General features: G+C 32.7%; 48 protein-coding genes, 2 tRNA genes, 1 rRNA gene and 1 pseudogene (1 of these 52 running past the window's edge). 38 read left to right on the top strand and 14 right to left on the bottom strand.

Annotated elements, in window-relative coordinates; genetic code table 11:
• Both rrf and DFR54_RS05065 read left to right on the top strand, forming a co-directional pair.
• A 5S ribosomal RNA gene (rrf, locus tag DFR54_RS05060) occupies positions 1-106 on the top strand; the annotation flags it as partial.
• A gap of 12 nt (positions 107-118) precedes the next feature.
• Positions 119-192: transfer RNA gene (locus tag DFR54_RS05065), tRNA-Asn, on the top strand.
• A gap of 90 nt (positions 193-282) precedes the next feature.
• On the opposite strand, the gene gloA is transcribed toward DFR54_RS05065, so the two are convergent.
• Positions 283-657 carry a lactoylglutathione lyase gene (gene gloA / locus DFR54_RS05070; protein ID WP_086341460.1) on the bottom strand — a complete coding sequence of 125 codons (375 nt, stop codon included), beginning with the start codon at positions 655-657 and terminating at the stop codon, positions 283-285.
• 148 nt (positions 658-805) lie between these two features.
• Here gloA and DFR54_RS05075 point away from each other — a divergent pair, with 148 nt between their 5' ends.
• From DFR54_RS05075 to DFR54_RS05085, 3 genes are read left to right on the top strand one after another with little or no spacing between them, the layout of a single operon-like run.
• Positions 806-1150 carry a PadR family transcriptional regulator gene (locus tag DFR54_RS05075; RefSeq protein WP_086341461.1) on the top strand — a complete coding sequence of 115 codons (345 nt, stop codon included), beginning with the start codon at positions 806-808 and terminating at the stop codon, positions 1148-1150.
• Positions 1134-2066 carry a permease prefix domain 1-containing protein gene (locus tag DFR54_RS05080; protein ID WP_114289194.1) on the top strand — a complete coding sequence of 311 codons (933 nt, stop codon included), beginning with the start codon at positions 1134-1136 and terminating at the stop codon, positions 2064-2066. Before DFR54_RS05075 ends, DFR54_RS05080 begins: the two co-directional genes overlap by 17 nt.
• 8 nt (positions 2067-2074) lie before the next feature.
• Positions 2075-2572 carry a GtrA family protein gene (locus DFR54_RS05085; RefSeq protein WP_114289195.1) on the top strand — a complete coding sequence of 166 codons (498 nt, stop codon included), beginning with the start codon at positions 2075-2077 and terminating at the stop codon, positions 2570-2572.
• A gap of 20 nt (positions 2573-2592) precedes the next feature.
• Here DFR54_RS05085 and DFR54_RS05090 read toward each other — a convergent pair whose 3' ends face one another.
• Positions 2593-3477 (bottom strand): hypothetical protein, encoded by an 885-nt coding sequence (locus tag DFR54_RS05090; protein WP_086341464.1) that lies wholly within the window; start codon positions 3475-3477, stop codon positions 2593-2595.
• Between the two features lie 176 nt (positions 3478-3653).
• Here DFR54_RS05090 and DFR54_RS05095 point away from each other — a divergent pair, with 176 nt between their 5' ends.
• From DFR54_RS05095 to DFR54_RS05155, 14 genes are all read left to right on the top strand, one after another.
• A complete protein-coding gene (locus tag DFR54_RS05095) occupies positions 3654-6413 on the top strand; it encodes a helicase C-terminal domain-containing protein (protein ID WP_114289196.1) in 2760 nt (919 codons plus the stop codon).
• 45 nt (positions 6414-6458) lie between these two features.
• A complete protein-coding gene (locus tag DFR54_RS05100; protein ID WP_126809022.1) occupies positions 6459-6938 on the top strand; it encodes a cell wall elongation regulator TseB-like domain-containing protein in 480 nt (159 codons plus the stop codon).
• Between the two features lie 17 nt (positions 6939-6955).
• Entirely contained in the window at positions 6956-8146 is a 1191-nt protein-coding gene (locus DFR54_RS05105; protein ID WP_114289198.1) for a pyridoxal phosphate-dependent aminotransferase, read from the top strand.
• A 22-nt stretch (positions 8147-8168) separates the two neighbouring features.
• Positions 8169-9467: an asparagine--tRNA ligase gene (gene asnS / locus DFR54_RS05110; RefSeq protein WP_086341750.1), complete on the top strand. Its 1299-nt coding sequence runs from the start codon at positions 8169-8171 to the stop codon at positions 9465-9467.
• 243 nt (positions 9468-9710) lie between these two features.
• Complete coding sequence (gene licT, locus DFR54_RS05115; RefSeq protein ID WP_114289199.1) at positions 9711-10565, top strand: BglG family transcription antiterminator LicT; 855 nt, start codon at positions 9711-9713, stop codon at positions 10563-10565.
• Between the two features lie 131 nt (positions 10566-10696).
• A complete protein-coding gene (locus tag DFR54_RS05120) occupies positions 10697-12595 on the top strand; it encodes a beta-glucoside-specific PTS transporter subunit IIABC (RefSeq protein WP_114289200.1) in 1899 nt (632 codons plus the stop codon).
• 27 nt (positions 12596-12622) lie between these two features.
• Positions 12623-14044, top strand: coding sequence for a glycoside hydrolase family 1 protein (locus DFR54_RS05125; RefSeq protein WP_114289201.1), 1422 nt, complete (start codon positions 12623-12625; stop codon positions 14042-14044).
• A gap of 129 nt (positions 14045-14173) precedes the next feature.
• Positions 14174-14383, top strand: coding sequence for a copper chaperone CopZ (copZ, locus tag DFR54_RS05130; RefSeq protein ID WP_114289202.1), 210 nt, complete (start codon positions 14174-14176; stop codon positions 14381-14383).
• A gap of 110 nt (positions 14384-14493) precedes the next feature.
• Entirely contained in the window at positions 14494-14664 is a 171-nt protein-coding gene (locus DFR54_RS13210; protein ID WP_167800538.1) for a TetR/AcrR family transcriptional regulator, read from the top strand.
• A 420-nt stretch (positions 14665-15084) separates the two neighbouring features.
• Positions 15085-15672 (top strand): TetR/AcrR family transcriptional regulator, encoded by a 588-nt coding sequence (locus DFR54_RS05135; protein ID WP_114289204.1) that lies wholly within the window; start codon positions 15085-15087, stop codon positions 15670-15672.
• A 185-nt stretch (positions 15673-15857) separates the two neighbouring features.
• Complete coding sequence (locus DFR54_RS05140) at positions 15858-17654, top strand: oleate hydratase (RefSeq protein ID WP_114289205.1); 1797 nt, start codon at positions 15858-15860, stop codon at positions 17652-17654.
• A 90-nt stretch (positions 17655-17744) separates the two neighbouring features.
• A complete protein-coding gene (locus DFR54_RS05145) occupies positions 17745-19790 on the top strand; it encodes a PhoH family protein (RefSeq protein WP_114289206.1) in 2046 nt (681 codons plus the stop codon).
• Positions 19783-20985 carry a hypothetical protein gene (locus DFR54_RS05150; protein ID WP_114289208.1) on the top strand — a complete coding sequence of 401 codons (1203 nt, stop codon included), beginning with the start codon at positions 19783-19785 and terminating at the stop codon, positions 20983-20985. The genes DFR54_RS05145 and DFR54_RS05150 overlap by 8 nt, the downstream gene beginning before the upstream one ends.
• Positions 20986-20997: 12 nt before the next feature.
• Positions 20998-22932 carry a vWA domain-containing protein gene (locus tag DFR54_RS05155; protein WP_114289209.1) on the top strand — a complete coding sequence of 645 codons (1935 nt, stop codon included), beginning with the start codon at positions 20998-21000 and terminating at the stop codon, positions 22930-22932.
• A 75-nt stretch (positions 22933-23007) separates the two neighbouring features.
• On the opposite strand, the gene feoB is transcribed toward DFR54_RS05155, so the two are convergent.
• Positions 23008-24918, bottom strand: a complete 1911-nt coding sequence (gene feoB, locus DFR54_RS05160; protein ID WP_114289211.1) for a ferrous iron transporter B — start codon at positions 24916-24918, stop codon at positions 23008-23010.
• On the bottom strand, positions 24918-25154 hold the full coding sequence (locus DFR54_RS05165; protein ID WP_086341473.1) for a FeoA family protein: 237 nt from the start codon (positions 25152-25154) through the stop codon (positions 24918-24920). Before DFR54_RS05165 ends, feoB begins: the two co-directional genes overlap by 1 nt.
• 147 nt (positions 25155-25301) lie before the next feature.
• Here DFR54_RS05165 and DFR54_RS05170 point away from each other — a divergent pair, with 147 nt between their 5' ends.
• Both DFR54_RS05170 and DFR54_RS05175 read left to right on the top strand, forming a co-directional pair.
• A complete protein-coding gene (locus DFR54_RS05170) occupies positions 25302-26480 on the top strand; it encodes a MalY/PatB family protein (protein ID WP_114289212.1) in 1179 nt (392 codons plus the stop codon).
• Between the two features lie 111 nt (positions 26481-26591).
• A complete protein-coding gene (locus DFR54_RS05175) occupies positions 26592-27524 on the top strand; it encodes an LCP family glycopolymer transferase (RefSeq protein ID WP_114289213.1) in 933 nt (310 codons plus the stop codon).
• Positions 27525-27605: 81 nt separating this feature from the next.
• Here the strand turns inward: DFR54_RS05175 and DFR54_RS05180 are convergent, their stop codons facing one another.
• Complete coding sequence (locus DFR54_RS05180) at positions 27606-28940, bottom strand: C1 family peptidase (RefSeq protein ID WP_114289214.1); 1335 nt, start codon at positions 28938-28940, stop codon at positions 27606-27608.
• A gap of 175 nt (positions 28941-29115) precedes the next feature.
• Here DFR54_RS05180 and uvrB point away from each other — a divergent pair, with 175 nt between their 5' ends.
• From uvrB to DFR54_RS05195, 3 genes and pseudogenes are all read left to right on the top strand, one after another.
• The gene (uvrB, locus tag DFR54_RS05185; RefSeq protein ID WP_114289216.1) at positions 29116-31110 is read left to right on the top strand and encodes an excinuclease ABC subunit UvrB; all 1995 of its coding nucleotides are present in this window, start codon (positions 29116-29118) and stop codon (positions 31108-31110) included.
• A gap of 14 nt (positions 31111-31124) precedes the next feature.
• Positions 31125-33953 (top strand): excinuclease ABC subunit UvrA, encoded by a 2829-nt coding sequence (gene uvrA, locus DFR54_RS05190; protein WP_114289218.1) that lies wholly within the window; start codon positions 31125-31127, stop codon positions 33951-33953.
• 118 nt (positions 33954-34071) lie between these two features.
• Positions 34072-35384: pseudogene (locus DFR54_RS05195) on the top strand (IS3 family transposase).
• Positions 35385-35497: 113 nt separating this feature from the next.
• Here the strand turns inward: DFR54_RS05195 and DFR54_RS05200 are convergent.
• Genes DFR54_RS05200 through DFR54_RS05210 form a run of 3 tightly spaced genes read right to left on the bottom strand, consistent with a single transcriptional unit; the run spans position 35498 to position 37452 of the window.
• A complete protein-coding gene (locus DFR54_RS05200) occupies positions 35498-36229 on the bottom strand; it encodes a hypothetical protein (protein ID WP_114289220.1) in 732 nt (243 codons plus the stop codon).
• A 9-nt stretch (positions 36230-36238) separates the two neighbouring features.
• A complete protein-coding gene (locus tag DFR54_RS05205) occupies positions 36239-37087 on the bottom strand; it encodes an ATP-binding cassette domain-containing protein (RefSeq protein WP_114289222.1) in 849 nt (282 codons plus the stop codon).
• Positions 37084-37452 carry a GntR family transcriptional regulator gene (locus tag DFR54_RS05210; RefSeq protein WP_114289224.1) on the bottom strand — a complete coding sequence of 123 codons (369 nt, stop codon included), beginning with the start codon at positions 37450-37452 and terminating at the stop codon, positions 37084-37086. Before DFR54_RS05210 ends, DFR54_RS05205 begins: the two co-directional genes overlap by 4 nt.
• Positions 37453-37597: 145 nt before the next feature.
• Between DFR54_RS05210 and rapZ the strand changes: the two genes are divergently transcribed.
• The 8 genes from rapZ (at position 37598) to DFR54_RS05250 (ending at position 47135) form a co-directional block, all read left to right on the top strand.
• Entirely contained in the window at positions 37598-38494 is an 897-nt protein-coding gene (gene rapZ / locus DFR54_RS05215; RefSeq protein ID WP_114289226.1) for an RNase adapter RapZ, read from the top strand.
• Complete coding sequence (locus DFR54_RS05220) at positions 38491-39483, top strand: gluconeogenesis factor YvcK family protein (protein WP_086341483.1); 993 nt, start codon at positions 38491-38493, stop codon at positions 39481-39483. Before rapZ ends, DFR54_RS05220 begins: the two co-directional genes overlap by 4 nt.
• A 20-nt stretch (positions 39484-39503) precedes the next feature.
• Positions 39504-40430: a DNA-binding protein WhiA gene (gene whiA, locus DFR54_RS05225; protein WP_086341484.1), complete on the top strand. Its 927-nt coding sequence runs from the start codon at positions 39504-39506 to the stop codon at positions 40428-40430.
• 127 nt (positions 40431-40557) lie between these two features.
• A complete protein-coding gene (locus tag DFR54_RS05230; protein WP_114289228.1) occupies positions 40558-42342 on the top strand; it encodes a sigma-54-dependent Fis family transcriptional regulator in 1785 nt (594 codons plus the stop codon).
• Between the two features lie 213 nt (positions 42343-42555).
• Complete coding sequence (gene lpdA, locus DFR54_RS05235; RefSeq protein ID WP_114289230.1) at positions 42556-43893, top strand: dihydrolipoyl dehydrogenase; 1338 nt, start codon at positions 42556-42558, stop codon at positions 43891-43893.
• Positions 43894-43906: 13 nt separating this feature from the next.
• Positions 43907-44872, top strand: a complete 966-nt coding sequence (locus DFR54_RS05240; protein ID WP_114289232.1) for a thiamine pyrophosphate-dependent dehydrogenase E1 component subunit alpha — start codon at positions 43907-43909, stop codon at positions 44870-44872.
• A gap of 27 nt (positions 44873-44899) precedes the next feature.
• Entirely contained in the window at positions 44900-45922 is a 1023-nt protein-coding gene (locus DFR54_RS05245) for an alpha-ketoacid dehydrogenase subunit beta (RefSeq protein WP_086341488.1), read from the top strand.
• A gap of 16 nt (positions 45923-45938) precedes the next feature.
• The gene (locus DFR54_RS05250) at positions 45939-47135 is read left to right on the top strand and encodes a dihydrolipoamide acetyltransferase family protein (protein ID WP_114289233.1); all 1197 of its coding nucleotides are present in this window, start codon (positions 45939-45941) and stop codon (positions 47133-47135) included.
• 85 nt (positions 47136-47220) lie between these two features.
• On the opposite strand, the gene DFR54_RS05255 is transcribed toward DFR54_RS05250, so the two are convergent.
• The 6 genes from DFR54_RS05255 to DFR54_RS05280 form a co-directional block, all read right to left on the bottom strand.
• A complete protein-coding gene (locus tag DFR54_RS05255) occupies positions 47221-48129 on the bottom strand; it encodes a TPM domain-containing protein (protein WP_114289234.1) in 909 nt (302 codons plus the stop codon).
• On the bottom strand, positions 48054-49094 hold the full coding sequence (locus tag DFR54_RS05260) for a TFIIB-type zinc ribbon-containing protein (RefSeq protein ID WP_114289236.1): 1041 nt from the start codon (positions 49092-49094) through the stop codon (positions 48054-48056). Before DFR54_RS05260 ends, DFR54_RS05255 begins: the two co-directional genes overlap by 76 nt.
• A 21-nt stretch (positions 49095-49115) precedes the next feature.
• Positions 49116-50345 (bottom strand): SPFH domain-containing protein, encoded by a 1230-nt coding sequence (locus DFR54_RS05265; RefSeq protein WP_114289238.1) that lies wholly within the window; start codon positions 50343-50345, stop codon positions 49116-49118.
• 153 nt (positions 50346-50498) lie between these two features.
• Entirely contained in the window at positions 50499-51014 is a 516-nt protein-coding gene (locus DFR54_RS05270) for a thioredoxin domain-containing protein (protein WP_114289240.1), read from the bottom strand.
• Positions 51015-51027: 13 nt separating this feature from the next.
• Positions 51028-51621, bottom strand: a complete 594-nt coding sequence (gene clpP / locus DFR54_RS05275) for an ATP-dependent Clp endopeptidase proteolytic subunit ClpP (RefSeq protein ID WP_086341494.1) — start codon at positions 51619-51621, stop codon at positions 51028-51030.
• 213 nt (positions 51622-51834) lie between these two features.
• Positions 51835-51906, bottom strand: a tRNA-Arg gene (locus tag DFR54_RS05280).
• Positions 51907-51978: 72 nt separating this feature from the next.
• Between DFR54_RS05280 and rpoN the strand changes: the two genes are divergently transcribed.
• From rpoN to gpmI, 6 genes are all read left to right on the top strand, one after another.
• Positions 51979-53313, top strand: a complete 1335-nt coding sequence (rpoN, locus tag DFR54_RS05285; RefSeq protein WP_114289242.1) for an RNA polymerase factor sigma-54 — start codon at positions 51979-51981, stop codon at positions 53311-53313.
• 177 nt (positions 53314-53490) lie between these two features.
• Positions 53491-54528: a sugar-binding transcriptional regulator gene (locus DFR54_RS05290; protein WP_086341496.1), complete on the top strand. Its 1038-nt coding sequence runs from the start codon at positions 53491-53493 to the stop codon at positions 54526-54528.
• 43 nt (positions 54529-54571) lie between these two features.
• Positions 54572-55576, top strand: a complete 1005-nt coding sequence (gap, locus tag DFR54_RS05295) for a type I glyceraldehyde-3-phosphate dehydrogenase (protein ID WP_114289244.1) — start codon at positions 54572-54574, stop codon at positions 55574-55576.
• Positions 55577-55663: 87 nt separating this feature from the next.
• Positions 55664-56851: a phosphoglycerate kinase gene (locus DFR54_RS05300; RefSeq protein WP_114289246.1), complete on the top strand. Its 1188-nt coding sequence runs from the start codon at positions 55664-55666 to the stop codon at positions 56849-56851.
• Between the two features lie 20 nt (positions 56852-56871).
• A complete protein-coding gene (gene tpiA / locus DFR54_RS05305) occupies positions 56872-57627 on the top strand; it encodes a triose-phosphate isomerase (protein WP_114289248.1) in 756 nt (251 codons plus the stop codon).
• Position 57628: 1 nt separating this feature from the next.
• Positions 57629-57671 carry the beginning of a 2,3-bisphosphoglycerate-independent phosphoglycerate mutase gene (gene gpmI, locus DFR54_RS05310; RefSeq protein ID WP_114289249.1) on the top strand. It continues 1484 nt past the right edge of the window, so the window shows 43 of its 1527 coding nt (coding positions 1-43); its start codon is at positions 57629-57631; the stop codon falls past the right edge of the window.

A 57671-nucleotide genomic window follows, 5' to 3' on the forward strand; every position in this document is an offset into this window, starting at 1 on the left:
ATGGCAAGAAGGATACACCTGTTCCCATGCCGAACACAGAAGTTAAGCTTCTTAGCGCCGATGGTAGTGAAGGGTTTCCCTTTGTGAGAGTAGGACGTTGCCATGCTTATAATAATTATCCGGCATAGCTCAGTTGGTAGTAGCGCATGACTGTTAATCATGATGTCGTAGGTTCGAGTCCTACTGCCGGAGTACTTAAGCAAATCGTATTGATTTGCTTTTTTTGTTGCATAAAATAATAAAAAGAGAAACACTAAACTTTCATTTTAGTGTTTCTCTTTTTTATTTTTCTCTAATAACTTCTATTTTATAACCATCTGGATCGATAATAAAATAATATGAAGGTGGAACACCAGGTAAATTCTTTAAATCAGTTACATTAAAATTTAAATCCGAATGTTTTTTGTGTAAACCTTCTAAATCAGATGTTGAGATTGCAATATGTCCGTAACCATTTCCTAAGTCGTATGCTTCTGAATCATAGTTATATGTTAACTCTAATTCGTAATCATCTCCAGGTAATGTTAAGTAGACTAAAGTGAATTTATTTTCAGGGAAGTCTCTTCTTCTACTTTCTTTGAAATCAAATGCTTTCGTATAAAATTCAACTGAAGCTTCTAAATCTTTTACACGGACACATGTATGAGCCATTTTCATGTTGGTAACTCCTTTTCTATTTACTAGCCAAATCATATCATTTTATATGAAATACTTCTAGTTTTTTACTTTTATAATTACTTGATTAGTCGTAGTAATAATGCTATTATATTACTACGATGGATAAAGTAAAATGGGGAGTGAGATAATGATAAGTAGTGATATTATTAGAGGTTATAATGACTCTATTATTTTATCGATTTTAATTGACGGAGATTCTTATGGATATGAGATATCTAAAAAGATTAGAAAAATTACTGATGAAAAATATATTATAAAAGAAACAACATTATACTCTGCTTTTACAAGATTATCGAAGAAAGGGTATATTATTGCCTATCCTGGTGAAGAGACATTTGGAAAAAAAAGAACATACTATAAAATCACATCAGAAGGGTTAGCCTTTTATTTAGAGAAAGAAAAAGAATGGGAAGTTACTAAAGAAGTTGTTGATAAGTTTTTAGGAGGAAGTAAAAATGAATACAATAAATAATTATGTTGAAACAATATTTATGAATTTACCTGACACACAAGAATTAGCTGAACTAAAGCAAGATATTTTAGTTAATATGGAAGAGAAATATCAAGAATTATTGTCAGATGGTTTGTCTGATAATGAAGCAATTGGTTTAGTTATTTCTGAGTTTGGTAATATTGATGAGCTTTTAAATGAATTAGAAATAAAAAAACAAGAAACTAATAAAGAATTTAAGACAAGTTTGTACAGTCAATTAAGTTTTGAAGAGATTGACGAATTTATAGCTATGAGAAAGAGTTTAGGAACTGGTGTAGGTTTTGGTGTAATTCTTTGTGGTATTGCTGCTAGTATGATTATATTTGCAGTTCATTTGGAAGCTGTGATTACTGGAGTTATTTTAAGTATGTTTGTTATTGCTGTAGCAGTGGCTTTATTTATTACAAGTGGTTTAAAGGCTAGTCGATTTAATTATCTAGAAAAAGGTTTTTTAGCAGAACCACAAAACTTAAACTATATAAAAAATGAAAATAAAGCTTATGAAAAATCATTTGTTTTTTCGTTAATTATTGGTATCACTTTAGTTATTTTATCATCAATTCCTGTTTTAATTGGTTCACAACACACAGAAAATATTTTACTTTATGCCTGTGGAACTATTGTAATTGCTACTGTTGGGTGTTTCTTTTTAATATATGGAGGAACTGTTAAGGGTGGATTTACCTTTTTATTAGAAAATGGTATTGATAGTTCGATTTCAGAGGCTGATATTAAAAATAAACTATATTGGAAAAGGTTTAATGAAAATTTTTGGCTAGTGATTGTAGCAGTTTATTTATTAGTTAGTTTTGTTTTTGGTATTTGGAGTATTTCATGGATTATATTCCCTGTGGCAGGAGTACTTTCTGGTATTTGGATGAATGATAAGGAATAGGTAACTTCATGAAAAAATTACTAAAAAATGAAATGATTTTATACTTAATTTTCGGTGTTTTAACAACTATTGTTTATTTTGTATCTAGATTTTTAGTTGTTGGCTTAACAGGAAATTCATTAATTGCAGTAATTGTTGCTCAAATATCTGCTATAGTATTTGCTTTTTTTACTAATAAATATTTTGTTTTTCTAGATAAAGAGAGTAATCCGTTGGTTGTATTAAAACAGTTTTTTGTTTTTTTAAGTGGCAGACTATTTGTTTTTTTCTTAGACATTAGTATTACTTTTTTAGCAGTTCAACGTTATAGCGATACTTTGATTCGTTTTTTTAATCTTGAAAAATTGCCTTATGACCATTTTTTATTTAGCAACACATTAACTCGTAACTTTATTGGTACTCCTAAATTATTAAATGAATTTTTCTGGGCATTAGTGGTTCAAGTTTTAGCGATTGTTATTAATTATGTTATTTCAAAAAGAAAAGTTTTCAAAAAAAAGGATTGAGCATAAAAGCTCAATCCTTTTTAGTTGTTATAGAATGCTAAAGAGATAGTTAAATCATAATTAATAAAGTCTTTAATGATTTTGATTTCTCCTTCTTTGTTACGATAAACCCGTTTATAAGTACCACCTAAAATTGTAGGGAAGACTTGAATATTATCGTATTTTTTTAGTAATAAATCAGCTTTGTAACTATCTTCTAAGTCAATAAAACCTAAAAGAACTTCTTCATCAGCATCCCCAGCAGCACCAAGAAAAATACCAATTCGGTTGCTATCTGATTCTGGCTCATATAATACTTTGGCATAGGTATTTGGGATAACATTATCATATAACTCAAAAATATTACGTTCTTCATATTCTTCAAAGTTATTAATCAAGTCTTCGTTAGTCACACCTGCATAATACGTCACAAAAAAGTTATTTTCTTTTAAACGTTGAATGGTTTCAAAAAGAATTTGTTGTTTCTCACCATTGTATAAAAGGTTAATTTTTGTATGAAGGTATTCTTTGTTTCTAATTGAAGACATTCGATGAATTTCGTTAGAAGAGCCAGAGTGTTCGCTGGTTTTTTTTCTCTCTCGCATAGTTGTTTCTAAATAAGTACTAGTTCGTCTTTTACGTCGTTTTTTACGCCTTTTTTGGTTATCTAATACTTCGTAGTATTCCTCATCCTCGTCATAGCTAATCCTTTCAGCTGGTTTCACTTTTAATTTAGTGAATTCTTTGTCAGCATATTGGTATATTTTCTTAAACTCTGTTTGATATAACAGAATAGCAGCTAAAATAAGGGCAATACTAGAAACTATTAAATAAAGGAACCAGAACAGGCTATTACTATAGGTTAGAAATAAACCTACCAACCAGAAAATAAAGACAAACCCTCCTGCAATCTTTAAATTTCTCATAATTTTAATAGTCCACCTAATCAAACTTTTTATATACATCTATTTAACCATAGTTTCTTAGCTAAAACAATCTAGGCAATAAAATATGACTCATAAAATAGCATAGGAAATGGATGAAATAGTTCTTCAAAATCTGTATAATAAGAAGCAGTGACACAAAAGGAGAGACGGTTAAAATGAAGGATCAAACAATCTATGCAGTTGTTGATATCGAAACAACAGGAACTAATACAGAAAAGGATAAAATTATCCAATTTGCTTGTGTTTTAGTTCAAAATAGAAAAATTATAAATCATTTTTCAACAGACGTTAACCCTCTTCAATCTATTCCTAAAAATATTGAATACTTAACAGGTATAACGAATCAACAAGTTGCTAGTGCCCCTTATTTTGAGGATATAGCACCGATTATAAAAGAGTTGTTAAACGACTGTGTGTTTGTAGCTCATAATGTTTACTTTGACTTTGCATTTTTAAACAGTGAGCTCACCCGCTCTGGAGAAAAAGCCTTAACAGCTGCTTGTGTAGATACAGTGGAGTTGGCACAAATTTTGTCTCCTCAAGCAACAGGCTTTAGAGTTACAGATTTAGCAGCTCATTTTGATTTAGCTCACGACAACCCTCATCAAGCTTTAAGTGATGCTTATGTAACAGCGGAGATCTTTATTGAATTAGTTAAAAAAATTGATGAGATACCATATGTGACATTAGCTAAAATGACAGAGCTATCTAAATTCTTAGGTGTTAATAATGATTTGATTTTTGAAAAAGCTCTAGCTAAAAAAGATAAAAATCCACTTAATCAATTATTAGATTACGTCAAAACAATAGATATGATTACATTAAAAATCAAAAATTACCAGTTTAAAGAAATAAATCATCACAGAAAATTAAAGTATCCTTCAGAAGAAACATTAAAGGAACAACTTTTAGATAGTGGTTTAACCTATAGAGAAGAACAAAAACAAATGATGGATCGTATCTATGAATTTACAACTAATGATACAAAATCTAAAAATTTATTAGTTGAGTCAAGTACTGGGACTGGGAAATCTCTAGGTTACTTATTGCCTATCATCTATTCTAATAAAGGAAAAGTGATTATTTCTACAAGTACAATTATGTTACAGGAACAGCTAATGTATCGTAGCATTCCTCAATTAGAAAAAATAGTTAACTCTGATATCAATGCAGTCATATTAAAGAGTAGCAGCCATTTTATTGATTTAGATAAGTTTTATAAAACTTTGATAGCTGAGCCTAATCATCAAAAACAATATATTATTAATCAAATGGCAGTTCTTAATTGGTTACGTGAAACAGAAACGGGAGATCTAGATGAGCTGAATTTAAATAAAAAGCACTTATTCTTTGAGCATATCGGTCATCACGGTATTCATACATTGAATAAAAGTAGTTTGTTTTATGAGGAAGATTTTTTATGTTTTCTAGAAGAGAAAAAAAATCAGGCAGATGTGTTGATTGTTAATCATTCTTTTTTATGTGAGGAGACTTATCGGGAAACGAAACTACTTCCTAAAACAAACATCTTAGTAGTGGATGAAGCTCATAAATTGATCCATACTTTAGAAGAAAAAAATCTGACTCAGCTATCATTTAAGTATCTTTACAAACTTCTTAGACAAATAAAAGAGATTGAGGATTTAAAAGATTGCTTAACAGAAAAAAATGATGAAACATTACAAAAATCAGTTGAGTTATTAAGTTTACTTTCAGTAGATGCCAAAGAAGATATTCAGTGGTTAGAAACATTCTTAATGCAATTTGGAAAGCTAACAGAACACAGCCCAGAAAGAAATTTAAAAGATTTGGGACTTGTTTCGGAGTGGCCAACAGCTATGAAGAAAAACATGAAAGAACTCATGATTATCTTTAGAGAGATGAATCAATTAATTAAGCAAGCAACTGCTGAGTTATCAATGAGAAAAAACTTAACTACTGATAACGAGTATTTTTTACTCCTTGAATATGCTAATACCTTAACGAGCTTGAAGGAGTTTACTACTAGTTTTATTAACTTTTTTAAAGTTGAGGATATAGAATTTACAAGATTAATTTCTTTAGAAAGACAACATTTGTGTCTAAAAGAAATTAATTTCAAACAAGTTTCTATTCAAGAAACAAGTTGGTATCAAAACTTTGAAAAGATAATCTTTACGAGTGGTACCTTACAATTAAATATTGATTCTGATTACTTTGAAGAGCAACTTGATTTACCAACACCTGAAAAATTTATTTTAAGAGAAAAGTATAGCTACCAAGATAATGCAGAGTTGTTAGTCATTAAAGATTATGAGAATCAAGATTTTGGTAATGAAAAAAATTATGTTAATTTTATTACCAAGTCAATTGTTGAGATGTATCAAGTTAAACAAAGTTCAATGTTAGTCTTATTTACTTCCCACCGAATTTTACAAAAGGTTTATAAAGAGCTAGTCCATAAAATTAGGTTTGAAGAAACTGAAATTTTTGTTCAAGGTATTACTGGAACAAAAGAGAAAATTATTAAACGATTTATTAAGAATAACGGTGGCATTATTTTAGGAGCTAATAGTTTCTGGGAAGGGGTAGATATGAATCTACCTAAGCTAGATTTAATTATGATGACTAAACTTCCCTTTGATCCACCAAATAGACCACTAATTGAAGCTAAGTATCGTTTTCTTGAGCAAGAAGGAAAAAATCCGTTTTATGATGAAGCTATTCCTCAAGCGGGAAACCGATTAAGACAAGGAATTGGTCGTCTAATTCGTAGTGAAGAGGATAAGGGAATCATTGCGGTACTTGATTACCGATTGCTAGGCTCTAGTTATAGTAAAGAGCTACTGAATTATTTGCCAAAAGATTTAACAGTCAAAAATTGTTACTTAAATGAAGCTTTAACTGAAATTAATACTTTTTTTACTGAAAAATAACTGAAAAATTGATATAATAGGAAAAATGAAATGGGGGACGATAGTGTGAATCGCAAAAGTAATCGTCAGCTTAAAATTATAGGATTAGTCTTAATTTTAACAGTACTTTTAATTAGCATAGTGTTATTCCAATCTGCTTCTCCAATGAGAAAAGCAAAAAAACAAGGGATTAAAATTTCTAGGGAAATTGCTAATATTGAAACAGTGGATGATTTTTATTGGTTTACTCGTGAAAAAACATATTTTACAGTTGTTGGAAAAGATGCAAGTGATACTGAAAAAATAGTTTTTATTCCTCAAGATGGAACAGAAGCTGTCGTGATGAATGCTGATAAAGGAATTGAGAGCAGTGAAGCTGTTCAAAAGGTATTGGATTTAAAGGAAACAAAGAAAATAAAAAAAGTCTCATTAGGTCTTTATGATAACAAGCCTGTTTGGGAAGTAGTAGCTGATAGTATAGATCAGGGAATTAAGTACTACTTAATTGATTTTAATCAGGGAGAGATTGTCAATACGATTAGTTAAGTAAAAGGAGGAGTCTTATGAAGTTATCTAACAGAGTATTAGGGCTAGCACCATCAGCAACACTTGCTGCAGATGCAAAGGCAAAAAATTTAAAAGCACAAGGCGTTGATGTTTTAAGTTTAACATTAGGTGAACCAGACTTTGCAACACCTAAAAATATTCAAGATGCTGCTATTGTCTCAATTAAAAATGGAAGTGCAAGCTTTTACACACCAGTAGCAGGGATTCCAAAGTTAATTCAAAGTATTATTGAAAGAACTAAAGAGGATTATGGTTTAACTTATCAAACAAATGAAGTAATGGTTGGTACAGGGGCTAAATTTATTTTATTTACTCTATTTCAATCTATTTTAAATTTAGATGATGAAGTCATTATTCCTGTTCCTTATTGGGTAAGCTATGCGTCTCAGGTAGAATTAGCTGAGGGAAAACCAGTTTTTGCAATGGGACATGAAGATAATGGTTTTAAAATAACTGTTGAAGATTTAGAAAATGTAAGAACAGATAAAACAAAAGCTTTCATATTAAATTCACCATGTAATCCAACAGGTGCTATTTATACAGCTGATGAGTTAGAAAAAATAGGAAATTGGGCAGTTAAACATAATATTTTGATTGTTGCCGATGATATTTACGGTAAACTAGTTTATAATGGGAATGTCTTTACGCCAATTGCTACTTTGTCTGAAGCTATTATGAAGCAAACATTAATTATTAATGGTGTTTCAAAAAGTTATGCCATGACTGGTTGGCGAATTGGATATGCAATGGGAGATAAAGAAATTATTTCTCAAATGACTAAGATTGCTTCTCAAGCAACAAGTAATCCCTCTACTGTTAGTCAATATGCAGCAGTAGAAGCTTTGTCAGGACCACAAGAACAAGTAGCTGTGATGCGTGATGTTTTTGAAGAACGTCTAAATCACTTTTATAATCGAGTGAGTCAACTTCCAGGATTTAAATTAGAGAAGCCGCAAGGAGCTTTTTATTTATATCCCGATGTTAGTGAGTGTTTAACACTTTGTGGTTATGATAATGTGACTAATTGGGTGAATGACTTATTAGAAGAAGCCCACGTTGCAGTTGTAACTGGTGAAGGGTTTGGAACGGATAAACATATCCGTCTAAGCTATGCCACTGATATGGAAACATTAGACAAAGCTGTTGATCAGATTGCAATGTTTATCGAGAAAAAATCAAAAAAATAAATTGTATGGATGGAGAGTTGGAATGAAAACAATTCAGATTATTGATTCAAAGAATCATGTAGGCGAAACAGTAAAAATCGGTGCTTGGATTGCTAATAAGCGTTCAAGTGGAAAGATTGCTTTCTTAAATTTAAGAGATGGCTCAGCCTTCTTCCAAGGTGTTGTTGTTAAGACAGAAGTTGGAGAAGAGTTATTTGATTTAGCTAAAGGATTAAATCAAGAAACTTCAGTTATTGTAACTGGTGAAATTAGAGAAGATACTCGTTCTAAATTCGGGTATGAAATCGGAATTACTGGTATTGAAGTAGTTGGAGAAAGTCACGATTATCCAATTACACCAAAAGAACACGGAACAGACTTTTTGATGGATCATCGTCATTTATGGTTACGTTCTTCAAAACAACATGCAGTTATGCAAGTCCGTAATGAATTAATTCGTGCGACTTACGAATTCTTTAACGAACGTAACTTTATTAAAATTGATCCACCTATTTTAACAAGTAGTGCACCAGAAGGAACAACAGAGTTATTTGAAACAGATTACTTTGGTGAACCTGCTTATCTTTCTCAAACAGGACAATTATACTTAGAAGCTGCAGCTATGGCTTTTGGTAAAGTGTTCTCATTTGGCCCTACTTTTAGAGCCGAAAAATCTAAAACACGTCGTCACTTAACTGAATTTTGGATGATGGAACCTGAGATGGCTTTTGTGACTCAAGAAGAAAGTTTAGAAATCCAAGAGCAATATGTTGCTTTTATGATTGAAAAAGTTTTAGAAAACTGTGACTATGCTTTAGACGTTTTAGGACGCGATAAAGAGTTACTTAAAAAATACACAACATTACCTTATCCACGTATTTCTTATGATGAGGCTGTTGAATTATTACAAAAAAATGGTTTTGAAGATATTACTTGGGGAGATGACTTTGGTTCTCCACATGAAACATTTATCGCAAATCACTATGAAAAACCAGTATTCATCTTAAACTATCCAAAATCAATGAGCCCATTCTACATGAAACCACATCCAACTAGAGATGATGTTGTTATTCGTGCTGATATGATTGCCCCTGAAGGATATGGAGAAATCATTGGTGGTAGTGAACGTGCTATTGGTTTTGAGTACTTATTAGAACAAATCGAAAAAGATGGTTTAGACCGTAAAGATTATGAATGGTACTTAGATTTACAAAAATATGGTCCTGTTCCTCACTCAGGTTTTGGTTTAGGTTTAGAAAGAACTGTTACTTGGGTATGTGGTATTGAGCATGTACGTGAAGCAAGTCCGTTCCCACGTTTATTACACCGTATTTATCCATAAATAAAATTAACTATATTTATAATGAACCAACTAATTAAGGCGTAAGTGTAAAAACTTATGCCTTAGTTATTTTTTATGATTGACAACGCTTCCTTTTTAATGTTAGATTATAGGTAATAAGGATAGTCATTATTAAGTTAAGCTAAACCTAAACAGTACTCCAAGTCAATGGCAGGAGTTTGTTTGGGTATTTTTTTATGCTTTTTTTCTAATGTATGTGAAAAAGAGGGGAGATAAAATAAATTGGTCATATCAAAAGTGTTGAATAATAATGTTGTTATTGCTCTTAAGGATGATGGAACGGAACTTGTTTTAATGGGAACAGGCTTAGGATTTCAAAAAAAGGTTGGTAACCATATTGATGATGAAAAAATCCAAAAAACATTTGAGTTAAAAGGTGATTTAGATTCCTTAAGAGTAGAAGAAATGCTCTCAGAAATTCCAGAAGATATTATTGAAATGTCTTATCGAATTTTAAAAAAATCAAAAGAGAAATTAAATAAAGAAATGAATGAAACTGCCTTCCTTTCTTTTGCAGATCATTTGCATACAGCTATCCAAAGAAGCGAAAAAAATATTCAATTAAAAAACTTTTTGCTTTGGGATATTAAACGCTTTTTCCCAAAAGAATTAGCAATTGCTCAAGAGGGGATACGTTGGGTTAACGAAGAAATGAATACTAACCTTTCTGAGGATGAAGCAGGTTTTTTAACTCTTCACATTGTTAATGCTGAAATTGATAACAGTTCAGAAGATGCGATAAAATTAACGCAGCTAATTGAAGAGATTTTAACAACAATCAAATACACATTAAAAATTAACTTTGTAGAGCAAGATATTTATTTTCAGCGATTTATCACTCACTTACGCTTTTTCTCAGAAAGAGTTATTAGAGCAAGTAATGGCGAGCATGAAGAAGATAATAGAGTAGAGTCAGAATTATTTGAACTGATTACAACAAAATACAAAGAAGCTTATATTGCCACAAAAAAAGTTGTGGAGCTACTTGCTAATAGATGGAATTACGAAGTCTCACCAGATGAGCAAGTTTACATTACGATTCATTTAGCACGTATTATGGATAAGAGTAAAAATTAAGGGATAAAAACCTAATTTTATATATTATTTTTTAGAAAGGAGATGTATTTGATCCACTGGAAAGGATCCGGATCGTTACATTAAGTTGGCGAAACCTCTAATAAAACTAAAAAATTTATGGAGGATTTATCATGGGAAAATATGAAGAGTTAGCAAAAAATATTGTGAAAGAAGTTGGGGGAAAAGAAAACGTCAATTCCTTAACGAACTGTATTACAAGATTACGATTTAAGCTAAAAGATGAGAGTAAAGCTAATACAGAAGTTTTAAAAAATATGGATGGTGTTGTAACTGTTATGCAATCTGGAGGCCAGTATCAAGTTGTTATTGGAAATCATGTTCCAGACGTTAGAGCCGACGTAGATGCGGTTTTAGGTGTGTTAGAAGAACCAACTAATAGTGGACCAAAAGGGAATTTATTCGATCAGTTTGTTGATATTATTTCATCTATTTTCCAACCAATCTTAGCACCACTATCAGCTGCCGGTATGTTAAAAGGTGTGAATGCTATTTTAGCTTTTGCATTAGGAGCAGGATTTGCTGAGAGTTCTACGTACGCTGTATTTAATGCAATGGGAGATGGATTATTCCTATTCTTACCTATTTTCATTGGTTTTACTGCCATGAAAAAATTTGGTGGTTCTCCATTTGTCGGGATGATGATTGCCTCTAGTTTAGTTTATACAGGATTTATAGATGGCTCAGCAACAGCGACTTTTGCTGAGGCCGGTGGACTAAACTTTTTTAATATACCATTCTCAATTCCACCAGCAGGGTACGGATCCACTGTTATGCCAATAATTGCCGCAACAGCTTTCGCAGCTTTTTTAGAAAGACAACTTAAAAAAATTATTCCAGATGTGGTGAAATTATTTTTAGTACCTTTCTTTGTTGCTCTTATTACTATACCATTAACGTTTTTAGCAATTGGACCTGTTATGAACATTGTATCAGATGGTCTAGGTGCCGCATTAATCGGTATTCAAACGTTTAGTCCTATTCTTTATGGTGCAGTATTAGGTTTTGCATGGCAAGTATTAGTAATGTTTGGGATGCATTGGGCCGTGATTCCTTTTGCAATCATAGCTTTATCACAAGGTGATCCAACATCTATCTTAACTCCAAGCGGTAGTGTTTCATTTGCACAAACAGGTGCTGTGTTAGCCGTTATGTTAAAAACTAAAAATGCAAAATTAAAAGAGTTATCAATCCCAGCATTTATTTCAGGAATTTTTGGTGTAACAGAACCTGCCATTTACGGTATCACTTTACCTAAGAAAAAACCATTTTGGGCATCTTCAATTGTTGGTGGTGTGATTGGTGCAATCACCATGGGATTAGGAGTTCAAGCTTATCAAATGGGTGGATTAGGAATATTTAGATATCCTTCAATGATTTCACCAGATGGAGATATTAAATTAGCCATTTATAGTATGGTTCTTGATGTAGTAGCTTTAGTAGTTGGTTTTGGCTTAGCTTGGATGATAGGATTTAATGATGATGAGCCAACTGTTACTTTAAATAAAGAAGAAGCTAAAAAACAAGTTAGTGGACAAGGTAAAAAAATTAGTAAAGAAGAAATTGTCTCACCTGTAAAAGGGAATGTATTACCACTGAACCAAGCAAAAGATCCAGTTTTTGCAGAGGGTGTTGTTGGTCGTGGAGCAGTAGTTGAGCCAACAGAAGGTGTAGTTTATGCACCTTTTAACGGAACAGTCATGACTGTTTTCCCAACTAAACATGCCATTGGTTTAATTTCAGACAATGGTATGGAATTGCTGATTCATATTGGTGTTGATACGGTTCAACTAGAAGGTGAATATTTTGAAATATTTATTACAGAAGGTCAAAAAATTAAAACAGGTGATAAATTAGCTAGCTTTGATGTTAAAGGGATTGAAGAAGCTGGTTATAGTAGCCAAGTACTTGTAATAAATACGAATACACTGGATTATGCTGATATTATCTTGACGGATGAAAAAGAGGTTAACAAAGATAATCTATTATTTACAGCTGTTTTAACTAACTAAATTCAGATTAAGAAAGTAGGGGTAAACATGAGTTTTCCAAAGAATTTTTTATGGGGCGGAGCAACTGCAGCCAATCAAGCTGAAGGAGCTTGGAATGTTGATGGAAAGGGAGCTTCCATTAGCGATCACAACAGAGCCGGTAGTCGAACTTCAAGTACTCGTAGAACTTTTGATAAAGTAATCAATACAGATGAATACTATTATCCAAGTCATACAGGAATTGATATGTTCCATCGTTACAAAGAAGATATAGCTTTATTTGCTGAAATGGGTTTTAAAGTTTACCGATTATCTATAGCTTGGACACGTATTTTTCCAAATGGAGATGAAACAGAACCAAACGAAGCTGGTTTACAATTTTATGATGAGTTATTTGATGAATTAATTAAACATAACATAGAACCACTAGTAACAATTTCTCACTTTGAACTACCATATCATTTGGGAGAAACTTACGATGGCTTTTTAGACAAGAGAACAATTGATTTTTACGAAAGATATGCTGTAACGTTATTTAAACGTTACAAAGATAAAGTGAAATACTGGCTAACTTTTAATGAAATTAACTTTGGTACTCTTGAGCATGGTAAGAGAATTAATGGCTTATTTAACCGTGAATACACAGTAGAAGAGCAGTATCAAGCATTACATAATGTTTTTGTGGCATCATCAAAAGCTGTTATTGCAGGGCACGCTATCAATCCTGATTTTAAAATAGGTTGTATGTTAGCTTACATTACAATGTATCCAAAAACATGTAAACCAGAAGATGTCCTAAAAACTCAGGAAGCAAATGATCATCTAAATTATTTCTGTGGGGACGTTCAAGTAAAAGGTAAGTATCCTTATTTTATGACACGTTTCTTTAAAAAAGAAAATATTGATTTAAAATCTTCATCAGAAGAGATGGCTTTAATCTCAGAAGGAACTGTTGATTATTATACTTTCAGCTATTACATGTCAACTTGCATTACCTCTGATATTGATGAGAGAAATGATAAAACTGGTGGTAATTTATTTGGTGGTGTATCCAATGAATATTTAGAAACAAGTGATTGGGGTTGGCAAATAGATCCAGTTGGACTTCGCTATACTTTAAATCAAATTTACTCTCGTTATGAAGTACCATTAATGGTTGTTGAAAATGGGCTAGGTGCTTTTGATAAAGTAGAAGCAGATGGTACGATTAATGATGATTATCGTATTGAGTACTTTAAAAAACATATTGAAGAGATGTCTAATGCGATTGATGATGGTGTCAATTTAATCGGCTACACACCTTGGGGCTGTATTGATTTAATTAGTGCAGGCACAGGTGAGATGAGTAAAAGATATGGTTTTATCTATGTAGACCGTGATGATGAGGGAAATGGTTCATTAGACAGAACACCTAAAAAATCATTTTATTGGTATCAAAAAGTGATTGAAACAAATGGAGCAGAATTATAATTATTTGTTAAAGAAGAGGTTGTGACATAAATTATGTCACAGCTTTTTTATTTGACTTAAACTTAAAATAGGTTTATTATAATTATATTAACTACAAATGTAAATTGTGAAAAAGAAAGGTTGGTAAACATGAAACAAAAAATAAAAATTGATGGTATGAGTTGTAATCATTGCGTGGCAAAAGTTGAAAAGGCTGTTTCTGAATTAGATGGTGTTGATAAAATTAAAGTAAAACTAAAAGATGCTGAAGCTAAAGTTAAATTTGATGAAACCAAAATCCCTTTAGATAAAGTATTAGAAGTTATTACAGATTTAGGATATGATGCAAGTAGTATTTAAAAACTTGAGGAGTGTGGCATAATTTTGCCATAGTCCTCTTTTTGTTTGACAAACTAAAAAAGATATTATTTTATCATACATATAAATGCATGTATAGTGAGGTGAAAGTAATGGCTAGAAATAAATACCCAGAAAAAACAAGGAAAGCCATTTTAGATTCAGCAGTTAGACTCTTTACTATTTATGGTTGGGAAAAAGTAACGATTCAAGAAGTGATTGATGATGTTGGGGGAATTACTAGGGGGCATTTTATCATCACTTTAAATCACGTAAAGACCTAATTGATGCAGTGACTAATGAGTAGTGATACGATTAAAAATATGAAAGAAGAAAAAGATTCGTTATTTGTAGAGTGTGGTATTAGAAATGACTAAGTTAACCAACCTGGTGTTTATAAATTAAATTTACCTAATACAGATCATGGTAGTTTTACAGATTTAGCAGGATTATCTCCTTTAGTAGCTGTTAAGGGTGCTGATTATAAAGGAACCTTTGATAAAATTAATTAAATTTCTTTAACGTTTTTTGATAAGCATTGAAAAAATAGTAATCCTGTTGCTTTAGATGATTATTTAAATCAACATCAAAATATTAGTGTAGAGAAATATTAAGCATATATAATTGAAATTAATTTGAAATCTTTTTAATTTAGGTAACATCTCTTAATTTATCAATGTATAATAAATTAAGAGGTGATTTTTTTGGCAAAACAGTATACGAAAAAATTAATTCACGACACGTTTATTAATATGCTTAATGAAAAACCATTAAAAAAAATAACAGTAAAAGAATTAGCTTGTGCTTGTGAAATCAATCGTAATGCATTTTATTATTATTATTCTGATTTATATGAATTACTATCAGAAATTTTTGAAAAAGAATTACAAAGAGTTATTACAGAATTTAACGAAACATTGTCTTGGGAAGATAGCTTTAAAGTTGCAACTAAATTTGCCTTAGCAAATAAAAAGGCTATTTATCATGTATATGACTCCATGCAACAAGAAGAATTGATTAGGTATATTTACAATGTCTCTGGAAATATGATGGAGCGTTATGTTAATAATAGAGATAAGAATGTTTCTACTTCTGAATCAGATAAAGCGTTATTAGTTGCATTTTTTCAATGTGCGTTATCAGGTATGGTTATTAGATGGATTCATTCTGGTATGAAGGAAGAGCCAGAGGAAATCATCCAGCGAATTGGTTTTTTATTAGACGGTACAGTAGAAACAGCTTTAACACGTAGTGCTGCTATAAATGAATTATCTAATTTTTTAGACATTTAGTGGTCAGTGCCTAAATTTTAATCAAACAAAAGCAAATGTATTCTTTTGATACATTTGCTTTTTTTGTCTAATGAAATCCCTTTGTGAACTATTTATACTAATCTTGTATCAATCAGAAGAATAGTTATTTAAAGATTACTAACTATTTAGATAATAAAAACTTTATCAGAAAGAGGGCATTTATCATGGAACTAAAAACACATGATCCAAGACTTACTTTAACTAATGGAACCTATCATTCTTTAGTACAAGCAAGAAAACCAGAAGGAATTGATGACAAACAAGCTTATTTAATTGGAACAGGAATTGGTGCTTTAGCAGCAGGTTGTTTTTTAATTAGAGATGCACATATGGAAGGTAGTAAGATTACATTCTTAGAACAATTAGATATTCCGGGAGGCTCTTTAGATGGAGCTGTTCGTCAAAATGCTGGTTACGTAGCTCGTGGTGGTCGTGAGATGGGACACTGCTTTGAGGTACTGTGGAGTCTGTTTAGTTCCCTACCTTCAACTGAAAATCCAGAGATGAGTGTATTAGATTACTTTTTCTATACAAACTATGATGACCCAAACTCAAGTAATTGTCGTGTGACAAAAAATCGTGGTGAACGTTATGATAATGGTAAATTTAATTTAGGCATGGACTTAGCTAAAGAGTTAGCAGGTTTTGTTAATATGTCAGACAAATCATTAGAAAATAAAACAATTGAAGATGTTTTTTCTGATGAGTTATTAGATAGTGATTTCTGGATTTATTGGCGTACAATGTTTGCTTTTGAAAATTGGCATAGTGCTTTAGAGATGAAATTATATATGAACCGCTTTATCCATCATGTAGATGGTCTACCAGATTTATCAGCCTTACAATTTTCACGTCATGATCAATTTACTTCTTTTGTTTTACCAATGGTTAAATATTTACAAGATCATGGAGCAAAATTCCAATATGGTGTCACTGTAGAAACCGTTGAATTTGATATCACATCTGATAAAAAAGTAGCTAAAAAAATAGTAGCTTATGATAAAGAAAGAAATGACATTTCTATAGAGTTAACAAAGAATGACTTAATATTTATTACCAATGGTTCCATGACAGAAGCTTCTGGTTATGGAGATGATAATACACCAGCACCATTTAATAAAGAGTCAGAAACTGGTTGTTGGCGTTTATGGAAAAACATTGCTAAACAATCTCCAGATTTTGGTAACCCAGAAAAATTCTGTGGAGATACAGAACAATCAAATTGGGAGTCATGTACAGTGACTTGTCATGACAAACGAGTACCTGAGTATATTGAAAAAATTACAAAACGTTCTCCTTATGGCGGTAAAACAGTAACTGGTGGTATTATTTCAGCTTTAGACTCTTCTTGGTTAATGAGTTGGACAATCAACCGCCAAGAACAATACATTGGTCAACCAGAAGAAGATGTTGTTGTTTGGGTATATGGTTTATTCTCAGATGTTCCTGGTGACTACATTAAAAAAGCTATGCGTGATTGTACAGGTAAAGAAATCACTAAAGAATGGTTGTATCACATTGGTGTGCCAATCAATGAAATTGAAGAATTAGCTGAATCATGTACAGCAATCCCAGTTATGATGCCTTACATCACTTCACAATTCATGCCTCGTGAAGAAGGAGACCGTCCATATGTTGTGCCAAAAAATGCTGTTAACTTTGCCTTTTTAGGCCAATTTGCTGAAACATTAGATGATCCAGGTCGTGATACTGTCTTTACAATTGAGTACTCTGGTAGAACTGCTATGGAAGCTGTTTACGTCTTAACGGGTGTTGAAAAAGGTGTTCCAGAAGTTATTGGTACTCGTTATGATATTCGCTACTTATTATATGCGGGATTAAGTTTATTAGACGGTGAACAACCTGACATTCATATTCCACCACTTGTTAAACATAAAATAATGAAAAAAATAAAAGATACTGATATTGAAGAATTATTGAAAACATACCATATTCTTTAAGAGGCTGTTTTAGAAATAAGTAAGAGGTTGGCTAATTTATCAGTCAGCCTCTTATTTTCATTACTTAATTATTAGGAAGAAGGTTTCAAAGTGTACGAAATAACTACCCTAGAAAAATCATTGAAAGAAGACTACGCAAAGTTTCTTCAAGGTGAACTTTTGAAAAAACATCAAGAAAATAAGCAAAATAAAACTGATTCTGAATTTTTAAGCGTATTTAGATCAAACCATAAACCAAGTGAAATAAAAGAAACAACAAAATCATTAGTAGATGAGTATAGACAGTTTGTTGACTCTCAAGTTAGTGACTACTATAAAAAGATAGATGAGATTTCAGGAAAAATAGCTTATGAAAAATTTCTATTGCATTGGGAAAGAAAAATATTAAGAATCAACCATGAAAATTTAAGTAGTGAAGCCACCCGCTACTATGTAGATAAAATTAATCAGCATAATAGTGACTTAAAGCTATTAATAAAAGAATCTCCAGAGGCTTGGATTGCTTTTTATAAAAAGGAGTGGCTCACTGATATTAAATGCCAAAAAGAGCAGCAATTAGTACCGGTTCCTTATGTGACACGGACTAAAGAGAAAGTGATTGAATGTCTAGAAAAGAGCCAACCAGTTTATTTAGTCGGACATCTAGGTAGTGGGAAAACACAGCTAGCAATTGAAGCAGCAGTAGATTATGTAGTCCAAGAAAAAATCCAAGTTGCTTTAGAAGAAGAAATGGAGCATTGGTTTAATAAACATCAAGAAGCATCTAAATATGAGGCTTACAATCATTTTTTAGATGAATATACAAAACAAATTTCTTTATATGAAAGAATAAGAAAAGCAGGTACAAAAGAAGAACGGCAGCAATTAGAACCTTTATTTATTTCAGGCTCACACAATCTAACCTATGAAGATATGTTTGTTGAAAAGACATTAAGTTTAGAGCAACATTTTAATCAAGATTCTTTTTCAGATTATTTAAATGAAATGGTGGCAGATTATTTAAATTGGATGACTGAACATGGCACATACTCAACTAATTTATCATCAGAGGAAGCTTTACAATTAAGAGTACAAATTTGGAAAAGTTTTTCAGATTTATTTATTGCTAAAAATAACTCTTTTGGTACGACTGTTAAAAAAATAGAACGAGAGATATTAATAGCTCTTAAAGAAGGCCGTCCAGTTATTGTTGATGAATTAAACACAATTGCTATGCAAAATTTAATTGCTTTGAATGACTTATTACAACGCCATGTAGGACAAACAGCTTATATTACAGGTGTTGGTCCTATAGAAATTAAGCAAGGTTTTGGTTTTATTGGAACTGGGAATTTGTCTACAGATTTAATTCATTATGAAGGAACTAATCAACTAAATCCTGCATTTCAATCTCGTTTTGTAACAATTGAATACAACTATGTTCCGCAACAACTATCAGGTGAATTAAAATTTGTAAAAAAAAATGAAGAAAACGAGTTATTTAGAGTTATCCTTTCAACATTAGCAAATGATGATGGTTCAATTGAATTGCCACAAAAAAATGAAACCTTAGATGAATTATTTAGGTTTGCTCAATTATCACGCTTAACTCAAGAAGTTTTTATGGGAAAATATGTGGATAATGAAGAAAGTGAGAGTACTTACTCTTTAGGATTGAAGGAAGCAGTTTTGTCTATTCGAAATATTATACATGTATTAAACAGTTGGAACTACGGAGAAGAAAAATGTTTTTCTAAAGCTTTATGGGATGGTTTTATTAGTTCAATAACCTATCCTAGTGATCAGTATTATATACTTTCTCAGGCATTAAGGTTTGGATTTTTTAAAGAAACTGATGGGTGGCAATTAGGCAAAGTATTAACCTATGCTAGATTGGTGTCCTATGAGGAATTAAGGTTAGACACTTATAGTTATCAAAGAGGACAAACTGAAATATTAAGTTATTTTGATGTAATTAATATTTTATTTACGCAACCAGAAAAAAGAAAGAAGCCATTTCCTTTTTTAAATGAAGAAAACTTACAAACTAATGTTTTAAATGTCAAAGACTTTCAAGAAATTGAGAAGAAACTTCAAAGCTTAGAATATACGAAAACTCTGTATGATTATTTGAATAAAGGTGAAGAGAGTGACTAATAAAACTAATGAACAGCAATTATTTTTTAGCAAGGTAACAGAATTAAGAGATGCTTTTGATTTAGCGAAAGTTGAAGGAAAGATACCCAAAGGTTTTCAACAGCAATTAGACGAATTAGAGGAAAAACAACAATCAATTTTAAGTGATTTTTTTTCAAACTATCAAGAACTTCCGGTTATAAAGAAACAAACTCGTTTTGATTTTCATGAAGTATTTGATAGTAATCACTTGAGTCAACATATGCCATATAAGAAAATAATTCCTTTAAAAAATACTCTGATAGTTTCCTTATTAAATGATAATTCTATAGAATTAATAGAAATTCTTAAAGAAAAAGAAACTCAACATACAGTGAAACAAATAGGGAATCCTAGTGTGTTTTCAGAAATAATCAGAGACTTAATACCTGTAGACGAAGATTCTATTATAGTTCTTTCAGAGAAAGGAACAGTTTATTTAGGTGAACTAGTTGAGAAAAAACAATTGGAACTAGAATTTACTGAAATAGATAACTCAAGTGAATTACAAGATTTATATGAGATATCTGAAATGATAGATCATACTTTTTGGGGATACAAAGATTTTAATTTTCTCAAGCAAATTATCTTTAAGAAGAAGACAAACCACCTAGTAATTAAAACCTACTGTTTACCAAGAAATACAATAAAAAGATGGTCAACATTGTTAACTATTAATACAACTGATATTTTATTAGGAGATGAGGATGGAAAAGTTGTATATCTAAGAGTTAATCAAAATGAATTAGAAATCGTTGCTGAATTAAATTTAGGTAGTAGTATAACTAATTTTTTTATTTCTGAGTACCAAGAAAATTATTTGTTAATCTTTGTATTAGGAAATCATGGAGCAGTAACTTTAATGAAGTGTTTTAAGAATAATTTAGAAATAGTAGCTACGATGAATATTGATTCAGGTAACCTTTTTGCTATGACTATTCAACAAAAAAATGCTGTTATTCTCAGTGATTCAGGAGATTTATATTTACTAGAAGAACTTAATCAGAGCTGGCAATTAAATCCTTATGCAACAAAAAAAGAAGTTTTTTTTACTCAAGCTTATCATTTTAATAAAGTATTTCTTTTTATTAATAGTGATGGTTTATTTGACATTGCTACTATTAATAAAGAAATCAAGGAAAAGACAGATTTATTAGAACTAGCTTTGTATGAATAAGGAGGTGAAGATATGATTACTGAGCAAAGCATGGAATTTTCCGAGTTAGCGGAGAAAAAATGTGAGGAGTTTATTACAAAAGAGCAACCTAATTTAGTGACTTTTACCAAAGATAATCGTTTACGATATGTGCCCGATTTGACGAATGAAACGATCACATGGAATCTAAAACAAAGAGAAGTGTATTTACCAGCTACTCTAGTTTTAGAAAATAAAGAATCAGAGCAAATTATCTTATGGCATGTTTACTACAACCTTGCCCTTTATCACGAATGGCAAAAGAATCCTGAGAGTTATCTCTTACGCTTAGAACGTTTCAAAAAAGAAATTAATGAAATGACAACTTATTTGTACCAAAAAATAAAAGAACTAGGTATGGAAAAAAATGACTTGTTTAAACCTGAAAAGTTAGTTACTTATATAAAAAAAGAAATAAATACTCTTTTTTTTGAATGGGATAATTTTTATTCTTTAGTACGAGTGTTCCAACTTTGTCCTATTTATAGACAACCAATTTATCAAGAGTACATAAAAAACTATTTGAAAGTAACTTATTTTTCCAAAAAGATGATTAATCAATTGCCTACTAATCAATTATTTGCGAAAAGTTTTTTACTCTGTATGATTGATTCAGAAAATCAAATAGTGACTAATTTTGATAAAAATCCTTACAGAAAAAAGCTATTTGGTAAAGCCTATTTCGATTTTGTTTATCAACAAGTTGTTGAAGAAATAAATAATAATAGTTCACTGGAAGAAAGAGAAGATTTTTTTAGAGTTTTTATCTATCCAGAATTCAAAGTTCAGTGGCAACTAGAAATTGATCAGATGTTAGTTCAAACTCAAACTGGAAAAGAGCCTTATAAGGAAATAGAAGAATGGTTAAATCAAGAGCAAGAAAAACCAGCTGAAGCGATCGAAATGGGAGCAGATGAAAAACAGGAATTACTAGAAACTTTGTCTGAGGAAAAAGAGCAGGCAGATGTTACACTTAAACAATTATTAGACCCTAAAATAAATTTAGAAGCTTACGGTGTGAGTAAGATAGATCAACATATTTACCAATACTATGTAAATGAAACGAAAAAAATAAGGCAAGAGATGACTCTTTTTTGGGAAAAATTAATAGGACAAGCAAAAAAAGAAGTAAGTACGAAAGTAAATCAGCAGCTTAAAGGAAAATTGGATATTAATAGTGTTATTAGGCAGTATGTCTCTTTATCAGAAGCTGAAAAAATTGGCAACTATAAAAATTTAGCTCTTTTTAATCGCCATATTTTAGTAACACAATCTAACATTTTACCAGAAAATATAGAAATTATTTTTTTAGTAGATAATTCTGGTTCAATGAATGAAGTAAAAATTGATGCAGCACGAAAAGCCTTAGCAGCAACTTTACTATCCTTAGAAGATTTTTCTCATCTTTTAAAACAAGAATCAATAACAGGAAATCAAGCTATTAACCTAACTAGTGCCACCTATTTTTTTGGCAGCCATTACTATCAAGTGAAAAATAGTCATACTCACGAGAAAACAGAAATTGAAAGTGAACTGATAAAATCTATTAGTCATTTAAATGGTCAAGAAGGCAATACAGATGATGCAAGTTGCTTGAAAGAAATTTTAGAGCTGTTGACTAGTAAGGATGAACAACTTTTAAAATCAGGGAAAAAAATTCAAATGATTTTTGAAATAACAGATGGCGCAGCTAGTTTTCCAGGAGCCACAAAAGAAGTTATAGGTAAATTAATTGATAAAAATATTATTTTATTTGCTTTTCAAATCGGAAAAAATAGCCAATCTACAATTAAAAAGTTTGATTACGTTTGGAATGAGTGGATTGATTATGAAAGAGGAATAAAATTAGGTGAAGATATTGATAAACTTACTGTAGAATTATTAAATTTAGTTGGTCAACAAATGGAAAATATTTGGGTGAATCGATAAAAAACAAAGGAACAATGATATTTTAGTTCCTTTGTTTTTTCTATTGTAATTTTATTAAGTTTATTGTAAAAAAAATTAAACCAAACCTAGTAGATTAGCTATTAAGGTAGTTAACATAGTCACGCCAACGCCAATAATCGTTGGTACAATAAAGGAAACGAAGGTCCATTTTTTACTTTTTGTTTCTTTATAGATAGTTAAAAGAGTTGTAGAACATGGCCAGTGATATAGTGTAAATAATAAAACGTTAGTTGCTGTTAACCAAGTCCAACCGTTATTAACTAATAATTGATGAAATTCATTTAACGAACTGTAATCTGTAATAGTGCTTGTGGCCATATACCCCATAATCATAATGGGAATAACAATTTCGTTGGCTGGTAGACTAAGAATAAAGGCCATTAAAATAGTTCCATCTAAGCCCATTAAGTGAGCAAAAGGATCAATAAATTCTGTAGTCATTTGTAAGATGGATTGATCACCAATATAAACATTAGCTAAAATCCAAATAACAAGACCAGCAGGAGCTGCTACTATAATGGCTCTCCATAAAACGAATAAAGTTCTATCAAAAATTGACCGAACCACTACTTGTCCGATTTGTGGTTTTCTATAAGGTGGTAGCTCTAAAGTAAACGAAGAGGGCAGCCCCTTTAAAACTGTTTTTGATAATAGTTTTGATACCCAAATAGTAGAAGCGACACCTAAAAGAATAACAGCTGTTAAAAAGGCAGCTGATTTAAATGAACCTAAAATTCCTGCACTTGTACCAGCAAAAAACATTGTAATAACAGCAATTAAAATGGGGAATCTACCGTTACAGGGAACAAAGTTATTAGTAATAATAGCAATTAATCTTTCCCTTGGTGAGTCAATAATTCTAGCACCAACAACACCAGCAGCATTACAACCAAATCCCATGCACATAGTCAATGCTTGCTTTCCACAGGCGCCAGCTTTTTGGAAATATTTATCTAAGTTAAAAGCCACACGCGGTAAATAACCAAAATCTTCAAGTAAAGTAAATATAGGGAAAAAGATAGCCATTGGTGGTAACATAACTGCCACAACAGTCGATAGAACTTTGTAAATACCATTAATCAAGACATCTTGAATGAGTCTTGGTACATGCCAACTGGTAGCAACTGCTGTTAACCAATTACCAAGACGATTAAAATGATCTGCTAAAAAATCAGAAGGTCCATCGGCTCCAACAATAGTAAACCAGAAAATTAACATTAAAAGCAAAACCATAATAGGAATACCAGTGCTTTTTTGTGTTAGAATTTTGTCTAGTTTTCGGTCTCTTTTATCATAGTCCGCCTTACCAAAAGTCACAACTTCACTAGCTATAACTGAGGCTCTATCAAGTAGTGCTAAAATTTCTGTTTCTGAGTCTTGATGAATTTGCTCTAGTGCTTCAAGCATATAAGGATTAGTCTTGATTTCTCCTGAAATAACTTGATTAGTAGTCTCAATTAATTCAGTTAAACCTTGTTTTTTCACAGCTGACGTCCCAACCACTGGCACACCTAGTAATTCTTGCAGTTTAGGTAAGTTAATGTCAATTTGTTTACTTTTAGCTTCGTCTAACAAGTTGACACAGACCACAACTTTAGGTGTAATCTGCATGATTTGTAAAACTAGATTCAAATTTCTCTCTAAACTTGTGGCATCACAGACAACAATCGTGGCTTCTGAGTGAGTTGATTGAATAAAATCTCTAGCAACTTCTTCTTCTTGTGAGTGAGCCATTAGTGAATAGGTACCTGGTAAATCCACTAATACAAAACCTTGTTTTTGATGCTCACAGTAACCTTGAGCTAAATCAACAGTTTTTCCTGGCCAATTACCTGTATGTTGCCTCATACCAGTGAGTTCGTTAAAAATTGAACTTTTACCTACATTAGGGTTTCCGGCAAGAGCCACAACATGATCTGTGGGTTGTTTTTTTTGAATGATAATTTCTTCTTCATGTGCTTCCATTAGTTTGTCGTCACCTCAACATATTTTGCATCATTATTTCTAAGTGCAATAGTAGTCCCTCTTACACGATAGGCAATAGGATCTCCTTTAGGACTTGTTAAAACTCGTTTAATAGCAGTTCCTTTGTAGAATCCTAAATCAATTAACCTTCTGTTCATTTCCTCGTCTGGATGGGTGATTTTATTCACAAAAACTTCTTCTTGTTCTTCAATATCTAAAAGATTTATTGTTCTCATCTCCTTTTAGGTTTACCTAATCTTTTTTTATTATATACCTAATCGATGATGGTAACAAGTGTCTGTTAAAAGACATAGGATGATTAAGATGTAATTATGTAAAGAAATTAGTTATAATTACATTAACTAATAAAAGGAGGCTTTTTTATGACTGTACAAGATTTTATTAATACATATTATATTGAGAGAAAGGGAACATCTTCTGTTAAATGGGATGGACTTGAAAATAAATTTACGCGGAGTAATTTACTTCCTTTATGGGTTGCTGATATGGATTTTAAAGTACCAGAAAAAGTTCAAGAAAAACTAATGGAAAGAATAGACCACGGTGTATTTGGTTATTCTTTTGTTGAAGATTCTTATTATGAAGCCTTACTAAGTTGGCAAAAAAGACGTCATGATATTACTTTAGAAAAAGAGTGGGTGCGTTTTACGACAGGTGTTGTTAACTCATTTAACTACGTGATTCAAAGTATGACGCAAAAAGACGATTCAGTTTTAATTCTTGCTCCTGTTTATTATCCTTTTTTTGATGCTGTTAATAACAATGAGCGCCATCTTGTTGTATCAACATTAATAAATGAAGATGGACGCTATGAAATTGATTTTGCTGATTTTGAAGCAAAAATTATTAATGAAAATGTTAAAGTATTCCTTCATTGTTCCCCTCAAAATCCAGTTGGTAGAGTTTGGAGTGAAGATGAATTAACCAAACTTTTTGAGATTTGTTATCAAAATGGTGTCAAAATTATTTCTGATGAGATTCATCAAGATTTTATACAACCAGGAAAAAGATTTATTAGTGCCCTAAATTTAGATAAAAAATACCATGAGATATTAGTGGTTTTAACCGCTTCATCAAAATCCTTTAATTTAGCTAGTTTACTTCATTCTCATGTAGTAATTCCAAATGTTGATTTACGTGAAAAATTTGATAATTACTTAAATAAAGGAATAGGTAGTACAACGAGTTTAATGGGAATGATTGCTACAGAAGCAGCCTATAATCATGGTGAAGAATGGTTAGATCAGTTAATAGAAGTTATAGAATTTAACTTTGAGTGTATGAAAGACATTTTAAAGAAACGATTGCCACATGCAAAAGTTACTAATAAAGAAGCTACATATTTAGCGTGGATTGATTTATCTCATTATATTAAGGAAGATATTGTAACAATTATGGAAGAAGAAGTCGGAATAGCAGTTGATTATGGTGAATGGTTTGATAAAAATAGTCAATCATTTATTCGCGTTAACTTAGCAACAAAAACAGAAAACATTGAAAAAGCTATGAATCACTTATCAGATATTTTAGAAAACAAATAGCCTATGTTATTTTAAAAAGTTAAGATTCTTTAAATCTGTTATATTTAAGATAGTTTTTAAATAATTCCTATGCTAGACTTGTTTTAAATTGTTATTTATAGGAGATGAATTATGGAAAATCGTAGAAGACAAAAGAAAAAAAATCCTTTAAAGAAAATAGTCCTTATTTTATCTGGTGTTTTATTAGTGATGTTACTTGGAATCGGAACCTTTTTAGGTAAAACGTATTTTGATGTGAAAAAAACTGCTAATAAAGTAAGTCAACCAGTAGAAGGAAGACCTGATACAACAACTGTTATGGACGGAGAGCCGTTCTCTGTACTACTACTAGGATTAGATACAGGAGAATTTGGCCGTAATGATGTTGGTCGTTCAGATACTATTTTAGTTGCTACAGTTAACCCGAAAGAAAACAAAACAACTCTTGTAAGTATTCCTCGTGATACACGTATGGAAATGGTTGGACATGGAACTGTTGAAAAGGCAGCACATGCTTATGCTCATGGTCAAGAAAAAATGGCTATGGATTCAATGGAACAATTTTTAGGTATTGAATTAGATCACTACGTTTGGATTAACATGGAAGGTTTTGAAGACCTTGTAAATGCTGTAGGTGGCGTTGAAGTTGATAACAAGTTTGAGTTTAAACAAGATGGATTTACTTTCCCTAAAGGAAAAAATTCTTTAAACGGAGAACAGGCTTTAGCATACACACGTATGAGATATGAAGACCCAAATGGTGATTATGGTCGCCAAGTAAGACAACAAGAAGTAATCGGTGGTATTGCTGATCAAGCACTAAGCTTTAATGGTGTAACAAAATACAAACAAATTTTAAAAGCAATTGAAGATAACATGAAAACAGATTTAGAGCCAGAAGAAATGTTTAAAATTGCTATTGATTATCGTAACAGTTTCACAACAATTGATAATGAATCATTAAACGGCTATGGTGAAATGATTGATGAAGTATCATATCAAATCATTCCAGATGAAGAATTAGCTAGAGTACAGTTATTATTAAAACAACAATTAGGTAAATAAAAAGTTATCTAAAAAATGCTTAGCTTTAAGAAATAAGAAAAGGCTGTTAAAAAGTTTTAAACTTTTTAACAGCCTTATTTTTTATGCTAATGCTCCCATTGGATCCCACGGTGCAAGAGTTGTTACATTATCAGCTTCAATAACATCTAACAATTCCTTCTCTAAATATTTTTTATTAATAACAATTTGGTAAGTGTATTCATTTAACCAATCATCACTCATAACAAAGTAACCTTTATCGCCAACTTTATCTCCCCAACTATTTTCAACTTTCCATTTAGTTGGTTTATCATCAACTAAGTCAACACCAGTAATAACCATAGCGTGAGTCATTAAACTTTCACCATAATCTAGACGTTCTGCTTTAGTCATTGAGTAATCAATGTCTAGAGTTTCTTCTACACTGTAAATATCTGTAGCCATAATGCCAGAGTCGCGAGTTGAAGACTGACCAACATCACAACCATACCAAACAGCTTCGCCCATTTTTAATTGATCAATTGCTAATTTTTTGAAAGTTTCAATATCAACGTTTAAGTGACGAACTTCTTTTCCACCTACAACATTACCAAGCATTTCTACAGTGTAAACTTCGTTGTAAGGTTTGTCTGAAGTAGGCGCATTAATCACACTCACATAATCAGAAAGATTGCGACCTACAAACTCATCATAAAATAGTTGAGGTGTTAGGTTTCTTTTTAGTTGGTAATTGCCATCTGTATCAACATAAGAGTAATCAAATGTTGTTGGAGGAGTACCTAAAGTAGTTGCAAGTAAATTATAAATTTCTTGTAACATTTCTTCTTTTACTTGTTGAATATCTTCTTCAGTTGTTTTATTTGCTACTAAAGTACGTAATGTAACAGCATCTTTTCTTAATTTTTTGTTTAAGTAAGTATTTAAGTCGCGACTTTGAGAACTACTGAAAGTTTCAGGCATGACTGTTTTAGGAACAATCCCATATTTTTGAATAACTGCTACTAACATATCCCATTGACCACCATCTTGTTGAGGTGTTTGAAGTAAGAATGCCACTTTACGACTTGTTAAATCTTCTGATGCTGTATCCAAAATATTTTCATAAAAATAATTTGCTTTTTCAAATTTATCCCAGAAGAAAGTGAAGTTTTGAGATAATTCAAAGTCTTTAATGTTAAATGTTTCTTCAATACGGTGACGGAAAGTGTTAAGGGCTGCAAACATCCAGCAACGTCCACTTTGTTTTTGATTAGCAACTTTTCCTGTATCTAAATCAATTGAAAAAACAGGGTTGTTAATAACTGTTGATTGTTGATTCTCAGAAGATGCTAAAATTCCATTTTTCATAACACTTCTTTGACTAATTAGGTGATCCTGTTTACTGTAAAATGATTCGTTAAAGGAATCAATTTGAGTAAAAGTAATTTCTTTTGACATAAAATAAATCTTCCTCTCCTAAGTAAATAAACGTAAAAATAATTCTTGTTATCTATTGTACTCCTATTGAGAGGAAAACGAAAATAATTAACATAATGAAGTTTTTAGAATTGGCGAAAATATGTTCGCTATGGTAAAATAAAACAGTCAGAAGATAAACAAAGGAGAATGTAAAATGATTGAACGACAAACAAATAATACCTTTGATTTGGTCTCGAAATATGAGCCTTCTGGAGATCAACCAGAAGCAATAAAACAAATAGTAGATAATATAAATAAACAAGAAAAAGCTCAAACTTTATTAGGTGTAACAGGTTCAGGAAAAACCTTTACTATGTCTAATGTGATTAAGGAAGTTAATAAGCCAACTCTTATAATTGCCCACAATAAAACACTAGCAGGACAATTATATTCTGAGTTTAAAGAATTTTTCCCTAATAATGCAGTGGAATATTTTGTAAGTTACTACGATTACTATCAACCAGAAGCTTACGTTCCTTCAAGTGATACTTATATTGAAAAAGATTCAAGTGTCAATGATGAGATTGATAAACTACGTCACTCAGCCACAAGCTCTTTACTTGAGCGAAATGATGTGATTGTTGTCGCATCAGTTTCTTGTATTTACGGTTTAGGTGATCCAAAAGAATACCAAGAGCAGGTTCTTTCTTTACGTGTCGGTATGGAAATGGAAAGAGATCAGTTGCTACGTTCTTTAGTTGATATTCAATTTGACCGAAACGATATTGATTTTCAGCGTGGGCGTTTTAGAGTTCGTGGAGATGTTGTGGAAATTTTCCTTGCTTCTCGTGATGAGCTTGCTCTTCGTGTTGAGTTTTTCGGTGATGAGATTGATAGAATCAGAGAGTTTAACGCTTTGACGGGTGAAGTTATGTCAGACACAGAACATGTAGCTATTTTCCCGGCCACTCACTTTGTGACCAATGAGGATCAGATGGAAGAAGCCATTGCGAGAATTCAAGATGAATTAGATGGACGCTTAAAAGAACTTAGAAGTGATGAAAAATTGTTAGAGGCTCAAAGATTAGAGCAGCGAACCAATTATGATATTGAAATGATGCGTGAGATGGGCTATTGTTCTGGAATTGAAAACTACTCTAGACAAATGGAAAACAGAAAAGAAGGCGAGCCACCTTATACGTTAATTGACTTCTTTCCAGATGACTTTTTAATTATGGTAGATGAGTCTCATGTCACAATGCCACAAATTAGAGGTATGTATAACGGAGATAGAGCTAGAAAACAAATGCTTGTTGATTACGGTTTTAGATTACCAAGTGCTTTAGATAACAGACCGCTACAATTGTCAGAGTTTGAAGATCATGTGAATCAAATTCTTTATGTGTCAGCAACACCTGGCCCATATGAAGGCGAACAAACTGACTTAGTAGCAGAGCAAATCATTAGACCAACAGGTTTACTTGATCCAATTATTGATGTGCGACCTATTATGGGACAAATTGATGATTTAGTTGGAGAAATTAATGAGCGAGTTGAGAAAAATGAGCGTGTCTTTATTACTACCTTAACTAAAAAAATGTCAGAAGACTTGACAGATTACTTTAAAGAATTAGGTATTAAAGTTAAGTACTTACATAGTGATATTAAAACTTTAGAGCGAACAGAGATTATTCGAGATTTACGACTAGGTGAGTTTGATGTTTTAATCGGAATTAACTTGTTACGAGAAGGTATTGATGTACCAGAAGTATCTCTAGTAGCAATTCTTGATGCTGATAAGGAAGGTTTCTTAAGAAGTGAACGTTCACTTGTCCAAACGATTGGACGAGCAGCTCGTAATGAAAACGGAAAAGTAATTATGTACGCTGATAAGATGACTGATTCCATGACTAAAGCTATTGAGGAAACTCAGCGAAGAAGAAGTATTCAGGAAGCTTATAATAAAGAACATGGTATTGTTCCTAAAACAATTATTAAAGAAATTCGTGATTTAATTAGAATCTCTAAAGATAATGAGGAAGAAGAAAATGTTAGTTTAACAGAACAATATGAGTCACTTAATAAAGATGAGAAAAAAGAATTATTATTTGAATTAGAAAGTCAAATGAAACAAGCAGCCAAAGACTTAGACTTTGAAAAAGCAGCAACACTAAGAGATACAATACTTGAGTTGAAGTCTGGCAAGTAAGGGGAGAAAAATAAATGGCAAATGATAAAATCGTCATTAGAGGAGCGAGAGCTCATAATTTAAAAAACATTGATGTGACAATTCCTCGTGACAAATTAGTAGTTATTACAGGACTTTCTGGTTCAGGAAAAAGTTCTCTAGCATTTGATACACTTTATGCTGAAGGACAACGCCGTTATGTTGAAAGTTTATCTGCTTATGCTAGACAGTTTTTAGGTCAGATGGATAAACCAGATGTGGATAGTATTGATGGCTTAAGCCCAGCAATTTCTATTGACCAAAAGACAACTAGTAAAAACCCAAGATCAACAGTGGGAACTGTTACTGAAATTAATGATTACTTAAGATTATTATATGCTAGAGTAGGACACCCGATTTGTCCAAATGATGGCACAGAAATTAGTAGTCAATCACCAGAACAAATGACAGATAGAGTCTTAGAATTAGAAGAAAGAACCAAAATTCAAATCTTAGCTCCAATTGTTAGAGGAAAAAAAGGACAGCATAAAAAGATTTTTGAAAAAGTTAAAAAAGAAGGTTTTGTCCGTGTCCGTGTTGACGGAGAAACCTATGACATTGAGGAAGTACCAGAATTAGAAAAAAATAAGAAACACGATATTGAAATCGTTGTTGACCGTATTGTGATTAAAGACGGCGTTAGGTCAAGACTATTTGATTCTTTTGAAATGGCACTTAGATTATCAGAAGGTTATGCATTAGTTGATGTGACTGGTGGAGAAGAGATTCTGTTTAGTGAGCATTACGCCTGTCCATATTGCGGGTTTACTGTTGGCGAAATTGAACCTCGATTATTCTCTTTTAACACACCTTTTGGGGCTTGTCCTGATTGTGATGGCTTGAGTATTAAACTAGAGGTTGATGAGGATTTAGTCATTCCGGATAGAAGTAAAACCTTAAGAGAAGGAGCTATTTCTCCTTGGAATCCAATTAGTTCAAACTACTATCCACAAATGCTTGAACAAGCCTGTGAGCAGTTTGGCATTGATTTTGATACACCTTATGAAAAATTAGAAGAAGAGCAAAAAGCTATTTTAATGACAGGCTCAAATGGAGATGAATTCCATTTTCATTATGAAAATGAGTTTGGTGGTGTTCGAGATGTGGATATTCCATTTGAAGGTATTTTAAAGAATATCAAACGTCGTTATCACGAAACAAATAGTGATTATACAAGAGAACAAATGAAGCTTTATATGACAGAATTAACTTGTGCGAGTTGTCATGGTTACAGATTAAATGACGAAGCCTTGTCTGTTAAAGTTGATGGGAAACATATTGGTGAGATTAGTAATTTATCAGTTGGTGACTCTTTATCTTATTTTGGAGATGTGTCATTTGGTGAGCAAGAACAAATGATAGCTGCTCCAATTTTAAAAGAAATCAAAGACCGCTTAAGTTTCTTACAAAATGTTGGTTTGAACTATTTAACTTTAAGCCGCTCAGCAGGAACTTTATCTGGTGGGGAAGCTCAACGTATTCGTCTAGCTACTCAAATTGGTTCAAATCTTTCTGGTGTGTTATATATCTTAGATGAGCCTTCAATTGGGTTACATCAAAGAGATAATAATCGTTTAATCGATTCTTTGCAAAAAATGCGTGATTTAGGTAATACCTTAATCGTTGTTGAACATGATGAAGATACCATGAGAGCAGCGGATTATCTGATTGATATTGGACCTGGCGCTGGTGAGTTGGGTGGAGAGATTATTGCAGCTGGAACACCTAAAGAAGTTGAAAAAAATAAAGCTTCTTTAACTGGTCAATATTTATCAGGTAAAAAACAAATTCCAGTACCAACCACAAGAAGAACTGGTAATGGTAAAGAAATTGTTGTTAAAGGTGCAAGTGAAAACAACTTAAAAAATCTAAATGTAGCGTTCCCGTTAGGTAAGTTTGTTGCCGTAACTGGAGTTTCTGGTTCAGGGAAAAGTACTTTAGTTAATGAAATTTTGAAGAAAGCATTAGCTCAAAAAATTAATCGTAACTCTGAGAAACCTGGTAAGTACAAATCGATTACTGGCTATGAAGATATCGAAAAAATTATTGATATTGATCAAAGTCCGATTGGAAGAACACCAAGAAGCAATCCTGCAACTTATACAAGTGTCTTTGATGATATTCGTGATTTATTCGCTAAAACAAATGAAGCTAAAATTAGAGGATATAAAAAAGGTCGTTTTAGTTTTAACGTTAAAGGCGGTCGTTGTGAAGCTTGTCGTGGTGATGGAATCATAAAAATCGAGATGCACTTTTTACCTGATGTTTATGTACCATGTGAAGTGTGTCATGGACATCGTTATAACTCAGAAACATTAGAAGTGAAATACAAAGGAAAAAATATTGCTGAGATTTTAGAGATGACTGTTGAAGAGGCAGTCGATTTCTTCAAAGCAATTCCTAAAATTCATCGTAAGATGCAAACAATTGTTGATGTAGGCTTAGGTTATGTGAAACTAGGACAATCAGCAACCACTCTTTCTGGTGGAGAAGCACAGCGTATGAAATTAGCAAGTGAACTACATAAACGCTCATCTGGTAAAAACTTTTATATTTTAGATGAGCCAACAACTGGTCTACACGCTGATGATATTAGTCGTTTGATTGGTGTCTTAACTCGTTTAGTGGATGCAGGAAACACAGTACTTGTGATTGAGCATAACTTAGATGTGATTAAGACAGCTGACTATATTATTGACTTAGGTCCTGAAGGTGGAGATGGTGGTGGAACAATAGTTACTACTGGTACACCTGAGGAAGTTATCACAGTTGAAGAAAGTTACACAGGTTACTATTTAAAAGAAGTTATGGAAAGATTTAATTAAAAATCGATAAAAAAAGAGCAATGACATTATAAAATGTACCCTATAGATTGGACACGAAAAAAAAAGCGTGCCTTCTATAGGGTATTTTTATATGATAAATAAAAAAGACGTGACTAAAATGGGTATTAATAAATTTACCACTGAAGAAATTGAAGAGTTAAAACAAAATCCATATGTCAAACGAGTGAGCAGTTCTTCGATAACTTACACAAAAGAATTTAAAGAATTATTTGTGCTCAAACACTCTGAAGGGCAGTTACCCCATCAAATTTTTAGTGATGCTGGATTTGATATTACTGTGTTGAAACAGCGTAGAATTAATACTGCCAGCCACAGGTGGCGCGAAAAAGCAAAACAAGGAGAAAGTCTAGAAGATTTACGACTTGGCAATAGTAGTCGCCCAAGACACAAAGAGTTAACTGAAAAAGAAGAATTAAAACGCTTAAAAGCAGAAGTGGCTTATCTAAAAGCTGAAAATGATTTTTTAAAAAAGCTAGAACAAGCAGAGAGAGAGGCGATTTGGAAAGCAAACTCACGGTCCACGAAAAATTCGAAGTCATAAGAAGACTCAGAGAGAAACATCAGAAAGTAACACAGGTGAAGCACCTGTGCCAGCTAGCAGGAGTGTCTCGTTCGGGTTACTATCATTACCTCCAAACATGCTTAGAGGCCTCTATTAAAAATCAACAAGATTACTCAGACTATACCTTGATTCTAGAAGCATACCGATTCAAGAACCGAAATAAAGGTGCTCGTTTAATCAAAATGACATTAGAAAAATACTTTAATACAGTCATGAACCTAAAAAAGATTAGACGTTTGATGAAAAAATTTAATCTTGTTTGTCCTATCAGAAAAGCAAATCCTTATCGACGAATGGCAAAAACACTCGGCACTAGTAACCATCATCCAAACCATCTTAATCGCCAATTCAATCCACCAAAACCTAGAAAGATATTTTTGACAGATATCACCTATCTACATTATCAAAATAAGCATGCTTATCTTTCAACAATTAAAGATAGTTGTACAAAAGAAATTGTAGCTTATCGTGTTTCACCAAACTTAAAACTTGATTTTGTCTTAGAAACATTAGAAGATTTGACTCCGTATCTAACGAACAGAGAAGAGTCAACTGCTCTCATTCATTCTGATCAAGGATGTCACTATACATCCAATGGATTTCAATCGCGAGTGAAAGAACTAGGTTTAATTCAATCAATGTCCCGTAGGGGCAACTGCTGGGACAATGCACCGCAAGAATCCTTTTATGGTCATATGAAAGATGAACTAAATCTTGACGCCTGTGTGACCTATGATGATGTTGTCACAGAAGTAGACGACTACATGGATTACTACAATCATTACCGTGGTCAGTGGACACTAAACAGAATGACGCCGCAGAACTACTATGAATCGTTATGCACATAAAAAAGATGACTTCCTCTTTAGGAAATCATCTTGATGACAGACGAACTCTTTTTTATTATGTCCTTGACATAGGGTACATTTTATTAGCTAATGTCATTGCTCTTTTTATTTGATTAATCATTTACTCTTCTGATTTCTCGTTTGTAGTTCATTAAATAGGTTATGACTGAAAAAATAAAAATTAATACGAAAAGAGTGATGTAAACAGGGATAATAGTAAGTCCTGTTTCAGTGAATCCGACGATTGTTTTTAAAAAGTTAAAAAAATGACTTTTAAGAATAGGACCACCTAATTGAAGAATAATACCCAAAACAAGTGGAATGATGATAACAGTTGCGATAGTTACATTTTTTTTATAGCCGCTAACTCGATCATGGAATGTTCCAATCACAGATGATAAAGAAGCACCAAATAAAAAGAATAAAAATAAGAATAAAAAACTTTGCCAATAGTTATCTCCAACATAAATATCAGAAAGAAACAGAGTTATTTTTAAATAATTTACTAATAAATTATTTGCTATTAATTTAAAGACAATCAAAAAGGCTGCTAAAAATGCTGAAATAGTTGTATTTGAAATTAAATAGCTGATAAAAATATTATTTCGAGACATTCCGTTTTGAATAAATAGTTTAAAATCTGTACTAACACCAAATAAGGCGATAACAAAAACAAAAACGAATGACGTAAACATAGCGTCGGATCTAATAGTAACATCTGTACCAGAAATTAAGATACTAATTAAAGGAAATAAAATTGAGAAAAAGATGAAATAACCAAAAAAGAAACTAATTGATTTCATTTGGTATTTTAAACGATAAGAAAATGCCGTTGATAATTTCATTTATAGAACCTACTTTCTTTTAGTTAATTGAACGAAGTAATTTTGAAGTGTAACGGGTTTAGCTGTAACTTCCTGTGGCAAATCAGTAGGTATCGTACCAGTTAAATATACCGTATAGTAATCACCCAGGGATTCACTACCAATTAAGGAATAGTTTTCTGCTATATCAGTTATCATATCTTTTGGTCCAGAAAGAGCAAAATTACTTCTGATTAAAGTTTCAACATCGCTATCTACTTTAACTCGACCATCATTAATTACAATGACATTTTCTAAAAGCGTTGAAATTTCTTCAATTAAGTGAGTTGAAATAATAAAAGAACGACTTCTTTCTTCGTAAGTTTCAATTAAATAAGAATAAAATAATTCTCTATGAGCAGCATCTAATCCTAAAACAGGTTCATCTAAAAAGATGTAATCATATGGTACTGACAAAGCGACTATTAATTTTGCAATACTTCGATAACCTGTTGATAATTTTTTGAATGTTAATTTAGTATTTAATTCAAATGCTTCAGTCATTTGAGTTGCTAATTTCCAATCGAAAGAACCGTAGAAAGCCTCGGAAATTTTGTACATGTCCTTAATTTTCATATTAGAAGGAAATAGATTATCTTCACTCATTAAATAGACTTTATTAAGGAGTGCTTCATTATCAAAAATAGAAACGCCATCTAACATAACAGCCCCACTGCTAGGAATACTGCGGCTATTAATAATATTAAGTAAACTACTTTTACCAGCTCCATTTCTACCAAGTAACCCATAAATCGTATTTGGTTTTAGAGTAAGATTAATTTCAGTTAAAGCTTGCTTTTCTTTGTATTTCTTAGTGATATTTTTAATTTCTAGTGTCATGCTCGATACCCTCTTTCAAGAATTTCTTTAAGTTCATCTAAATTAATATTTAATTTTTTAGCTTCTTCAATTAATTTATTAACATCTTTAGTCAAAAATTCTTCTTTTCTAATCATCCTAACTTTCTCCTTTGCTCCATCTAAAACAAACATTCCAATTCCTCTTTTTTTCTCAATCAATCCATCATCTACTAAAATATTCACCCCTTTTAACACTGTTGCAGGGTTAATTTGATAACTTTTAGAAATTTCAGTTGTTGATGGAATCTGATGACCTTCTTCATAAGCTCCGTTTAAGATACCTAAAGAAATCTGATCAGCTACTTGTTGAAAGAGTGGTTTGTCGCTTGTGTAATTAAATTCCATGAATTCACCTCATCGCTTAATCGGTTAGTTACTTATGTAACTAACTATATAACGTTAGTTTGAAAAAGTCAAAACATATTTATGACTATCTTATGATACACCAGGTATGTTATAATATAAGAATTGAGAATAGGGAGTGAAGAAAATGAACGGAAAACAAATAGATAGTCTTCAATTAGTTGTAATTACAGGTATGAGTGGGGCTGGAAAAACCGTTGCTGTACAAAGCTTTGAGGACATGGGCTTTTTCTGTATTGACAACTTACCTCCAACATTGATTCCAAAATTTTGGGAATTAATTAAAGAATCTGGAAAAATTACAAAAATTGCTCTAGTTATTGATTTAAGATCACGTGCTTTTTTTGAAGAAATTCAAAGTATGTTAATTGAAATTGAAAACACAAAATTAGTAGATACAACGATTATGTTTTTAGAGGCTTCAGACAAAGAGTTAGTATCTCGTTATAAAGAAACAAGAAGAACTCATCCACTTGCTATGGATGGTTTAGTGACAGAAGGAATTATTAAAGAGCGTAGTTTATTAAGTGAATTAAAAGGTGAAGCTCAACTAGTTATTGATACAACTAATTTAGCACCAAGAGAACTACGTGAAAAAATTATGGCTAACTTTAAATCAAATGATACATCGACTTTCCGTGTTGAAATGGTTTCATTTGGCTTTAAATACGGATTACCAATTGATGCAGATGTGGTAATGGATGTCAGATTTTTACCTAATCCTCATTATGTGCCGGAATTACGTCCTATGACAGGAAAAGATAAACCAGTTTATGACTATGTTATGGCAAGTGAGATGACGGAAGATTTTTATCAACAATATGAAAAATTAATGTTATCAATCTTACCTGGCTACATTAAAGAAGGAAAAATGAGTTTAACGATTGCCATTGGCTGTACTGGTGGGCAACACCGTTCAGTAGCCTTAACTGAAAGATTAGGTAAACGAATTTCAGAAGACTATAAAACAAATATTACACATCGCGATATAGGGAAAAGAAAGGAAACTGTGAACCGATCATGAAAACCTACCGAATTAGAAGACCTAAGATAGTGGTCATCGGCGGCGGTACAGGTTTGCCTGTTATTTTGAAAGGCTTAAGATATCAAAGTGCTGATATTACAGCTGTTGTAACTGTTGCAGATGATGGGGGAAGCAGTGGCAAGTTAAGAGAAAGTGTTAACATGAGCCCTCCTGGAGATTTAAGAAATGTGTTAGTGGCTTTATCAGATATGCCACAAATGTATGAGAAAATTTTTCAATATCGATTCAAAAAGGAAGATGATTTTTTAGCCGATCATACAATTGGAAATTTAATTATTGCAGCTCTTTCTGAAATGAAAGAGAGTACTTATGATGCGATTCAATTATTAACAAAATTTATGCATGTTGATGGACATATCTATCCTGCTTCAGAAAAGTCTTTAACCCTACATGCTAAATTTGTAGATGGTTCTGAGGTAGAAGGTGAATCAAAAATTGCTGAAGACCGTAAAAAAATTGATTATGTTTATGTGACAAATACTGATGATGATGAAAAACCAAAAGCTGCTAGAAAAGTTATATCAGCTATTAAAGAAGCTGATATGATTGTTTTAGGGCCAGGAAGTCTCTACACAAGTATTTTACCAAATTTAATGATTGAAGATTTAGGTAAAGCGATTGTTGAATCAGATGGTGAAGTAGTTTATATTTGTAACATTATGACTCAAAAAGGTGAGACAGAACATTTTTCTGACGCAGAACATGTTAAAGTGTTACATGAACATCTAAATGCCAAATTTATTGATACTGTCTTAGTTAATACTGAGCCAATACCAGATGGTTATATGGATTTTGATGTGTATGATGAATACTTAGTCCAAGTGAAACATGATTTTAAAACATTAAGAGATGAAGAGTGCCGTGTGATTTCAGCTGACTTTTTAGAGTTGCGAGATGGCGGAGTTTTTCATGATGGGAATAAAGTAGTTGAAGAGTTATTCCGTTTAGTTTTTGGAACGAAATATTAAAGAAAAAGGGGTGAGTCAGGATGTCTTTTGCATCTGATGTAAAAAAAGAACTGACCACATTAGAAGTACATATTGAACATGCTAAAGCAGAACTAGCAGCACTTATTCGTATGAATGGTGCTGTTACTCTTGTTAATAGGCAATTTGTTTTAAATGTTCAAACTGAAAATGCTGCGATAGCTCGAAGAATCTATACACTTTTAAAAGATCATTATCATGTAAATAGTGAATTATTAGTAAGACGTAAAATGAAATTAAAGAAAAATAATGTCTACATTGTGCGTCTAAAACAAGAAACACAAAGTATTTTAGAAGACTTGGAAATTATGGATGGATTTATGTTTAATACCCGTGTGTCACCAACAATCATGGGAAATGAACAGAAAATGCGCTCTTATTTAAGAGGAGCCTTTTTAGCTGGTGGTTCAGTTAATAATCCTGAGACAAGTCGTTATCATTTAGAAATTTATTCTATGTATGAAGAGCAGTGTCAGGATTTATGTGACATGTTAATCTACTACGGTCTAAATGGTCGAGTGACTGAAAGGCGAAATGGTCACATTACTTATCTAAAAGGGGCAGAAGAAATTGCTGACTTTTTAGTATTAGTTGGTGCGACCAATGCCATGCTTAAGTTTGAAGATGTGCGTATTGTGCGTGACTTGAGAAATTCAGTAAATAGATTAATGAACTGTGAAAATGCTAATATGAATAAAACCGCAGATGCTGCGAAAAAACAAATTGAAAATATTCAATTAATCGAAGATAAAGTAGGATTAGATTCATTACCTGAAAAACTTCGAGAAGTAGCAGAAGTCAGATTAGAAAATCCAGAAATTAGTTTAAAAGAACTTGGTGAAATTTTACCAAGTGGCCCTATTACAAAATCTGGTATTAATCACAGAATTCGTAAAATAAATGAATTTGCTGAACAACTTCAAAAATAAAATAGTTAACTTAAAAGCAAGTGACGTAAGAATATTCTGATGTCTCTTGCTTTTTTATTTTGTTTGAGATATAAAAGATTGTGAAAAGATGATATACTTAAAGTAATAAGAAGGGTGAGTGAAGCTGTTGAAAACAAAAGATTTATGGCTTTCATATGTACAATCACACGAGCTGAGTGAAGAGCTGCTGCCTGATTATATTGCGGAATCTTGGGAATATTGTATGAAAAACGATGTGAATCCTTACTCAAAACAAGGACTAGAGCGAGTTTCAGAATATGATCTATCAATCAAAAAGCAAGAACTTTCATTTTTAATAGGAACAGTTAAAAATGAAATAAAGCGCTTAAATGAATTTTTTTATGTTAAAAAACCACTTTTTATTTTAACCAATAATCAAGGGGTTGTTTTGTGGCGTGATGGACATCAAGAAACAAGACATTTAGCTAATAATATTCATTTTTCAGAAGGTAGTGTTTGGACAGAAAAAGCTGTTGGAACAAATGCCATTGGAATAGCTTTACGAACTTTAGAAAGTGTTACTGTAGAAAGATTTCAACATTTTTCAGAAGCTTCTCATCCTTTCACATGTACTTCAACACCAATTTTAGATGGCAATGATAAAGTGATTGCTTGTCTAAATGTCTCTACAATGGAAAATTTTAGTGAAACAAATTACACTCTTTTTGCTTTGAAAATGATTGCTAAAAATGTACAACATAAAGTAGCTGAAAAGCAGTTAATAGAAAAGAAAGAGCAATTTTTAGAAGCGTTAAATCAACCCTTCGAACAATCAGTATTAGTTGGCTTAGATGGCAAAATTCTTTCAGTTTCAGATGACTATCATTTACTCGATAGTAGTATAGAGGGTGAAATTATTAATGAGTCACTTACAAAACAATTTGAACCCTTCCATAAGAAAAAACTATATCAAGAGAACCAACTAATAGGTTTTTGTTATCAACTTGAGCAAACAGTTAAAGAACCTTCTTTAGTTAGTTTTGGTATTACATCAAAAAACAGTGATTATCAAAAGTTCTTAAATCAGTTGTCTCAAGCAGCAAAATCTGAGCTTCCGATTCATATATACGGAGAAACTGGTAGTGGAAAAGAAGTTTCAGCTAAAACCATTCATTTTAATAGTAATCGTCAATTTGGGCAGTTAGTTTCAGTTAACTGCGGGGCATTAAGTGAATCTTTACTTGAAAGTGAATTATTTGGTTATGTACCAGGTGCTTTTACTGGTGCCAGCTCTTCTGGTTACCAAGGAAAAATTCAACAAGCAGATCATGGGACGCTTTTTTTAGATGAGATTGATAGTATGTCTAAAAGAATGCAAGTTGCTCTTCTTAGAGCATTAGAAGAGAAGAAAATCACACCGATTGGTAGTGATAAAGAATTAGAAGTTGATTTTAGATTAGTTACAGCAAGTAATAAGGACTTAAAAGAGTTAGTGAAATCTGGTGATTTTAGAGAAGATCTATTCTATCGTTTATACGTGATACCATTAATTTTACCTTCACTTAGAGAAAGACAAGAAGACTTTGAAACCTTAGTTGAGGATTTCTGTAAACGAAAAAATTGGCAACCAAATTGGAAAGCAAAAATTAGTGAAATTGCTAAAGAATTTGAATGGCAAGGAAATATTAGAGAGTTTCAAAACTTCCTTGAGCGCTTGCATTTATATTTTCCAAGTTTTGAGCCAAGTAAAGCAGAAGTCATAGACTTAATTTCTATAGGTTCAGTTAAGATGAATCAACAAGCAGATACTTCTCTAGATGAAAGACTACAGATTATGAATGTTTTAAAAGAAACCAATTACCACCTAACTCAAACAGCAGATAAACTTAATATGGCACGAAGTACTTTGTATCGTAAAATAGATAAGTATCAAATCCAAATTCACAAATAAATAAGAGAAGACTTAAAGAGATGGACAAGAATGTCCGTCTCTTTTTTTGATAAATATGTCTGTCACAACCTCTCATTTTGTTGCAACACTAGTGAGACGATTTTGTTCGATTTCACAAATTTAAAAACAAAAAAGTTTTATTTAAAGCGCTTTCTTAATTGGCACGCTAATTGCTAATAAGAAAGTGTAAGACTATTAAAGGAAGGTGATGTTATGAGAAAGTACAATCTGATTGTGATTGGTGCGGGGCCTGGTGGTTATGTAGCTGCAATTGAAGCTGCTAAGCTAGGTAAAAAAGTAGCAGTCATTGAGAAAGAAAAAATCGGAGGTACTTGTTTAAATGTTGGCTGTATTCCCTCGAAAGCCTATCTGAAACATGCAAATTGGGTTGAAGAGTTAGAGGAAGCTAACCGTTTTGGAATCAATAATCAAGTAACAACAATTGATTATCCTAAGTTAGTAGAGAGAAAAGATGGTGTGGTTAATCAGTTACAGCAAGGTATTCACTACTTATTTAAAGAGCACAACATTGATTACATTGAAGGAGAAGCAAGCCTAAAGAGTAAACATGAAGTGAGTGTGAATGGTAAATCTTTAGAAACTGATTTTATTTTATTAGCAACAGGTAGTAAACCTTTTGTTCCACCAATTAATGGAATTGATACAGTTAATTATTTAACAACAGATACTTTCTTTGATTTAAAAGAACTACCTAAAAAATTAGCTATTATTGGTGGTGGAGTCATTGGGATTGAATTAGCTTTTGCTATGGCTCCCCTTGGTGTTGAGGTGTCAGTAATAGAAGTAGCTCCAAGTATTTTAATGACAGAAGACAAGGAAGCAACTGCGATTATCAAAAATCAACTCAAAAAAATGGGTGTCAAACTGATTGAAGGAGCAACGATAAATCAAGTGACTCAATCAAGTATGCAGTTACCTGATCAATCTATTGATTTTGATAAGTTGCTTGTTGTAACGGGAAGAAGAGGGAATCTAGAAATTTTAGATTCATTAAGCATTACTAAAACAGCTAATCAAAAATTTGTTGAGGTAAATCGTTTCTATCAAACATCAGTTGATTCAATTTATGCAGTTGGTGATATTGTTGATGGTTTTATGTTAGCTCATGCTGCAAGTAAAGAAGGCATTAAAGCTGTAAGGCATATGTTTGCTGACAAAGAAGCACCATTAAAAAATGAACAAGTTCCTCGTTGTGTTTACACGCATCCTGAAATTGCAAGCTTTGGGTTAAGTGAAAACGAAGCAAAAGAAAAAGGTTATGACGTACTAATATCTAAAACAAATTATTCGGCAAATGGTCGCGCTATTGCAGGGAATGAAACAACTGGCTTTGTCAAAATAATCTCAGAAAAAATCAATCATGAAATTTTAGGTGGAGTGATTGTTGGAGCAAACGCAACAGAAATGATACACACCATTTTAGCAGTAAAAGAATCTGAGGGACGTTTAGAAGAAATCGAAAAAATGACATTTGCACATCCAACTTTATCAGAAATGATTGGTGAGTTGGCTAGTGAAATGATTTTCTAAGGAGGAATTAGAAATGGAAAAAATGACAAAACAAAAAGCAGAGTGGATTTACAAAACAATGAACGACATCAGGAACTTTGAGGATGAAGTTCATCGTATTTTTACAACTGGTGAAATTCCAGGGTTTGTCCATTTATATGCAGGTGAAGAGGCAGTAGCAACTGGCGTCTGTGCTCACTTAACTGACAAAGACTATATTACTAGTACTCACCGTGGACATGGCCACTGTATTGCAAAGGGCTGTGATTTAAATGGAATGATGGCCGAGATTTTTGGTAAAGAAACTGGTCTTTGTAAAGGTAAAGGCGGTTCGATGCATATCGCTGATATTGATAAGGGGATGCTTGGTGCAAACGGAATGGTTGGTGGAGGATTCCCAATCGCTGTTGGAGCAGGTCTTCGTAATAAATATCTTAAAACTGATGATGTAGCAATTTGTTTCTTTGGAGACGGTGCAGCAAATGAAGGAACTTTCCACGAAGGAATAAACATGGCTGCTATTTGGAATTTACCAGTAGTATTTGTTTGTGAGAATAATGGATTTGCAGAATCAACATCAGTTAAATATGCATCAGGATCTAATACAATTGCTGAAAGAAGTGTTGCTTATGGAATTCCTGGCGTTCGTGTTGAAGGAAAAGATTTAGTAGCAGTTTATGAAGCAGCTGGAGAAGCAATTGATAGAGCTCGACGCGGAGAAGGCCCAACTATTTTAGAGTGTGTTACTTATAGAAATTATGGACACTTTGAAGGAGACGAACAAAAATACAAAGCAAAAGATGGCGAAGAAAAAGACTACGCTAATATTGATAACATCGTTGAATTTAGAGAAGTAGCGATTAAGAATAAATGGTTATCAGCAAAAGTTGCAGATGAAATTGAAGCTCAATCAGTTAAAGATACTGAAGATGCGGTTACTTTTGCAAGAGAAAGTTCAGTACCAAGACCAGAAGCTTTATATGAAGATGTGTCTATCTAATAAATTTAATAATAAGGAGTGACAACAATGAGTAGAAGAATTACTTTTATGCAAGCAATTAATGAAGGTTTAGATATGTCAATGGAGAAAGATGAGCGCGTTATTCTTTTAGGTGAAGACATCGCAGGTGGAACTCATATTGATCATCTTGAAGGTGAAGGTGCTTGGGGTGGCGTATTCGGTGTTACCAAAGGCCTAGTTGAAAAACACGGTTATGAAAGAGTTATTGATACACCGATTTCTGAAATGGGCTATATGGGTGCTTCAGTTGGGGCAGCAGCTACTGGTTTACGCCCTGTACCAGAATTAATGTTTAATGATTTCTTAGGTTTTTGTTTTGATACATTATTAGCTCAAGGCTCAAAAATGCGTTATATGTTTGGTGGAAAAGCGACTATTCCAATGACTGTTAGAACATGTCACGGAGCTGGAGCTTCAGCAGCAGCACAACATTCAGGTTCATATTATGGAATGTTTGGTTCGATTCCTGGACTAAAGGTAGTAGTTCCCTCTAATCCATATGATGCAAAAGGTTTATTAATCTCAGCTATTGAAGACGATAATATTGTTATTTTCTCAGAAGATAAAACTTTATACGGAATTAAAGATGATGTGCCAGAAGAATACTACAAAGTAGAAATTGGAAAAGCTAAAGTAAAACGTGAAGGTAGCGATTTAACAATTGTGACGATTGGAAAAATGCTTTATGTTGCGTTAGAAGTAGCTGAAGAATTAGAAAAATCTGGCGTTTCAGTTGAAGTCATTGATTTAATCACAGTAGCTCCATGGGATCAAGAAACTATTATTAAGTCAGTTGAAAAAACGGGTCGTTTAATTGTTATTGATGAGGCTAACCCACACAATAATACAGCAACTGATATTGCCTCAGTAGTTGGAGATAAAGCTTTTGATTACTTAGATGGACCAATCAAATGTATTTGTGCACCAAATACACCAGTACCATTTGCAAGTAATTTAGAAGCACTTTATTTACCAAATAAAGACAAAGTTTTAAAAGAAGCAGAAGAATTAATTAAAGACTTAAAATAAAGGGTAGGTGAAAAAAATGGCAGAAACATTATTAATGCCAACATTAGGTTTAACAATGACAGAAGGAACAGTTGATCAATGGTATAAACAAATTGGAGATCCTGTTGCTAAAGGAGAGGCAGTTGTTTCTATTAGTTCAGAAAAATTAACTCATGATGTGGAGTCACCAGTTGATGGTGTGCTACTTGCAATTACAGTAGATAATGGTGAAGAGGCTGTCTGTCAAGGTGTGATTGGTTACGTTGGAGCAGAAGGTGAAGAGGTTCCGAGTGGAGATGCACCTGTTGAGTCTATAGCTGAAGAAGTGACTGAAGTTAAAGAAGAAGCAAAAGTAACTCCAACATCAGCTCCTAAAAGAGTTTCAGGAGAGCGTATTTTCGCCACACCATTAGCTAGAAAAATAGCTGCTGATAAAGGTTATGAATTAGAAGATATTATTGGAACTGGTGGTAATGGAAGAATTACAAGACGTGATGTGGACCGATTTATTCCACAAGTTATGACTTCAACTGTGTCTCAAGTAACAGGTGAAGGTTTAGAAGGTATGCGTAAAGTTATTGCTCAAAGAATGCATAATAGTTTAAATCAATCAGCTCAATTAACACTACATCGAAAAGCAGATATCACTAAATTATTAGCCTTTAGAAAAGACTTAAAAGAAAAAGCTGGAGATAACTTGAGCAAAAGTGCCTTAAGCATTAATACATTACTAGTTAAAGCAGTAAGTTTAGCGTTAAAAGATAAACCTGAGATGAATGCTTCATATAATGGAGTTGAACATATTAAACATGATTCAGTACATATGGGAATTGCCGTAGCTGTTGATGATGGTTTAGTGGTTCCAGTGATTAAAGACGTAGATACAAAATCTTTAAGTCAAATTGGAGCAGGATTTGTAGAAGTAACTTCTCAAGCTATCGAAGGAACATTGCCTGGCGAGTTATATAGTGGTTCAACATTCACAATAACTAACTTAGGTACAGCAGGAGTAGAATACTTCACACCAATCTTAAACACACCTGAAATTGGTATTTTAGGTGTTGGAGCAACAACTGCTAAATTAGTCTTTAATGAAGAAAAAGAAATCAAAGAAATTCAAGAATTACCTTTAAGCTTAACATTTGATCACCAAGTAGTAGATGGTTCACCAGCAGCTGAGTTTTTAGCTCAAATTATCTATTACTTAGAAAATCCGTATTTATTAGTCGTATAAAAACAACCATACTTTTTTGTTCACAACAAAAAGTAACATCTATCATAAAATAAAAGAGGATGACTGTAAAAAGTCATCCTCTTTTTTAGAAGCTTCCCCCTCCGCCACCATGACTAGTACCACTACTACCGGTAAATGTAGAAGATCCGCCTCCACCACCACCAGAGTTTGATGGTGGTTTTGGAATATGTCTAGTTGTCACAAAATCTGCTGTTTTAACAGATTGAGAATCAGTCAGGTTAACCTCACTTTGATTTCGATAAGGATAGTGATAAGTTGATTTTTTTAATTTATAAGTGGATGTTACTCGGAAATAGAATAACCCACCACTAATACTTGCTACTACTAAAGCAATAATGATTTTAGTAGCAGAAATATATCTAACTTTTTCACTTTGTCCAGTTTCAGGGTTATAACGATAACCTTTGGCTGGTCCTTGTTTTAAATAAGATGTAACATCTGAGAAAAGAGTTTCTATGGTATCACCATATCTTTGATCTCTTAATGAATCTTCAAGATGGCCATTCATCTTATCGATTCGGCTATCATTTATAACAGCGATAGTATTACCAGTTGTTACAGTTTGATATTTTCTACTTCCCATATCGATTAGAAAAATTAAGCCATCTTTGGTCTCACCAATACCAAACCCGTTATAGTCATAGAAATCTGCAGCAAAATCTTTAGGTGCTTTCCCATCAGTCGATAACGTCGTATAGATAACAACATCTGTTTTATAAGTCTCTCTGATTTGGTTAATCTCTTTCTCAAAAGAATTAATTTCCTTAGGAGTAAACAAATTAGCTTCATCATAAACTCGTTTAGAAGTGTTCTCCTCAGCAGATACTAAAGAGGATGGTAAGAGAAAACTTAACCCTAATAAAACTAAAAGGTAGGTAAGTAAATGTCTTTTTTTGATTAAAATAGCAAATACCCCCCTAATAGAATTAGCGAGCCAACTAGGGCAGCAATTCCAGCAGTATGAGTCATTAATTTACTTTTTTGAATTGGTAGAACACCACTTGTGTTACCTGTCACACCGTTCATAGCAAAGTAGTATGGCTCTTCACCGGAGCTATTTTTATAAGTAACTATCCATAAAGGAAGTAGGTAATATTCATTAGACTGATCAAGAAGATTGATTTTACTTTTAGTTTGAGTAATAGTTCCGTAACCAACAATTTCTTCTAAAAGTAAATTCTCAGAATAATGATTTAACTCACTTTGAACAGAATCTTTAATATCTTGAAACTCTAAATCACGTTTTTCAGCTTGAAAACCTGATAAAAATTTAGAATCAAAAGTTTGGCATTCTTCAATTGGAAAAGGTTGCACTGAATCAATCATGTTTTGTTTGACGTTTTTAGATAGTGCTGTTTTAAGTAATGATTTAAATGAAATATCGCCTTTTCTTAATAAATCATAACGTCTTGTGCGTGTGTATTCAGTTTGGCCAACACGCCAAATATCAATTTTAGTTCCTTTAGCTTTAACACTTCCAGAAATATTGGCATTAACATTCCAATAAGGGAAGTAAACACCAGTCATTTTTTCAATCTGACTTTGGTCAAAGAAATCTTTAGGGATGTATTTCTTAGAATTCGCCCATTCAATAAATTTCTTTTTCGCTTCTTTTTCAGAAATCTTAAAGGGAAGAATAGCATTTGGTAAAAATTCACCTGACACCCTGTTTTTTAATACAACAGGGTTATGGCAATAGTAACAAAATGTGGCTGCAGTTGTTTCTTCGGTGACAACCTCAGCTCCGCAACTAGGGCATGCATATAGATTAAATGTTTCCTTAGCAACTTCCTCTACATTAGATTCTTCTTTTTTTAATTGAATATCATCTTCTTTAAAAACACTTAGACAATATTCACAGTGAAAAGATTGCTCTTCAGGATTAAAAAGTAGAGGTCCATCACAGTTAGGACATTTATGTGATATGACATCGTTCATTTAGTAGCCTTCTTTCATTATCTAAACAGGCATCCCTTGGAAAGGTTGACCACATTCAGGACAGAATTTTGGCATTTGACTTGTTACAGTAATAACTTCATGACAGTTAGCACATTTCATTTGAATACCACTTCCAGTAGCAACTGGTTTAGAACCACCACATTCAGAACAGAATTTACCGGTGTTTTCTGTTTGGTCATTAGGGCAAATCCATGTGTCACTTGTAGGTTGAGCTTGATTTGCTTGTTGCTGATTCATTTGTTGTTGATTTGTTTGAGAGGCTTGAGCAAAGTAATTACCAGTTGCTCCCATGCCAGCATTCATTCCCATAAACCCGCTCATGCTACCATTTGGATTAGAACCGGCATCTTTCATTCCTTCAGCTATCGAGCCTTGAACAAAACCTTCACGAATATTAGCATCACCTAACATAGCACCTTTGTTACGCATGTTAATTAATTCTTTAGAATCATCTGTATAAGAAATACTAGAAACACCTACAGAAACAATTTCCATACCGCGAATAGACTGCCACTGCTCATCAAGAACTGTAGACATAACATTACTTAGTTCCATACTTTTTGATGGAATATAGCTGATTCTCTCACCAGCCATAGACATTTGACCAATTGAAGTTTGTAAAGCTGTTAAGAATTCAGATAAAAATTGTTCATTAATATCATTCATTTCAACTTGGTCTTTATTTTTAGGAAGTACATTAGTATAGAAAAGAATAGGGTCAGTCACTTTAACTGAATAAGTTCCGTGAGTTCTTAAGAATAATTCAGCATTATAGAAATTATCAAAGTAGTTAATTGGACTTGGTGTTCCAAATTTAATGCCTCTGATTTCTTGTAAATTAATATAAATAACTTTTTGTTTTTGAGGTGTTGAACCACCAAATTTAAAACGATTAAAAGATTCTTCAATCGCACCTTTTAAATTACCGCTAAACATAGAAGGAGCAGACTGGTTGCTGACTGTGTAGTAACCTTCCTCAGCTGTGTAGTCAACAATTTTACCACCATCAACTAAAAGCATCATTGTATTTGGGTAAACATGAACAACAGAACCATCTGTAATAACATCAGAAGTTCCTTTTTTATTTCCTTGACGTTTTTCGTTTTTACGAACTAAAACACCAGTTGTCATAACTGTGTTATCACCTAAATCAGCTGGTTCAATAACCTCTAACCATTGATCTGCTAAGCCACCACCAATTGAATTTGTTGCTGCTTTAATTAATCCCATGTACCAGTTCACTCCTTAAAATTTTCATTTTTTAGTTTGTTGATTAGTCAATTTTATCATAGAAAGAGAAGAAGAAACAATCAGTCAAAGGGAGTAGGTGAATGTTTTTAGTAAATAAAAGAGGCTGACTCAAATGTCAGCCTCTAATAATATTTATTTTTCTAATAAAGCAATTAACTCTTCATTTGAAATTTTTTGGTCGAAAACTTGGTCTCCAATAATAACAGTTGGGATAAAGAAGACATTCGCATCGATTGCTTCTTCTAAAATTGCTTGACTCATTTCATCGTTATCTTGTAGTGATAAGCCAAGAGTATTAACAGCATAATCAGCGATTTCAGTATGATCTTCTAAATCCCCCCAAATATCTTGAGTATCATAAATAGCTTTAATTGCACTCATTGCAGAAGCATCAGTTGGTACATGGTGATGCATAATATTTCCTTTTGCTAATGCAGGTTTTTCTTTATCGAAAAGTTTAATAATACGCTCAATTTTACCAGCATTTACATATTCTTGTAATAAATCATTTTTTTCATCAAACCACTGTCTACAGTAAGGACATCTAATATTGATGAACTCGATGATCTTTACAGGTGCATCGCTGTCACCAACTTTAATCCCATTAGTAGTATTTAATTTTGATACATCAACATCTGTCATTCCCATATAAAATCACTTCCTATTTTAAGTTTGAGCTGTTAACCATTACTTCGTCAATTAAACCGTATTCTTTAGCTTCCTCAGCAGACATAAAGTTATCACGATCTGTATCTTTTTCAATGATTTCAATATCTTGTCCAGTATTTTCAGCTAAGATTTTATTTAATCTCTCACGCGTATTTAAAATGTGACGAGCAGCAATTTCAATTTCAGTTGCTTGTCCTTGAGCTCCGCCTAAAGGTTGGTGAATCATGATTTCAGCATTAGGTAAGGCAAAACGTTTTCCTTTAGTACCAGCTGATAATAAGAAACTTCCCATTGATGCTGCCATTCCTAAAACAATAGTTTGAACATCTGCTTTAATAAAATTCATTGTGTCATAAATAGCAAGTCCAGCAGAAACACTTCCACCTGGTGAGTTAATATAAATGAAAATATCTTTTTCAGGATCTTGTGCATCTAAAAATAGTAACTGAGCAATAACTGAGTTAGCTACATTGTCATCAATTGGTCCACTTAACATAATAATTCGGTCTTTTAAAAGTCTTGAGTAAATATCATAAGCTCTTTCTCCGCGAGAAGATTGCTCGATAACTGTTGGTATTAAATTCATAAAAATTCCTCCTAAGATAAAGCTTCAATAGCTATATTTTAACATAGTTTAAATTATCTACCTAGAATAAAGTGTACCTAAATGGTCAATAAAGGTCAAAAGATAAGCTCTTTAAAAACGTAGGTAATTGGTAACAGATAAATATGTCAGCTATGATTAAAAATGATATAATAAAAAAATAAAGCAAAGAGATGTATCTCTGTGCTTTATTAACACGCCCTAAGGGAATCGAACCCCTGTCTTAAGAACCGGAATCTTATGTGATATCCACTACACTAAGGGCGCTTAATTACCTTATTAATTCTATCAAAAAATAAGTAAATAGCAAGATAATTAGGATAAGGAGCTGAAGTTTTAGTGAAGTTTGAACAACGAATCAAACAAACCCAACAACAAACTCAAAAGCTTGCCATGACGCAAGAATTACAACAATCCATTCAAATGCTTCAATATAATACAGAGGATTTACTTTCGTTTTTAGAAAATAAATCATTAGAAAATCCATTATTAGAAGTAAAAATAGAAACAGATGAAATGATTTTACCTAAAAAGACTAGCACATCTAACCATTCAGATGATCAAAAGACAGAATGGATGGAGCAAGTACCAGATGAATCTATTTCATTGTTTGAGTACTTAATTAATCAAGTACATTTAAATTACCGTGAAACGTATTTAAGAAAACTAGTACTATACCTAATAGAGTTTATTGATTTAAATGGTTACTTAACAACACCACTTGAAGAAATAAGAGAAAAAACAGAAGCAACAGAAATTCAGATGTTAGATGCCCTAACATTACTTCAAATGCTTGAACCAACTGGTGTAGGAGCAAGAAGTTTAAAAGAATGTTTAATGCTTCAAATTGAGAAAGATGATTCAGCACCGAATTTAGCTTATATAATAGTTGAAGAGTACTTTGAAGAGTTAGCCAATCGGAAATGGTCGATTATTCAAAAAGCTTATGATATAGAAGTTTTTGAAGTACAAGATATTTTTGACTATATTCAAAAACTACAGCCCTATCCTGGAGCTAATTTTTCCCGAGAAGAAGAAAGCTATATTATTCCCGATGTGGTTGTTAAAGTGAAAGATGATTTAATAGAAGTCTTAAGCACAAAAAGTAGTACGCCAAAACTAATTTTTCAACAAGCTTATTTCGAGAGAATGAGTCGTGAGTCTGACAAAGAAGTGCAAGAATTTTTAAAAATAAGAAAAAGTGAATTTGAGTGGTTACAAAAAGGCGTTCTTCAAAGAGGAAATACGATTTTGCGTGTTGCTGAGGAAATTGTGAAACACCAAAGTCAATTCTTTTTAGATCCTAAACGTCCATTAGGGCCACTACAATTAAAGGAAGTAGCTAAAGCATTGTCGATTCACGAATCAACAGTTAGCCGCAGTGTAAATGGTAAATATTTACAAACTGATTTTGGAATGTTTGAGTTAAGGTCATTCTTTACTACTGGAATTTCACAAGGTCAATCAGGAGAAGATGTGTCAACTGACTCAATTAAAAAAGAAATTTTAGATATTATTAATGAAGAGGATAAAAGTAAACCACTATCAGATCAAAAGATTGTTGACCTGCTATTAGCTAAAGAAATAAAGATTTCAAGACGTGCTGTTGCTAAGTATCGTGACGAGCTTGAAATCCCAGCTTCATCAAAAAGAAAGCGATATGATCGAAAGTAAAAAGAATATTTATAAAACATACTTGAATAATTTGTGATTAACTGTTACACTGTTTTTGTAGGGTTGAGCAAAGCAAAAATACGTTTTTTGATTTTGAATCAACCTGTTTTTTTAAATACTATGGGTCGCGGTAAGTCTACGTTGGACAAAAAACGACCTACAAAGGAGTTCACCTCGATGCTTCACGACTTAGAGATGATTGAGAGAATCGCTCCTGACATGATGCAAGTGGTTGAAAGTAGGTATCGTGTTTTACGAAATATTTATTGGATGCAGCCAGTTGGTCGAAGAACCTTAGCTCAGAAAATAAATGTATCAGAGAGAACTTTACGAACTGAAACAGATTTTCTTAAACAACTGAACCTCATTAACTCTAATAAAAGTGGTATGTCTTTAACTGCTGAAGGCCTACAAGTTTATGAAGGACTTGAAAAGTTCATGGCTGAGTATTCAGGTACTCGCGTTAAAGAAAGAGAATTATCTAATAAATTAGGTATTGCTCGTTGTATCATCGTAGCAGGAGATAGTGATCAAGAGAAAAAAGTTTTAGAAAAATTTGGTCCTATTGTTTCTGATCTGTTAGCAAATAAATTGCCTGACGGAGAAAATACCATTGCAGTAATGGGTGGAACGACAATGGGAACTGTTGCAGAAAACATGGAAAAACTAGCAACACCAAATAGACATGTACTTTTTGTACCTGCAAGAGGTGGCGTTGGTGAAACAGTCCAAATCCAAGCTAATTCAATTAGTGGGGTAATGGCTGAAAAAACAAGTGGAGATTTCAAACCTCTATACGTGCCAGAACAAGTTAGTCCTGAAACGTATGAGTATTTATTACATGAACCTTCTGTTCAAAGTGTCTTGAAGTTAATTGAAAATGCTAATGGTGTTATCCATAGTATTGGAGATGCTCTTCATATGGCTGAACGCCGTGGCATGAGTGAGGAAGATATGAAGATGCTAGAGGAAAAAAAAGCTATAGCAGAATCATTTGGTTATTTCTTCAACGAACAAGGAGAAGTCGTTCATAAAATCCCACGTATAGGTCTTCAATTGAAAGACTTACAACATATTCCGTATGTGATTGCAATTGCTGGTGGTAAAAGTAAGGCAAAAGTAATCGAGGCATACATCAAAAATGCACCAGAACAAACTTGGTTATTAACCGATGAAGGTGCTGCTAATCAGATTTTAAAAGAGGAAACTCTTTAAAATAAAAAAATTTTTTTCGATTTTCTAAAGGAGGAAATCTCGCATGACAGTAAAAGTAGGTATTAATGGTTTTGGACGTATCGGACGTTTAGCATTCCGCCGTATTCAAGAAGTAGAAGGACTAGAAGTAGTAGCAATCAATGACTTAACAGATTCAAAAATGTTAGCTCATTTATTAAAATATGATACTACACAAGGACGTTTCAATGGTGACGTTGAAGTTCATGATGGTTTCTTTAAAGTTAACGGTAAAGAAGTTAAAGTTTTAGCTAACCGTAATCCTGAAGAATTACCATGGGGAGAATTAGGAGTAGACATCGTTTTAGAATGTACTGGCTTCTTTACTTCAAAAGAAAAAGCTGAATTACACTTAAAAGGTGGAGCGAAACGTGTTGTTATTTCTGCACCAGGTGGAAACGACGTACCAACAGTTGTTTACAACACTAACCACGATATCTTAACAGGTAAAGAAACAGTTATCTCAGGTGCTTCATGTACTACTAACTGTTTAGCTCCTATGGCTGATGCTTTAAACAAAAACTTTGGTATTGTTGAAGGATTAATGACAACAATCCATGGTTACACTGGTGATCAAATGACTTTAGATGGCCCACACCCAGGTGGAGACTTCCGTCGTGCACGTGCTGCTGCTGAAAATATCGTACCTAACACAACTGGTGCTGCTAAAGCTATCGGTTTAGTTATTCCAGAATTAAACGGAAAATTAGACGGAGCTGCTCAACGTGTTCCTGTTGCAACTGGTTCATTAACAGAATTAGTAACAGTTTTAGATAAAAAAGTTACTGTTGAAGAAGTTAATGCTGCAATGGAAGCTTGTGCTAACGAATCTTACGGATATACAACTGATCAAATCGTATCTTCTGATATTGTAGGTATGACTTATGGATCATTATTTGATGCAACTCAAACTAAAGTAATGACAGTTGGAGACCAACAATTAGTTAAAACTGTAGCTTGGTATGATAACGAAATGTCATACACTGCTCAATTAGTTCGTACTTTAGAATATTTTGCAAACTTAGCTTAATTAAAGTTTAAAAAATTCAATTGAAGCGGGGAAGCTGACACGCTTCCTCGCTTTTTAATTAACCATTAACGGGAGGCTTTACTCATCATGGCGAAAAGAACAGTAGAAGATTTAGAATTAAAAGATAAAAAAGTTTTAGTACGTGTAGACTTCAACGTACCTTCAAAAGACGGTGTTATTACAAACGATAATCGTATTGTGGCAGCATTACCAACTATTAAATACATTACTGAACAAGGTGGATCAGCTATTTTATTCTCACACTTAGGTCGTGTGAAAACAGAAGAAGATAAAGCTGGTAAATCTTTAAAACCTGTAGCAGAACGTCTTTCTGAATTACTAGGAAAACCAGTTAATTTTGTAGCTGAAACTCGCGGAGAAGCTTTAGAATCAGCTGTAGCTAAATTAGCTGCTGGAGATATCTTAGTTGTTGAAAACACACGTTTTGAAGACATCGATGGCAAAAAAGAAAGTGGAAACGATCCAGAATTAGGTAAATACTGGGCATCATTAGGTGATGTATTCGTAAACGACGCTTTTGGTACTGCTCACCGTGCTCATGCTTCAAACGTAGGAATCGCATCTAACTTACCATCAGCTGCAGGTTACTTAATGGAAAAAGAAATCAAATTTATTGGTGGCGCTGTTGATGAGCCAAAACGTCCTTTCGTAGCTATCTTAGGTGGCGCAAAAGTATCTGATAAAATTGGTGTTATTGAAAATTTAATCGACAAAGCTGATAAAATTCTTATCGGTGGTGGAATGACTTATACATTCAACAAAGCTTTAGGTCGTGAAATCGGAAAATCTATCGTTGAATTAGATAAAGTTGATTTAGCTAAATCTTTATTAGAAAAAGCTGGCGACAAAATTATCTTACCAGTAGATACAGTATGTGCTGCTGACTTTGATAACGACGCTCCAACTGAAATTCACGAAGAAAATATTCCTGCTGATTTAGAAGGTTTAGACATTGGTCCTAAATCAATCGAGTTATTCACTAAAGAATTACAAGGTGCTAAAACAGTCGTATGGAATGGCCCAATGGGAGTATTCGAATTACCAACATTTGCAAAAGGAACAATCGGTGTATGTGAAGCAATTGCTAACTTAGAAGATGCTACAACAATCATCGGTGGTGGAGATTCTGCAGCTGCAGCTATTCAATTAGGTTACGCTGAGAAATTCACTCACATTTCAACTGGTGGTGGAGCTTCATTAGAATACTTAGAAGGTAAAAAATTACCAGGTGTAGAATCTATTTCTGACAAATAATTTTAAAGGGGTAAAAAAATATGCGTAAACCTATTATTGCAGGTAACTGGAAAATGAATAAAACTGTAGCAGAAGCAAATGCTTTTGCAGAGGCAGTTAAAACTAATGTTCCTTCAAATGATAAAGTGGATTCAGTTATTGGATCTCCTGCACTTTTCTTAACTGATTTAGTAAACATTGCTAAAGGAACTGATTTAAAAATCTCAGCACAAAACTGTTACTATGAAAACAGTGGAGCTTTCACTGGTGAAACTTCACCAGCTGCATTAGCTGACTTAGGTGTTGATTATGTTATTATTGGTCACTCAGAACGCCGTGAGTATTTTGGTGAAACTGATGAAGACATTAACAAAAAAGCTAAAGCAATTATTGCTAACAACATAACTCCAATTTTATGTTGTGGTGAGTCTTTAGAAACTTATGAAGCAGGACAAACTGCTGAATGGATCGAAGGACAAATTACTGGTGGCTTAAAAGATTTAACTGAAGAGCAAGTATCTAACTTAGTTATTGCTTACGAACCAATCTGGGCTATTGGAACTGGTAAATCAGCTGACGCTAACATTGCTGACGAAATCTGTGGCGTAGTTCGTAGTACTGTTGCAAAACTTTACAACGACACTGTTGCTAGCAAAGTTCGTATCCAATACGGTGGATCAGTTAAACCAGAAAACATTGCTGAATATATGGCAAAAGAAAACGTTGATGGTGCATTAGTTGGTGGAGCTTCATTAGAAGTTGATTCTTTCTTAGCACTATTGGAGGCTGTAAAATAGTATGACAAAAGCACCTATTGCTATGATTATCCTTGATGGATATG

Origin of the sequence: Vagococcus fluvialis, assembly GCF_003337315.1 — a bacterium.
Classification (GTDB): Bacteria; Bacillota; Bacilli; order Lactobacillales; family Vagococcaceae; genus Vagococcus; species Vagococcus fluvialis.

Excerpts from the sequence above, each read along its gene's own strand:
- gloA (WP_086341460.1), bottom strand. The coding sequence starts at position 657 with ATGAAAATGGCTCATACATGTGTCCGTGTAAAAGATTTAGAAGCTTCA.
- DFR54_RS05075 (WP_086341461.1), top strand. The coding sequence starts at position 806 with ATGATAAGTAGTGATATTATTAGAGGTTATAATGACTCTATTATTTTA.
- DFR54_RS05080 (WP_114289194.1), top strand. The coding sequence starts at position 1,134 with ATGAATACAATAAATAATTATGTTGAAACAATATTTATGAATTTACCT.
- DFR54_RS05085 (WP_114289195.1), top strand. The coding sequence starts at position 2,075 with ATGAAAAAATTACTAAAAAATGAAATGATTTTATACTTAATTTTCGGT.
- DFR54_RS05090 (WP_086341464.1), bottom strand. The coding sequence starts at position 3,477 with ATGAGAAATTTAAAGATTGCAGGAGGGTTTGTCTTTATTTTCTGGTTG.
- DFR54_RS05095 (WP_114289196.1), top strand. The coding sequence starts at position 3,654 with ATGAAGGATCAAACAATCTATGCAGTTGTTGATATCGAAACAACAGGA.
- DFR54_RS05105 (WP_114289198.1), top strand. The coding sequence starts at position 6,956 with ATGAAGTTATCTAACAGAGTATTAGGGCTAGCACCATCAGCAACACTT.
- asnS (WP_086341750.1), top strand. The coding sequence starts at position 8,169 with ATGAAAACAATTCAGATTATTGATTCAAAGAATCATGTAGGCGAAACA.
- DFR54_RS05120 (WP_114289200.1), top strand. The coding sequence starts at position 10,697 with ATGGGAAAATATGAAGAGTTAGCAAAAAATATTGTGAAAGAAGTTGGG.
- DFR54_RS05125 (WP_114289201.1), top strand. The coding sequence starts at position 12,623 with ATGAGTTTTCCAAAGAATTTTTTATGGGGCGGAGCAACTGCAGCCAAT.
- copZ (WP_114289202.1), top strand. The coding sequence starts at position 14,174 with ATGAAACAAAAAATAAAAATTGATGGTATGAGTTGTAATCATTGCGTG.
- DFR54_RS13210 (WP_167800538.1), top strand. The coding sequence starts at position 14,494 with ATGGCTAGAAATAAATACCCAGAAAAAACAAGGAAAGCCATTTTAGAT.
- DFR54_RS05140 (WP_114289205.1), top strand. The coding sequence starts at position 15,858 with ATGGAACTAAAAACACATGATCCAAGACTTACTTTAACTAATGGAACC.
- DFR54_RS05155 (WP_114289209.1), top strand. The coding sequence starts at position 20,998 with ATGATTACTGAGCAAAGCATGGAATTTTCCGAGTTAGCGGAGAAAAAA.
- feoB (WP_114289211.1), bottom strand. The coding sequence starts at position 24,918 with ATGGAAGCACATGAAGAAGAAATTATCATTCAAAAAAAACAACCCACA.
- DFR54_RS05165 (WP_086341473.1), bottom strand. The coding sequence starts at position 25,154 with ATGAGAACAATAAATCTTTTAGATATTGAAGAACAAGAAGAAGTTTTT.
- DFR54_RS05170 (WP_114289212.1), top strand. The coding sequence starts at position 25,302 with ATGACTGTACAAGATTTTATTAATACATATTATATTGAGAGAAAGGGA.
- DFR54_RS05175 (WP_114289213.1), top strand. The coding sequence starts at position 26,592 with ATGGAAAATCGTAGAAGACAAAAGAAAAAAAATCCTTTAAAGAAAATA.
- DFR54_RS05180 (WP_114289214.1), bottom strand. The coding sequence starts at position 28,940 with ATGTCAAAAGAAATTACTTTTACTCAAATTGATTCCTTTAACGAATCA.
- uvrB (WP_114289216.1), top strand. The coding sequence starts at position 29,116 with ATGATTGAACGACAAACAAATAATACCTTTGATTTGGTCTCGAAATAT.
- uvrA (WP_114289218.1), top strand. The coding sequence starts at position 31,125 with ATGGCAAATGATAAAATCGTCATTAGAGGAGCGAGAGCTCATAATTTA.
- DFR54_RS05200 (WP_114289220.1), bottom strand. The coding sequence starts at position 36,229 with ATGAAATTATCAACGGCATTTTCTTATCGTTTAAAATACCAAATGAAA.
- DFR54_RS05205 (WP_114289222.1), bottom strand. The coding sequence starts at position 37,087 with ATGACACTAGAAATTAAAAATATCACTAAGAAATACAAAGAAAAGCAA.
- DFR54_RS05210 (WP_114289224.1), bottom strand. The coding sequence starts at position 37,452 with ATGGAATTTAATTACACAAGCGACAAACCACTCTTTCAACAAGTAGCT.
- rapZ (WP_114289226.1), top strand. The coding sequence starts at position 37,598 with ATGAACGGAAAACAAATAGATAGTCTTCAATTAGTTGTAATTACAGGT.
- DFR54_RS05220 (WP_086341483.1), top strand. The coding sequence starts at position 38,491 with ATGAAAACCTACCGAATTAGAAGACCTAAGATAGTGGTCATCGGCGGC.
- whiA (WP_086341484.1), top strand. The coding sequence starts at position 39,504 with ATGTCTTTTGCATCTGATGTAAAAAAAGAACTGACCACATTAGAAGTA.
- lpdA (WP_114289230.1), top strand. The coding sequence starts at position 42,556 with ATGAGAAAGTACAATCTGATTGTGATTGGTGCGGGGCCTGGTGGTTAT.
- DFR54_RS05240 (WP_114289232.1), top strand. The coding sequence starts at position 43,907 with ATGGAAAAAATGACAAAACAAAAAGCAGAGTGGATTTACAAAACAATG.
- DFR54_RS05245 (WP_086341488.1), top strand. The coding sequence starts at position 44,900 with ATGAGTAGAAGAATTACTTTTATGCAAGCAATTAATGAAGGTTTAGAT.
- DFR54_RS05250 (WP_114289233.1), top strand. The coding sequence starts at position 45,939 with ATGGCAGAAACATTATTAATGCCAACATTAGGTTTAACAATGACAGAA.
- DFR54_RS05260 (WP_114289236.1), bottom strand. The coding sequence starts at position 49,094 with ATGAACGATGTCATATCACATAAATGTCCTAACTGTGATGGACCTCTA.
- DFR54_RS05265 (WP_114289238.1), bottom strand. The coding sequence starts at position 50,345 with ATGGGATTAATTAAAGCAGCAACAAATTCAATTGGTGGTGGCTTAGCA.
- DFR54_RS05270 (WP_114289240.1), bottom strand. The coding sequence starts at position 51,014 with ATGGGAATGACAGATGTTGATGTATCAAAATTAAATACTACTAATGGG.
- clpP (WP_086341494.1), bottom strand. The coding sequence starts at position 51,621 with ATGAATTTAATACCAACAGTTATCGAGCAATCTTCTCGCGGAGAAAGA.
- DFR54_RS05290 (WP_086341496.1), top strand. The coding sequence starts at position 53,491 with ATGCTTCACGACTTAGAGATGATTGAGAGAATCGCTCCTGACATGATG.
- gap (WP_114289244.1), top strand. The coding sequence starts at position 54,572 with ATGACAGTAAAAGTAGGTATTAATGGTTTTGGACGTATCGGACGTTTA.
- DFR54_RS05300 (WP_114289246.1), top strand. The coding sequence starts at position 55,664 with ATGGCGAAAAGAACAGTAGAAGATTTAGAATTAAAAGATAAAAAAGTT.
- tpiA (WP_114289248.1), top strand. The coding sequence starts at position 56,872 with ATGCGTAAACCTATTATTGCAGGTAACTGGAAAATGAATAAAACTGTA.